Raw genomic sequence first — 57,671 nt, 5'->3', positions numbered from 1 at the left:
GCGGTCGCATGGGGCGTATTCTGATTCAAGCTGTACAACAAGCAGGGCATACGCTTGCAGGTGCAGTTGAGCGTCCAACAAGTTCTTTAATTGGTGCAGATGCAGGTGAGCTTGCAGGTGTGGGCAATTTAGGCGTTAAAATTGTGGGGGATATCCAAGAAATTTTAAGCCACGTTGATGTTGTGGTTGATTTTACTGCCCCTATTGCGACCGAACAGCATTTAAAATTGTGTCGCGAGGCAGGTGTTGCCATGGTGATTGGTACCACAGGTTTTTCGGATGAGCAAAAAGCATTATTAAGCAAAACAGCACAGTATATTCCTGTGGTTTATGCCGCAAATTATTCTGTAGGAGTAAATGTTTCGATTAAATTACTTGAGCTTGCAGCCAAAGTATTTGGCGATACGGTAGATATCGAAATTATTGAAGCACATCATCGCCATAAAGTAGATGCACCATCAGGCACAGCCCTTATGATGGGTGAAGCCGTTGCAGATACATTAGGACGTGACCTGAAAAAAGTAGCTGTTTACGGACGTGAGGGATATACAGGACCACGTGAGCGTGAAACCATTGGTTTTGAAACCATTCGTGGTGGCGATATTGTAGGTGAGCATACGGTCATGTTTATTGGTGAGGGCGAGCGTGTAGAAGTAACACATAAAGCGACCAACCGTATGAATTTTGCATCGGGGGCAATTCGCGCGGCGGCATGGGTCGCAGGGCGAGAAGCAAAACAATACGATATGAACGATGTGTTAGATCTTAAAAAATCAATCGATTAAAACAAAGCCCCGATAAAGGGGCTTTTTGATATTAATTGTATTAATAAACACTATTATAAAACGTAATTGGTATTACACGCCTTGAACTTGCATCATGACTTCATACAAATGAAGGATAAAAAGATGATGAATGCAATCCATTGGCCAGAAAAGTTTTTACCAGGTACAACAGACAACTACGTATCAAACGAAGTGATTGTGGCAGGTTTAAGTGTAGAGGATGTATGGCCACATTTAGTTAATGCAAAAACGTGGCCAAACTATTATTCCAATTCATCTGACGTCGATTTAAAAGGTGCAGATCAGTTAGAGTTATCGTTAGTTTTCTTTTTTAAAACATTTGGATTTCCTGTCGATGCTCAGGTAGTTGAATTTGTTGCACCTCAAGATGGGGTTACTAGAATTGCTTGGCATGGTTGGGCAGGCGAAGGAAAAACACGTTTAGATGTCCATCATGCTTGGTTAATTGAAAATCTTTCAGGTAACCGTGTACGTATTTTGACGCAAGAAACGCAAATAGGTGAGCCTGCTAAAGAGTTAGCAAAAACTCAACCGAATGTCATGTTAAATGGTCATCAAGATTGGTTAGACTCACTTGTACACATTGCAATGAGCTGATCTCTTAACCAAATATGTGCCAAGCTATGATGTGAGCGTTCATGCCAAGCTAAGAATTTCTCAAACTGAGGAATATCTATTGGCGGTGTGAACGTTTTTAGTTGTGACTGACCTTTAACAATCCGTGAAGGCAAAGTCGCCATGAGGTCAGTGACAGCAAGCAAATTGGGTACTGCTGCAAAATTTTGTATAGCAACAGCCACATGGCGTTGTTGTGCGATCTGTTTTAAAACCTCATCAGATATTCCCCAAAAGGCGTCGCCATTTAAAGATACAAGTAGATGGTGTGCCGCACAAAACTCATCAATTGATAGCTGATTATTTTTTGCCAGTATGTGTGTTTGATGAACCGCACACACATAATGTTCTGAAAAAAGATGATGCGTATGTAATTGAGCGTGAGGCTGTGCGGTAATAATAAAATCTAGTTCGCCTGTGGTGAGGCGTTCGTATGTGTTTTGATCTTCTGTCGAAAAAATAGCAATTTTGATAAAAGGTGCTTTTTTTCTTAGGTAAGCAATATAGGGAATTAAAATAGTTTGCAATGAATAATCGGTTGCTGCAATTTTAATTTCTAATTGTGCAGTTGCAGGGTCAAACTCAGTGGGTTCGGCTAAACGCTCTACATTTTTTAAGATATTTTGAATTTGAGGTGCAAGTTGTTCTGCACGTAAGGTAGGTACCATATAGCGCTGTGCACGTATAAATAAAGGATCGTTAAAAGTTTCTCTTAAACGATTTAACATACTACTGACAGCAGGTTGTGTTAAAGACAGCCGTTGAGCTGTCTCTGTAACGCTTTTTACCTCATATAAAACAGCAAATGTTTTAAGTAGGTTTAAATCTAAATGACGTAAAACATGATTCATACGATAATCAATGAGTGACTTGTTTGCGTTGAATAATAATTAAAATGAGGGCGAAACTTGCAAGCATCGCACCTGCATAAGATACATAAGCATAGTTTAAGCCTAAACTCAGCACTAGCCCACCTGCTGCCGCCCCTAAAGCATTTCCTAAATTAAATGCCCCAATATTCACCGAAGATGCTAACCCTGATGCTTCAGAGGCAACTGACATCACATACATCTGAACAGGTGGAACAATACCAAAAGTAGCTGCACCCCAAACCACTAAAGCAATTGCCGTACTTATTGGATTTTGTGCGAGAAGTGGAAAAGCTAACATCATGATAATAATGAGACTTAAAAAACCAATTAAGGTTTTAATTAACGAAATATCAGCAAATTTTCCACCCAAATGATTGCCAATAGAAAAACCTAAGCCGACTAAAACAAGCATAAATGTAATAGTGCTTGGAGAAGCATGATTAAACGATTCAAGACTAGGTGCAATATAAGTGTAAAGTGTAAACATTGCCCCTGCACCCAAAACAGTGGTAAGTAGAGCCAATAAAACAGCAGGACGTGTTAAAACTTTTAGTTCTGCCTTAACATCAGTTTTTTGACCCACATGGCTTGCAGGAAGTGCTTTATATAAAGCAAACATCGTAATCACACCAAGTCCTGAAATTGCCCCAAAAGCTGCACGCCAACCAATGGTTTGCCCAAGCCATGTTGCAAAGGGTACACCACCAATATTGGCAATAGTAAGCCCCATAAACATGCTTGCAACAGCACTTGCTTGTTGGTTTTTAGGTACGACACTTGCAGCCACTACAGAGCCAATCCCAAAAAAAGCGCCATGATTTAAACTTGTGATAATACGAGCAAACAGTAAGGTAAAATAATTAGGAGCAATAGCAGCTAAAATATTGCCTATTGTAAAAATCGCCATAAGCGTAATTAAAGCACGGCGCCGTACAAAATGACCAAACCATAACGTCATAATGGGTGCACCAATCATCACGCCTAAAGCATAGCCTGTAATAAGCATTCCTGCTGTTGGAATACTAATATTTAGACTTGTTGCAATATTAGGTAAAAGCCCCATGGGCGAAAATTCAGTTGTACCAATGGCAAAAGCACCAATAGCTAAAGCCAATAAAGGGAAGTTAAATTTCATCTTAAAGATCCCATTGTGGAGCAAGTTGTTCAGGGTTAATTTCTCGGCTATTACGCTCAAGCCCATCAATCATTGCAATATGCTCAGGGGATAATACAAGTTGTTGTGCTTCTAAATTACTTGTTAAATGTGCCTGATTGGTAGATGAAGGAATGACATGAAAATGATGATGCAATGCCCAAGCTAAAACGACTTGCGCAACTGAAACATGATAAATATTGGCAATTTGTTTTAAGGTTGGATCGTGTAAAACTTTTCCATAAGCCAACGTCATATACGAGGTTATCGCAATATCATTTTGCTTTAAAAATGAAACTAATGTTTTATTTTGCAGATAAGGGCTGAGCTCTATTTGATTGGTAAAAATACGTGCTTTACCCAGTAGATCAATGGCATATTGTACTTGTTGAATATTAAAATTAGAGACACCAATATGCTGTGTTAACCCTAAATTTTGTGCTTCTGCTAACAGCTCTAAGGTGGTTTTTAGATCAATATTCATTTTTGGTGCAGGCCAATGTAAAAGTGTTAGATCTACCTGATCCACCTGAAGTCGAGTTAAACTATTTTTTAGACTCGGAATAAATTTTTCAGGGGTAAAGTGATCAACCCATACTTTGGTTGTTAAAAATAGCTCATCTCTTGCAATAGAACTTTTTTGAAGTACTTGTCCAATCTCTAATTCATTATCATAAATTTGTGCGGTATCAATTGCACGATAACCTATATCTAAGGCGTCTTGCACAGATTGTTGGACAACTTCACCTTTAAGGCGAAAAGTACCCAGACCAATATTTGGAAAATTCATGGTTTTACTCAATTTTTTAAAATATACGTCATTGTGAAGTAAGTTGAATTGCAGAAAAATATAAAAAACTGCAAAATATTTTTGATAAAAAATCACGAATAGTAATTTATGAAATCGAGTATTGATGAGCTAATGGCATTTACAGCAATTGTAGATACAGGCTCAATTGTCTGTGCTGCCGAACAATTACAACAAACGGCATCGGGGGTGAGTCGTGCTTTAACACGGTTAGAAAAAAAATTAGGAATTACTTTACTGGCTAGAACAACAAGAAAAATGAAGTTGACACAAGAAGGGGAAATTTTCTTGGTTAAAACGCGCCAAATCTTAAATGATTTAACAGCAGCAGAAGAAGCGCTTTTACACTCAGATCGTGATATCTCAGGTTTATTGCGTGTTGACGCAGCGACCTCATTTGTTTTACATCGGATTGCACCTTTAATATGTAAATTTAGAACACAATATCCAAATCTTAATATTGAACTAAACAGTAATGATCAGGTGATTGATTTATTAGAGTGCCGTACAGATGTGGCGATTAGAATTGGTGAATTATCTGACTCTACCCTACATTCAAAACAATTGATGAAAAGTCGTCTTTACTTAGTTGCAAGTCCACAATATTTAAAACAGTGGGGTAAGCCTCAATGTGTAGAAGATTTATATCAGCATCAATTGATTGGTTTTAGCCAACATCCTAATTTAAATCTTTGGCCAGTAAAACAAGAGAAAAAAACATTTAAAGCTAAAGCAAGTTTAACGGCAAATACAGGCGAAACAATTCGACATTTAGTACTTAATCATAATGGGATTGCGTGTTTATCAGCTTTTTTAGTTACAGAGGACATGGAACAAGGGAACTTAGAAAGTGTATTAGATGATGAAGTTATTTTAAAATATCAAACGGTACAGGCTGTTTATTATAAACATGCACATACGCCTAAAAGAATTCGCTTATTTATTGAGTTTTTAGCCAAGCACTTAAATGATATGACATAAAAAAATCGACCTACTGTTAAGTAAGCCGATAGATAAAACTAATGCCCAAAACGTCGCTTTCTTAATTTTACATTTTGCATAGGTGGAATATAACCGTAATCTAAAGTTTCTATCAAAAAAGAACGATCTCCCTCAAGTTCAATTCGTACGGTGGGTGCTTCGGTACCACCAATACGATATTGTAAATCTTTAGGATTTGGTGTTGGAACAGGCACAGAATCAATAAACGAGGTGACTAGACCATTTGGCATTACATAATGTGAGTAGGTTTGATAAGGTTGAGATGATGGGTTACCTAATACCAAACCAGAACTATTCATTGGACGGTATGGCCCTGTTAAATTTTCACTTACAAAACCATATACCCCATCTGGGCCACTTAAACCATCTGCATAAGTGAATTTATGACTGATAGTAAATAAATAATATTTTCCATCTTTGAATACATAATGCGGACGCTCCGTTTGATCGTTTACACCAACAGCCGTGACAAGAGGAGGTAAAATTTCCCATTGATCTCCTGTTAAGTCTGTTGCAACAGCCAGTCCGATGCACCCAACTTGGAAACGTGCTCCCCCGACATCCGTATGTTGTGGTGGTACTTTACCAATTTGCGCATCACCTACAATATGGCTACCACGGTCTCCTGCAACGTTGCCTTCAAATACCATATAGAGTTTGCCATCTACAGGATCAATAAATGGTGATGGATCACGGAAGTTGAAGTATGGGTTCTGTTTTTCTGTTTGGTAATAAGTACCATCTGCTTCAAATAATGATTTCACTTTAGTAAAGTTTTCTACAGTTACCCCATTTTGAGATGCGACAAGACGACCCCGTACTTTACAAATCGTAGCGCCTGGAGTTACACAAGTGTAATAAAGGTCTACGTCACCATTATTGTTTAATAAGATTGGTGTGCCTGCCCATTCACGTGAGGTAGGTGAAACACCTTCTTTCATTACGCGACCACCAAATTTCCAGCTTTTACCATCACGGCTATACCAAAAACAGATACGAGCACGACCATGACGATCTTCCCAATCAGCAGTAATATCGTACTTGCCATTTTTGTCTGTGAAGCGTTTAGGATCACGGACAGCCGTTAATGTGAAAATTACTGACCATCCATCAATAGACACGATAGTTCCATCTAGTGTACGTAAGGGCATTGTGTCCCAAATAAATAATCGATTATCCATTATAGGAAAATTTGCTGGTACAAGTGGTTGAGTTGTAGTTGGGTCATCTTCATGTACTTTTAAAGCATCTGCACGAGTCCAAATTGTTGGTTGGTAGTTATATTGCGCCATAATTATTTTCCTTCGTTTTAAGTATTTGCAAATTTGCATTTAAAAATTAAAACAAATAGAACCTGAAAAAAACTCATGTAAGTTCTCTGTGTGGCTATACAACATAAGATTGATTTTTAGGATTTAATCTTAGATACAAGAAAAAATCGGCTTGTATATACAAGCCGATTTTGAGTGATTGAAACTTAAGAGTTACTTATGTTTTTTACGTAAAACAACATCTTCCATAGCAGGAATATAACCGTAGTCTAAAGTTTCTACCAAGAATGAACGATCACCTTTTAACTTGATACGTACAGTTGGTGCTTCAGTACCACCAATACGGTAGTCTAAATCTTTAGAGTTTGGTTTTTGTACAGGTACAGAGTCAATAAATGATGTTACTAAACCATTTGGCATCACACAGTGTGAATAGGTTTGGTATGGTTGTGATGATGGATTACCCAACACTAAACCAGAGCTATTCATTGGACGGTAAGGACCTGTCAAGTTTTCGCTTACAAAACCGTACACACCATCTGGACCATTTAAGCCATCAGAATAAGTAAATTTATGACTGATTGTGAATAGGTAGTATTTATCATCTTGGAATACATAGTGTGGACGTTCAGTTTGATCGTTTACACCAACAGCAGTTACAAGAGGAGGTAAGATTTCCCATTCATCGCCATGTAGATCTTTAGCAACAGCTAGACCAATACAACCTGCTTGGTAACGTGCACCGCCAACTTCTGTATGACCAGGAGGTACATCGCCCATTTCGGCTTCGCCAATAACGTGTGTTCCACGATCACCTGCAACGTTACCTTCAAATACCATGTAAAGTTTACCATCTACAGGGTCAATAAAAGGTGATGGATCGCGGAAGTTCCAATATTGGTTTTGTGCTTCGGTTTGGTAGTATTCGCCATCTGCTTCAAATAATGATTTTACATTATCAAAGCCTTCAACAGTTACACCTTCATCAGAAGTTACAAGGCGTCCACGTACTTTAGCAATAGTGGCACCTGGGGTTACACATGTGTAGTACAGGTCAACTTCACCTTTTTTATTGAGGAGGATAGGTGTACCTGCCCATTCACGTGAAGTTGGTGATACACCTTCTTCCATTACGCGACCGCCAAATACCCAGCTCTTACCATCACGGCTATACCAAAAGCAGATACGAGCACGACCATGACGATCATTCCAGTCAGCAGTGATATCGTATTCACCTTGTTCATTGGTAAATTCTTCTGGGCTACGAATTGCTGTTAGTGTGAAAATTACTGACCAACCATCTACAGAAACGATAGTACCGTCTAGTTGGCGTAATGGCATAGTATCCCAAATAAATAAGTTCTCATCCATTACTGGGAAATCAGCTGAAACTAAAGGTTGAGTTGTTGTTGGATCATTTTCGTATACTTTTAAAGCATCTGCACGAGTCCAAATTGTTGGTTGGTAGTTTAAATTAGTCATTGTTACTTTCCTTTTTTAAAGTATTTGCGAAACCGCAGTGAGAAAGTAAAACGAATGACAATAAAAAAAAATCGAATTGGGGTGGGTGGTTTCCTACACAACAGGGCATTGATTTTTAATGATATATTTTCTGTTTTATTGATGGCACAACATGATCATTTTGTGAGTTTAAAATGGTTTTGGCATACTGAAGAAATTTTTTTTTATTACTTACCAAACGTAAATCACGTTTGGTAAGCGGTATCATTTTAAAAGTCTGCTTTTAGTACAACCCGATAACGTACTTTTCCAGATTCTAGGTGAGCAAGTGCTTCGTTAATTTGCGACATTGGGAAAACTTCTACTTGTGGAGCGATATTTTTACGTCCTGCAAATTTAAGAAGCTCGCGTAATGCTGCAGGTGAACCTGTAGATGAGCCTGTAACAGATCGTGCACCGTTGATTAAAGCACCTGCTGAAACACCAATCGGTTCGAGTGGTACACCCAAAACATGGAATTGCCCATGAGGGGCAAGTGCGGAAATATAAGTGGACCAATCTAGTTTTACATTAACCGTACTTAAAATAAGGTCAAATTTACCTGCTTGTTTTTTGAGTTCTTCAGAGTCACGGCTATTAACTACATGGTCTGCGCCCATCGCTTTAAGTTCATCTGTTTTATTAGAACTTGAACTAAAGGCAGTGACTTCACAGCCCCATGCTTTTAAAAGTTTAAGTGCAATATGCCCTAAACCACCAATGCCAATAACGCCTACATGGTGTGTTGCTTGAATTTTATGTTGTACAAGCGGATCAAAAACTGTAATTCCACCACAAAGTAATGGGCCTGCACTTTCAGGGTCTAAATCTTCAGGTAATGGAATCACCCATTGTGCTTGGGCACGTACTTTATCGGCAAACCCACCTGCATGTCCGATGATGGTTGGTTTATTTTCACCAGTACAGTAAGCTTGTTGACCTGTAATGCAAGGGTTACAGCTTTGGCAACTTTCAGACATCCAACCTAGTCCAACGCGTTGACCAATCTCAAAACCTTGAACTTGTGAGCCGATTTGCACCACTCTACCAATGACTTCGTGTCCAGCAACCAGTGGATATTGAGACATACCCCAATCGTTGTGAATCATGGCAACATCAGAGTGACAAAGACCACAGTATTCAACTTTTATTTCAACGTGTTGTGGTGCAAGTTCACCTGCATCAAATTGGTAAGGAACAAGTTTTTCACCTGCTTTTTTGACTGCATAAGCATGTATTGTATTATTTGACATTGTATTCCTCATCTAAATGTACACTTAACCTCATGGTCATTGACCATACCGCAGGCTTGCATAAACGCGTAGCACGTTGTTTTACCCACAAACTTAAACCCTTTTTGTTTTAAGGCGCTTGCAAGCTGTTCACTTTGGATAGTGTAAGAAGGGATATTTTGAGCGTCTATCTTATTTTGTTGCATTGTGATGTGTTTTGTAAAAGACCAAAGCCAATCGCTCACATCATAAACATCTGATTTTAATTTTAACCATGCTTGGGCGTTATCTCGAATTGAGGTGAGTTTGGCAAGATGACGAATGAGTTCTGGGTCTTGTTGTTTTTTTAAAAGTTCTTCGTTTGTGATACGTGCAATATCCTCAATAGCTAAATTAAAAAAATGTTGGCGGTAGGCTTCTCGTTTTTTTAAAACTGTAATCCAAGAGAGTCCTGCTTGTTGTCCTTCTAAGCATAACATTTCAAAAAGCTGGTGTTCTTCATAAACGGGTTTTCCCCATTCATGGTCATGATAGTGTTTGTAAAGTGGGTCTTGTGTACACCATGCGCATCTTATGATTTTTGTCATTGTGATAATCTTCTTAAAAAAGAAAAGTCAGCGTAACGCTGACTTTATGATTGATCTAAAATAAAGACTTTGATTAACCAAGTATGTGTGTATTGTCGCTCATAAAATAGAATAAGTTTTAGGATCAGACAATTTAAAAAGTGAGTTACTTTTTAGATTAAAGCGCATATCAAAGAGTGAATACTTCCCACTGACTGTTTGCATTATTCCAAAAGCTTAAGTTAGCTTTTTGAAGTTGACTAGGTGAGAGCCAAATATCTTTACCTTTTTTATCGTTATAACCTGTGCTAATGAGTAAGCCTTCTTCGGTAATTTCCATGACCCAACCTTGGTAAGTTGTACCCTCTAAAGTTATTTTTTGTTGATTACCTGCTTCTGCAAAATCAATTAAACGTTCTAGGAGTGCTTCAGACATTTAAAAATCACCGTGTACGTATGGATAGGGGTTCACTGCGCCCCGTCCTTTTCCTGCTAAATAGAGACCATAATGTAAGTGGCTAACGGTATGTCGTGCATTACCTGTATTACCTACATAACCAATTACATCACCTGCGTGAACGTATTGTCCCACATGTAAGCCACGTTTGTGACTTTTTAAGTGTGCATAGTAATGCCATGAGCCCGCAGGACCTAAAATCCAAACCACATTGCCACCTAAGCGGTTACTTTGTAGGCTTGCCACTAAGCCTTCTGTGGCACTTGTGACAGGTGTTCCACGTGGAGCCAAAATATCAATCCCTTCATGGCGACGACCTGCACTACGCGCAGCACCCCAAGTATCTGTAAGGTTTTGTCGTTTTATTCCCTTAACAGGAATGGGCAAAATAGGGCTGAGTTGCATGGCTTTTAAATGCATAACAGTCTGTGGTGGTAGAGGCGTTGATTTTTTTGGTGTTGTACTACATGCACATACTATGAGTGTACATGCAAATAGGGTAAGCGCCGTATAGAAGCGTTTTTTCATTTGGTATCCTTGTTTTAACGCTTCTTTGAATATGGCATATTTATTGACCTAAGATCAATTTTTTCATTGCAGTAGGAACACCCTTTTCAATGGCTTGTGTCGGGCTCAGCCATTGCCCTAAAAAGGTTTGTTCAAGTTGTTCACGTTGCTGTGCTGAAAGATCAACACGATGAACTGTTAACTGCCATGTAAAATGCGTAAATCCATGTTTTATGGTGGTGGTTTGCTGAGGTGTAAGCGCATAGAGTGCTAAAGTGTTTGTAAGTTGTGTCAGATCATCATAAATAGGTAAGCACCATAGTCCACCCCATAACCCAAGCGATGGGCGTTGTTGCCACAGCCATAAGCCATCATAATTGAGCAGTAACACTTCTCCTGTTTTGGTGGGCACAGCTTTTTTAGGTTTTTTAAAAGGAAGTTCGTTTTCTAAACCTTGTTGATGCGCTTTGCAATGTGTTTGCATTGGACAATACAAGCATAGTGGTTTTTTAGGTGTACAAACTGTTGCGCCTAAATCCATAATCGCTTGGGTATAATCATGGTTACGTTGGGTGGGGCATAGATCTTCGGCAATTTTCCACATTTCACGTTCATGGATAGGTTTACTTAAATCGTCTTCTATTGCTAAAAAACGTGCAAGAACACGTTTAACATTGCCATCCATAATTACGCCGTATTGACGTAAACCCAACGACATTAAAGCACCTGCGGTAGATCGTCCAATGCCAGGCAGGGCAATCCATGCTTCTAGTGTTGACGGAAAACAGCCATTTTGATGAACAATAATTGCGGCTTTATGGAGGTTGCGTGCGCGTGCGTAGTAGCCAAGTCCTGCCCAATAGGGTGCAACTTCGTCCCATGTGGCACTGGCTAAGTCATGTACGGTTGGAAATTGGGTAATAAAGCGATCAAAATATTTTAAAACTGTTTTAACTTGAGTTTGTTGGAGCATAATTTCAGATACCCAAACTTTGTATGGATCATCTGCAATTTGCCAAGGTAGGTCGTGGCGTCCGTATTGGTCAAACCAAGTGAGTAGCGCATCAGAAAAAGAAAATTGTGTCATGCCAAACCTATTAATTTGCGTTGTTAAATTATACGCTGTCTGGCAATGAAAGTATAAAAAAGCCTCTTTAGTGAGGCTTTGTTTTAATCTTCTTCGACATCCATAATTCCCCAACGGGCATCAAGTTTAAGTTCCTGATTTTTGTAGCGAGGAATAACATGAATGTGTAAGTGTTCTACAGGTTCACCAAACACGTTGCCATCGTTAAAACCAATATGATAGCCCGTAGGTTGATGGCGTTCTTGTAAGGCATTACGTGCCTTTTCAAGTAAAGAAAGCAAACTTTTGCGCTCTTTGTCGGTAACTTCGAAAAAGGAATGGACATGACGTAACGGTACAATTACCACATGCCCTTTAGATAAAGGCTTGGGTTCTGGAAATACAACACCAAAGTCATTTTTGGTAATGACATCGTATTCATCAAATTCACAGTACACGCATGGAGTTTGGGTCATATCCTATTCCTCTTTATTATATTTTGTGGCAGTTGCACTTTCTTATAGCATAAATTTTAGACGTGTATATAAAAATTATGCATCAAATTTTTTCTTTAAAAGAATATGGAGGGCGTCAAAGCTTTGTTGTGTTGCTTCTGCATTATAAGCCAGATCTACACCGTTTCGTTTTCCACGTTCATCAGCAAGTGGATTGGTAAAACCATGTTTTGCATGTTCCAAAATTAAAATTTGATGAGGGACTTCTGCTTGGGTAAGTTCTTGGTCAATGGTTTTTACATCAGCTAAGCTGACCATACTGTCATCTTCACCATGACAGATCAGCACATCACCATGAAATTTCCCCTTTTGTGCAGGGTGGTTGGTGGTGAGATTGCCATGAAAAGAAGCTGTAACATGTAAAGGTGCATTTGTACGGGCAAGTTCTAAAACGACTTTACCGCCGTAGCAAAAGCCAATTGCAGCAAGTTGTTTTGGGTCTACTTCAGGTTGTTTTGCTAAAGTATCTAAAGCAACTTGGGCACGCTGTACAATGGTTTCAGGTTTTTCAAATGTTTCCATCATCCATTGCTTTGCTTGCTCGGCATCTTCTGTGGCTTTTTGTGCACCATACATATCCATAGCAAAGGCGGCATAGCCTTGTTCTGCAAGCTGTTTTGCCCGACAAACTAAAAAGTCGTTACAACCCCACCATTCTGGTCCAAGTAAAATGCCTGCAAGTGGCTGTTTGCTTTGGGGTGAAACAAAAAAACCTTTGAGCTGTGTACCATCAGGTGCAGTGTATTCAATATCGCGGGTAATAAGTTGAGTCATTTAGCTTTCCTTAGTCAAAATGTGGTATAAAAAAAGAAGGTTTCCCTTCTTTTTTATAATTTGAATGAAGAAACTAGCGTCCTCGTGAGAAGAAGCCAATTACGGCAAAAATTACGGCAACAACCAATAAAATGATAGCAAATTGTTGAGATAACCCTGCAACACCACCAAATCCAAGCAGACTTGCGATTAATGCAATTACTGCAAATATAATTGCCCAACGAAACATAGTCATTCTCCTTAATTTTTTATTCTGTAAATCAGCATAGCATTGTGGAAATAACAGATTGTTCACTTTTGTTTAAATCATGTGTGAGTTTATGCATACATAATAATCAATAGGGAGGTTGTGTAAATAAAAGCTTAAAAGTGAACTCATGATATAATTGATGTGTTTCTTGTTGAGTTTTTGGTTATGTCTTTACGCCCACAGTTTTGGAAAAAATACACTTTGGCAGAATTAAATCCTGTTGAGTGGGAAGCACTGTGTGATGGGTGTGGGCAGTGTTGTCTATTAAAATTAGAAGATGATGAAACCCAAGAAGTAGAATACACCAAAGTAGCATGTCAGCTATTAGACTGCCAAACAGGGTGGTGTGGTGATTATGAAAATCGTAAGGATACAGTGCCTGATTGTATTCAACTTACGTTAGAAAAGGTTGCAGAAGTAGCTTATTGGTTACCTTCGAGTTGTGCGTATCGCCGTATTTATGAAGGAAAAAATTTGCCTTCATGGCACTATTTAAATACAGGTTCTAAAAAGAGTGTAATTAAGGCTAAAAAGTCTGTAGCAGGGCGTTGTATTTCAGAAAAAGAAATTAATGATGATGATTTAGAAGATTATATTGTGCGTTGGGTAAGGTAAAAAGACCGAGCAAACGCTCGGTCAATTGATTATGCTTTTTGTTCTTGTTTCGCATGTTTAATAATTTGCAGACCCGAGCTTAACCCTAATACTGCCATCACAAGAGCAACTATTAGGTCTGGTAAAACACTATTTGTACCAAATACACCTAGTGCTGCAATCATTACTGCAATGTTACCAATGGCATCGTTACGGCTACATAACCACACTGAACGCATATTGGCGTCGCCTTCTCTAAAGGTATATAAAACAATCGCACTGATGATGTTGGCAACAAGTGCAAGCACGCCAATTAAACCCATAGTTAAGGCTTCAGGTGGAATATTTTGGCTATATGACCAAATTACTTTGCCTACAATGATGAGTGCAAAAACAAACATCATGAGCCCTTTAAATAGAGCCACTTGTGAACGCCAATAGGCGGTAAGTCCTAACGCAATAAGTGATAAAATATAGTTAAAAGAATCTCCTGCAAAATCTAATGCATCTGCCCACAAAGCACTTGAACCTGTATGTGCACCACCTAATACTTCAATAAAAAATAGGCTCAGATTAAGAACAAGTGCAATCCATAACGCAATTTTAAATTTATGCGTATGCTTTTTTGCTTGAGGGGAATGATTGCAACAAGAATGTGCCATAACGTTGTACTCCAATATCTTTAGTGTTATTAAAAAGCTTGGAGTAACCCTAAGGTCAAGCGAGAACATCATGGAAATAACAATTGGGCAACTTGCCAAAAAAGTAAAACTCACTACAGATACTATTCGCTTCTATGAGCAAAAAAAATTAATGACGCCTGCCAAACGTGGGGAGAATCAGTATCGTTATTACAGCGATATACAGGTTAAAGAACTTATATTTATTCGGCATTGTCGTGATTTAGGTATGTCCTTACATGAGATTGAATTACTGAACCAACAGTTAAAAGACCCACAGCAAAGTTGCCAAGAAGTTGATCATATTATTGATGAACATTTAAACCATATTGAACACAAAATTACGCGATTGATGGCATTTCAAACTCAATTACAGCAACTTAAAAACTCGTGCCAATCTAACCAAACGGTAGAAAATTGCCAAATTGTGCAAACGCTACAAAGCAATACGCCATAGGATTTTGATGTAAATTATGGCTTAATAAATCTTATCTCGTTTTACCTAAAAAGAGTTGATATGACCGATAGCCACATCCCACTGCCTGAGCGTTTACGTCCGCGTGATTTGTCTGAGATTATGGGACAAGATCATTTGCTTGGTGAGCAAGCACCGTTTAGACAAATGATTGATCAAGGGCATTTACCCTCTATTATTTTTTGGGGACCGCCGGGCGTAGGTAAAACGACACTTGCTTTATTACTTGCTCAAGCAGTAGATCGTCCTTTTATTAGTTTATCTGCGCTGAATACAGGTGTAAAAGAACTTCGAGAAGTGATTGCCGACAGTGGCGATTTACTCACGCCTGTGGTGTTTATTGATGAAATTCATCGCTTTAATAAATCTCAGCAAGATGCGTTATTAGGGGCGGTAGAAAAAGGGAAAATTACACTCATTGGTGCAACCACAGAAAATCCATCGTTTGAAGTGAATAACGCACTCTTATCACGTTGTCAGGTGTATACCTTAAATGCACTTGATGAAATTGCCTTACAACAGCTTTTGCAAAAAGCCACAGAGCAAGACCGTTTTTTGCAAGATCGTCAGCTATTTATTGATGAATACGATGCGTTGATTCAGTTTTCGGGTGGGGATGCACGTAAAGCCTTAAACTTACTTGATTTAGTGGCAAGTACGTTTGAACCTGAGCAAGAAAACCATATTAATAATGCATTAGTGGTTAAAGTTGCACAGCAAAATATTGCCAAATATGACAAAAATGGCGAACAACATTACGACTTAGTGTCTGCCTTTATTAAATCGATTCGAGGCAGTGACCCTGATGCGGCATTATATTGGATGGCACGTATGTTAAAAGGGGGAGAAGATCCTGTATTTATTGCACGCCGTATGCTCATTGCTGCATCTGAAGATATTGGAAATTCAAATCCGAATGCGTTGTTATTGGCAGGGGAATGTTTCCGTTCGGTACAAGCCATTGGTATGCCTGAGGGGCGTATTATTTTAGGACAATGTGCAGTTTATTTGGCGACAAGTGCAAAAAGTAATAGCACTTATTTAGCCATTAATAAAGCCATGGCACTTGCTGAAAAAACAGCAGAATTGCCTGTGCCACTACATTTACGCAACGCACCTACCAAAATGATGAAACAACAGGGTTATGGCGTGGATTATTTATATCCGCATGATTATCCTGAACATTTTGTAAAACAAGATTATTTACCGCCCGAACTCAAAGACAGCAAAATTTATGAGTCTGCACGAAATAAAAGAGAGGTAGAGGGCGAAAAATTACAACAACGCCGTTGGCAACAGGAGTCATAATGCAAGAAATTACATGGAATGATTTTACTAAAGTAGAGTTACGCGTTGGTCAAATTGTGGAAGCAAAAGTTTTTGCCGATGCAAGAAAACCTGCTTATCAACTGATTGTTGATTTTGGTGAAGAAATTGGCAAGCGTAAATCAAGCGCATAAATTACAGACCTATATACACCCGAAAATTTGATTGGTAAAAAAGTGCTTGCAGTGGTGAATTTTCCTAGGAAGCAAATTGGCAAGTTTATGTCTGAATGTTTGGTGACAGGTTTGCATAATACAAATGATCACGTTGAATTATGTGTATCTGACCAAGATGTACCACTTGGCACGAAACTACTTTAACCTAAATAAAAGATTGGACTTACGTTTAGGAGGTAACCTGATTTGATAAACCCTATCAGAAATAGTGTTTTAGGAGTAAAGTACGATTTTTATTCAATCATCATCATGAACTAATAAAATCAGGATAAATCCTAGTTGTTATTACATTTTTTTAAGGTTAAAAAAATCATTCTGTTAGTTGTGGTAGACCCATTGTAAAAAAAGACTTCGCCACTGCATGGTTTGGGTGTTTGGTTTACCAATGCCCCAACCGTGCCCGCCGTTATCAAATATATAAACTTGATGGGTAACGTGTGCCTGAGCTAAAGCCTGTTGCATAAGTAGACTATTTTGTACGGGTGAAATAGGATCATTTTTTGCATGAAAAATGAGCATGGGTGGTGTTTGTGGTGTAACCGCATCTTGAGCTGAAAGTAAGGTTTGAAGCGTGGCATTAGGCTTAGGAAATAAACTTTTAAACGCATGTGTATGGTTGAGTGGTGGCAACATACTAATGACAGGATAAACTAAAACAGCAAAGTTAGGTTTTGCAGATAAAGTGTCTAGTGGCTCCTGAGATTTATAAAATACGCTATTAAACTGAGTTGCTAAAATAGAAGCTAAATGCCCACCTGCAGAAAATCCAAGTACACCAATTTTTTGTGGATCGTAGTCAAATATTTTTGCCTGAGATCGCATAATGCGAATCGCCCTTTGACCATCTGCAAAAGGTAAAAGTGGATTATTTTTTGGTAGGCGATAAATCAGCTCAAAAACGGTAAAGCCCTGTTGCTGTAACCACTGACTCGTTGGTGTGCCTTCTTTACCCAATTCTTCATGGGCGTAACCACCACCACTCATTACTAAAATTGCATGATGATTATTTTTTTTGGGTAGATAAACCACCATTTGTGGCTGTGAAATATCGTTTACTTTTTGGTTGATATTGTATTGAACATTAACAAGCTGTGTTGGATTTTGCCATAAATTTATAGCAAGGTTTTGAGCATAAATTGAAGAGGATAAGTACATTAAAATAAGGGTAAAACCAATTTTTAAAAGCATGGTACTTACCTCAAAATTTATTAGTGTTATTTAAGTGTATAAAAAAATTGAAGCTACATAAGATGAGATTTGTAGTTATTATAATATAGTCATAAAAATTAAAAGACATAAGTAATAAGTTGTTTATGCTTTTCCGTAAATCCGTAAATCCGTAAATCCGTAAATCCGTAAATCCGTAAATCCGTAAATCCGTAAATCCGTAAATCCGTAAATCCGTAAATCCGTAAATCCGTAAATCCGTAAATCCGTAAATCCGTAAATCCGTAAATCCGTAAATCCGTAAATCCGTAAATGAAGTATAAAAAAGCCAAGTGATAACACTTGGCTTTTTAAAACTCAATCAATTAGATATCGCTTAAGTCAATACCTAAACGTTGAGCAACTTCTTCATAAGCTTCGACTACATCACCTAAACCTTGACGGAAACGGTCTTTATCTAGCTTTTTCTTTGTGTTTTTATCCCATAAGCGGCAGCCATCTGGTGAAAATTCATCACCTAACACAATACGGTTATGGAAAACACCAAACTCAAGTTTGAAATCGACCAATAACATATCACCATCTAAGAATAATGCTTTAAGCACATCATTTACTTGATAGGTCAGCTTTTTCATTTGCTCAAGTTGTTCTGCATTTGCCCAACCTAACGCAATTGCTTGGCTTTCATTCACCATCGGATCGCCAAGCGCATCGTCTTTGAAGAAAAGCTCAAATGTAGGTGGGGTCAGCTCTTTACCTTCTTCAACACCTAAACGACGGCATAATGAACCTGCTGCATAGTTACGAATTACACATTCAACAGGAATCATATCTAACTTTTTAACTAATACTTCGTTAGGTGTGAGTAGCTTTTCGAAATGTGTTTCAATTCCTGCTTGAGCCAACTTGTCCATAATGAAGGCATTAAAACGGTTATTAACCTTACCCTTGCGGTCTAGCTGTGCAATTTTTTCTCCATTAAATGCCGAAGCATCATCACGGAAAACAAGGATTAAGTGATCAGCGTCTTCTGTAGTGTATACAGATTTTGCTTTACCAGTGTACAGCAAGGTTTGTTTTTGCATGGGACTAACCTGTTTTTTCAAACAAAAAAAATGCCTAGATAGACTAGGCAGACCAATTTTGAGCAATCTGGTCAAGTAATGCTTTGGCTTGAGCAGAGTCGGCAAAGGTGTTGTCTGGCGTGAAGACAACAAGCGTATTATTTTTGCCATCAGCTGAAAGTTTTAACAGGTAGGTGTTTTGATTCACCTGAATCGTCGCTTCATAACGGGTTTTATTTTCGTCAACCACGTTGTAATGAAGTTTTTCTAGCGTATCTAATGTTGTTTGCCAGATTTTTTTAGACTTTCCTGTCACTTTTAATAGCGGATTCATACTTGAATCGGCAACCACAACGGGTGTTTTATAGCGTTGTTCAACTTGTTTTTGAGCACTGCGGTTTGCAACTTCCTCATTAGGGCGAGGCATAGCAAAACGGTTGCCTTTTTGGTTTTCGAAATCTGGGGCACGTTCTAATGCCATCGGATCAACCACAGGTGCAGGGTACAATGGCGTTACAGGTCTAACTGTGGTGCCTTCAGGATATTGCAAAGGTGCAAGATTGCTTGCCTTTTTATAATCTAAAGACCCATTGTTTACACTTAATTTGTTGCTTAGTGTGCTACAGCCTGTAAAAGCAAGGACAGAAAGTGTAAGGGCTAGACCTAAACGTAATTGCATAATATTGTGCTCTTAAATAATACCTGTTTCTTTGAGCGCCTCACGAATAGGCGTTCTAAATTCTTCTGCTAATGGAGTTAAAGGTAAACGAATACCTTCTTCAATCATTTCCATTTCGTGTAGTGCCCATTTCACAGGAATTGGGTTCGATTCGCAAAACAAAATATTGTTTAAATTTGCAATCTTTTGATTAATTTGTGAGGCAACTGTGTGGTTTCCTGCCAAAGCTGCTTCGCACATTTGGCTCATCAGTTGGGGTGCAACATTTGCCGTTACCGAAATATTGCCTTTTGCACCTAAGCCAATCAGCTCAGCTGCGGTACCGTCATCGCCTGAGAGCACCGAAATTTTACCATTAAGGCCATCAATTAAGGCTTTACCGCGTGTTAAATCGCCTGTGGCATCTTTAATTGCAATAATATTTGCAACATCAGCTAAACGAAAAACGGTTTCGTTTTTCATATCTACACCTGTACGGCTAGGTACATTGTACAAAATAATTGGCAGTTTTGAGGCTTCAGCAATCGCTTTAAAATGTTGATATAACCCTTCTTGTGTAGGCTTATTATAATAAGGCGTTACTGTTAAAACGGCGTCTGCACCGAGTTCTTGTGCTTCTTTAGTCAGTTCAATCGCTTCATGCGTTGAGTTCGCACCTGTACCTGCAATGACAGGAATACGACCATCTACAATCTGAATAATCTCTTTAATGACCTGTGCATGTTCTTCCATTGTTAAAGTAGAGGGCTCACCTGTTGTGCCTACTGCAACAATAGCGTTTGTACCTTGTTGAACATGCCACTCCACAAGCTTCTTGAGGTTCTTCCAGTCTACCTTACCATCTTTATGCATAGGGGTAACGAGTGCGACAATAGAACCTTGAATTGTGTGGGCAAGCTGAGTCATTTTAGAAAAATATCCTGTTAAGCCATCCATTATTTTACAAATATATGGGATGGTTTTCATCTTTTAGGTTGAGCAAAAATCCAATTTTTTTTGAATAATGCTTGTGCAAATTATGACTGATCATCAGTTGAAGAACAACATAATTTCGTAAAGCTAAGTTAACTTTATAGACATTTTTAAAGCAATTTTCAACTATATTCAAATGTTTAGATAAAGTTCTTGTTTATTTAATGTTTTCACTATAAAAAACGAGACGATCTGTTGTTTAATCTTGTAAAGTAAAATTATTTTGGAGATTAATTGATCATGCTTCAGCAAGAAAAAATAGCGCTTATTGTGGTTGATGTACAAAATGGTTTTATGCCTAATGGAAATTTAGCAGTTGCACATGCCGATCGTATTTTACCTAATGTCAATCAATTAATGCATCATTTTAATAATGTGGTTTTGACGCAGGATTGGCACCCTGAGCATCATATTTCTTTTGCAAATAATCATACTAATAAACAGCCTTTTGACATGATTAATTTGCCTTATGGTCAGCAGGTGCTTTGGACAAGCCACTGTGTACAGGGTACAAAAGATGCAGATTTTCATCCTGATTTAGATGTTAGCCAAGCACAGCTTATCATTCGAAAAGGTTTTCATGCACATATTGATAGTTACTCGGCATTTGTAGAGGCAGATCGTACAACCAAAACAGGTTTGGCAGGGTACTTAAATGAACGTCAAATAGACACTGTGTATGTAGTTGGGGTTGCAACTGATTTTTGTGTGGCATGGACAGCGATTGATGCAGTTAATTTAGGTTTTAAAACTTATGTCATTGAAGATGCCACCGCAGGCATTGATTTAAATGGATCTTTGGTGCAGAAATGGCAGGAGATGCAGGCTTTAAAAATTGGCAGAATACAAACACAGGATGTGCTTAAGTTATTATGAATATGCTAGAACTTTTAATGTATGCAACTGCTGTAATTGTAATGATTGCAACGCCTGGTCCTGTGATGCTTTTGGTGGCAAGCGCAGGACAGCAAGGCGGATATAAAAGGGCATTACAAACAATTTTTGGAACAAATTTCGCCTCATTGTTTTTAATTACAGCCTCTATTTTAGTACTTAAAGGCGTATTAAGTATTAATGGCTATGTATTCGATATTATTAAAGTATTGGGTTGTGCTTATATTGCCTTTTTAGGTTATGAGATTTTAAAAGAAGTTAAAGATACACCACAAATAGCAGAAGTTGAGAAAGTTCAACCAAAAGAGGGTGGCTTTAAAAAAGGCTTTTTGGTGGGTATTTCCAATCCCAAAGATATTATCTTTTTTTCTGCATTTTTTCCGCAGTTTATTCATGTTACGCCAAACATCAATAACAGTTTATTAGTGCTGACAGTGGTGTGGATTATTTTAGATTTTATGACACTTTCGATAGTGTATTTGGGCTTTAGTCGCTTATCAAAAAGTCGACATTATCCAAAACTATTAGGGGTCTGTGGGGTAGTCTTAGTCGCTGTGGCATTGTATGGCATTTTAAGTACTTTATATGGTTATATGAATTAGGCTGAATAATTTTGGGAGATTTTAAGTATTTTACGTTAAAAATTTAACTATAAGCATGCATGATAAGAGATAAATTTACTAAACTATATTTAATGATTATAAAAAAAAGAGCGAGCATCTTTATGAGATTTTTTAAATATGTTCTTGGATCTTGTAGCTAAATGCTTATATAAAATATTATTTTTTTATAAAAAATGAAAAACTCGCCTTGAATGGGCAAGGCGAGTTATCTGAAAATGCTTAAATGTTAAGCAGAAATATCGACACACAGATACTTTGTTTCTAAGTATTCTTCAATGCCTTCTTGTCCGCCTTCACGTCCTAAGCCAGATTGTTTAATCCCACCAAATGGCGCAACTTCGTTAGAAATAGCACCTGTATTTACACCCACCATGCCATATTCTAATGCTTCACCTACGCGCCATTGGCATGCTGTACTTTGTGTAAACAGATAGGCAGCTAAACCAAACTCGGTGTCATTTGCCATGCGTACCGCATCTTCTTCGCTATTAAAACGAAACAATGGTGCAAGTGGACCAAATGTTTCTTCTTTTGCCACTTTCATGTCGGCAGTAACACCTGTGAGAACCGTTGGCTCAAAGAAAGTTTTACCTAAATGCGTAAGCTTACCGCCAAAGGCAATTTGTGCACCTTTTTGTGTGGCATCTTCAATATGCTCAATCACTTTATCAACTGCAGATTGTTCAATTAAAGGACCTTGCGTAGTGCCTTCGTCTACTCCGTTACCTACTTTAAGTTTAGATACGGCTTCTACTAGTTTTTGACTAAGTTGATCGTAAATGCCATCTTGTACATAAATACGATTGGCGCAGACACATGTTTGCCCGCTGTTACGAAACTTACTTGCCATAATACCTTGTACGGCTTGGTCTAAATTGGCATCGTCAAAAACTAACACAGGGGCATTACCCCCTAGCTCAAGCGATAGTTTTTTAATAGTCGATGCACACTGTTGCATTAAGATGCGACCTACTTGGGTAGACCCTGTAAAGCTGAGTTTACGGATGGTGTCGCTTTCACATAGTGTTTTACCAATTACCGAAGATTTACCACTGATGGTAATGAGTAAATCTTGTGGTAAACCTGCTTCAATAGCTAATACTTCTAAAGCATACGCCGTGAGTGGTGTTAGCTCGGCAGGTTTAATCAGCATAGCACAACCTGCCGCAAGTGCAGGGGCAGCTTTACGTGTGATCATTGCTGCAGGAAAATTCCATGGGGTAATGGCTGCCGTCACACCAATAGGTTGTTTAATGACAAGTAAGCGTTGTTGGCTTTGGGTTGGCGGCACAATACTGCCATCTATACGGCGTGCTTGTTCTGCAAACCAACGGATAAAAGAGGCTGCATAGCCAACTTCACCACGAGCTTCTGCCAGTGGCTTGCCTTGTTCTGCTGTTAAAATTTTTGCCAAATTGTCTTGGTTTTTAACAAGCAGTTGATACCAATTCCAAAGAATATCCGCACGTTGTAAGGCAGTGTGAGTTTTCCACTGTTGTTGTGCTTTTTCGGCACGGATAATGGCTTGTTCTACACTGTTTTGATCATGGCATTTAACGTATGCCAATACTTCATCTGTTGCAGGGTTTTTGACTTCAATTACATCACCATCTGTTGAGTTAAAGGCAACATCAGCGTGTTTAAGTAAGTATTGTAACGATTGGTCAATCATGCAGAAGGCTCCGAGCTTTTTTGGCAAAGCGTTTCGGGTAAATCCAAAGTTGCCATTCCTTGTTTGAGAATTTCAATTCCTTGTTCAAATTGTGCTTTTGGAATAGTCAGTGGATATAAGAAACGAATAACATTTCCGTATTTACCACAAGTTAAGAGCAATAAGCCATGTTGCATGGCATAGTTTTGTACAGCTTTAGCAAATTCTGCATTATCTAACTCCATGGCAACCATTGAGCCAAGTGCACGAATATCTTTTACAACACCTGCATATTGTTGGTCTAATTGATGTAGTGTTTTAACTAAAATTTCGCCTAAATCATTGGCACGTTGGCACAATTGTTCTTCTTCAATAGCATCTAATACAGCATGTGCCGCCGCAACTGCAACAGGGTTGCCTGCGTATGTCCCACCTAAACCACCAGGATTAGGCGCATCCATCACTTCGCTACGTCCTACAACGCCCGATATTGGAAAACCACCACCTAGACTTTTTGCCATGGTAATTAAATCGGCTTTGGTGTCGTAATGGTTCATAGCAAATAGTTTGCCTGTACGGGCAAAACCAGATTGCACTTCATCGGCAATGAGTAAAATACCATGTTCATCACATAAGGTACGTAAGCGTGTTAAAAATTCGGCAGGTACAACATTAAAGCCCCCTTCGCCTTGTACAGGCTCTAATACAATGGCAGCAACATCATGCGCTGCAATGTCTTCACTAAAAATGTCGTGAATACTATTGATGGCATCATCGACACTAATACCGCGTGAGGCAACAGGGTAGCGTGCATGAAATACACCTGCAGGCATGACACCAAAATCTCTTTTGTACGGTGCGGTTTTGCCTGTCATTGCCATGGTCATAAATGAGCGACCATGAAAACCATTACCAAAGGTAATAATGCCATGGCGTTTGGTGTATGAACGTGCAATTTTAACGGCATTTTCTACAGCTTCTGCACCTGTGGTGAAAAAGGTGGTTTTTGCATCGCCTTCGATAGGTGCTAAGGCATTTAAACGTTCTGCAAGTGCAACATAACTTTCGTAGGGGGTGACTTGATACGCCGTATGGGTAAACTGTTGTAATTGTTGAGTTACTGCCTCAATCACCTTAGGATGACGATGCCCCGTATTTAAAACGGCAATACCACCTGCAAAGTCGATGTATGCATTGCCGTCTGTGTCCCAAATTGTTGAATTTTCAGCTTTTGCAGCATACCACTGACACATTACACCTACACCTTTTGGTGTTGCTTGTTGTTTGCGTGTATTCAGTGCAGAATGTTGAGCGTCCATTTCAAATCCTCGTGTTGTGGTGTCAGGTTTGCCTCATCAAAAAGGCACACGCGTTGTTGCTGTGATATTTTTATTGTGCGCTTTTGTTTTGGGCAAACGAGAGCCACTTTTTAACAGTAGGAGAGAGCCAATTTGCGTAGCTTATTTGGAGATCATTTATTACAGCGTTTGCAAGAGGATGTTGAGGGAACACTCCATCAGCGGTTGTTCCGTTGTTTAAGAGAAGCCATTGTGGCACGGGTGTTACCCCCCAAAACACGCTTGCCTGCTTCTCGTGATTTAGCCAAAGAAATGCAAGTGTCACGTAATACAGTACTCAGTGCTTATGAGCAATTACAAGCAGAAGGTTATGTGGAGGCACGCATTGGACAAGGCACTTGGGTGGTTGAGCAATTGCCTGAAACCTTTTTAACCACTGCATATGGTAAAACGGCGCCTATACCTGCCACCGTGCCTAGAAAAAATTTACTTTCACAGCGCGGTTCGCGTGTGATGGGGTATGCTGCAGCATCTCCACATCAATGGGGGGCGTTTGTACCCGGTGCACCTGATGTAACGGAATTTCCGCATCATTTGTTTAGCCGTATTCAGTCGCGCTTGAGTAAAGACCCTGATGTCAGCCGTTTAATTTACAGTAATGCAGGCGGATGCCCTGAACTACGTGCTGCCTTAGCTGATTATTTGCGTGTAGCACGTTCAGTTAATTGTGATGCCGATCAGATTATTATTACCGAAGGGATTCATCAAGCGATTGATTTAGTGTCACGCGCGCTCACAGATATAGGCGATCATGTTTGGATTGAAGATCCTGCTTATTGGGGTATGCGTAATATTTTAAGAGTCAATGGAGTGCATTTACATCCATTACCTGTGGATAAAGAAGGTATTCTTCCACAAGAAAATCCTAATCAACCACCCAAGCTCATTTTTGTAACACCGTCACATCAATATCCGTTAGGGTCACATTTAAGTTTGGCACGCCGTAAAACGCTGTTGGCATTGGCGCGTAAACATCAAAGTTGGATTGTAGAGGATGACTACGACAGTGAGTTTAGATTCTCAGGGCAACCGTATCCTGCATTACAAGGGCTGGAAGCCGATGCGCCTGTTATTTATATGGGCACGTTTAGTAAAACAATTTACCCTGCATTGCGTATTGGTTATTTGGTCGTGCCTAAATCGTTGTTTTCATCACTCAGAACCTTGGCTGCCGAGTTATATCGTGGTGGGCATTTGATTGAGCAAAAAGCCTTAGCTGAATTTATCCAAAAAGGGCATTATGCGGCACATATACGCCGTATGCGTTTATTGTATGGCAAGCGTCGTCAATTTTTGATGGATTTAATTCGGCGTTATTTAGGTGATGCATTTGTGCATGAGTACGATGAAGCATCGGGCTTACATCTTGTTTTAAAATTACCAACGGGGTGTGATGATGTGGCAATTGCAACCAATGCCTTGGCGCATGGAGTGAAGGTACGTCCATTATCGCAATACTATATGCATTCACACGCACATGCCCAACGTGGCTTATTACTTGGTTTTGCATGTGTGAATGAAAAAGATATGATGATGGCATTTGGTGCATTGTTGCAGTGTTTAAAAGAAGCAGGCATTCAACCTCAGCCTGCTGTACATTAGTTTTGAATAAATTTACCTAAATGGCGTTGGCTCGATAATTGTGGCTGACGCTTTTGCAGGTAAAAACCTACACTTGCTAAAATGGCAGTTAACACAAAGGTAGACACCAACTCATTACGTGATTCAGGGAAAATCGTCATCAAACCCATCATACAAATAATGCCCACAATCGTGATGTAGTTGAGGTATGGAAATAACCACATTTTAACGATTGGAGTTTCGCCCATTGCCACCATTTTTTTACGCATATACAGTTGAGTAATGGCAATCACAAGGTACATCAGCAAAACGACTGCACCACTCGTTGAGAGTAAAAACATAAAGAAGTCTTTGCCCATGGCATAGTTTACCACAATGACACCAAATACAATCACAGATGTGGCTAAAATGGCTTTTAGAGGTACACCATGTTGCGTGGTATGTGCAAGACTCGGTAAACAATCACCACGTTTTGCAAGCGAATACACCATACGGCTAGACACATAAATAGACGAGTTTAAACAGCTTGTGACTGCCACCAAAACAACTGCTTGCATAATTCCTGCTGCATATGGAATGTTCATGGCAGATAAAACGGCTTGGTAAGACCCTACCGTGAGTTTAGGGTCATTCCACGGTACAAGTGCAATTACCACAAACATAGAACCTAAATAAAATAAACCCAAACGCCAAACAACAGCTTTAATGGCACGCTTAATATTATTGCGTGGATCTTCAGATTCTGCTGCGGCAATGGTAACAATTTCACTGCCTTGGAAGCTAAACATAGCAACCAATAAGCCTGTTAAAATGGCAGTTGAACCTTTAGGTAAAAAGCCACCATCTGCCCATAAGTGTTGAATACCATGAACAGAAGAATGAGGCATTAACCCAAGCATTGCCACCAAGCCTAATACTAAAAACACCACAATACTGGCAACTTTTACAAACGATAGCCAATACTCTAATTTGCCGTAATTTTTAACATGTAAACAGTTGGTGACAATGAGTGCTGTGGTCATGAGTAAGGCACAAATAGGCGCAGAAAATGGCAACCATTGCGAAAGAATATTCCCTGCGGCAATAGCTTCAATGGCAATCACTAAAACGTAAAACCACCAATACAACCAACCAATGGTAAAGCCTGCCCAACGCCCTAAGGCTTCATCAGCATAAGATGAAAACGAGCCCGTATCTGGGCGTGAGGTTGCCATTTCCCCCAACATTTGCATGACTAAAATTACAATGATGGCAGCAATCAGGTATGAAATTAAAACAGCAGGACCCGCCGTGGCAATGGCATTAGAGGAACCTACAAATAAACCAGCACCAATCACGCCACCAATTGAAATCATGGTGATTTGCCGTGTGCTCACGCCTTTGCCTAAATTTTGAGATGTTGCCATACAATTTTCCTTAATCTGCAATCTGCCGAGGCGTCTTGTTTTGGTGCTTTATACATCTTAATTTGCCGAGTTGATGGGTAACAAACGAGAGCCATTTTGAATGGCACTTAAAGAGCCAATATTTCTAAAAAGTAAAAGAAATTGGCTCTTTTACATGAATAATCATTTTGATGATGTTTGTTTTAGCAATAAAAAAAGGTCAAAAATAATTTTAAATATTTGATTATTAAAATTAAAATCATAAAAATTTAAATTAAGCGTATAAAACAATGAACCCTTGTAATTGGTTCTTTTACTGAAAAAATCGTGTTTAAATTTTTGTTGACAATTAAGATATTAAATAATACTTAATATTTTATATGTATTAAAAAAGGAAGAAGACAATGGGAAAAGAAATACGCCAACATTTTATTAATGGTGAATATGTCCAAAGTACAGGACAGACGTTTTTTGATCTCATTAGTCCAGTTAACGGTGAAGTTTATGCATCTTCACCAAACGCAACGCAACAGGAAGTAGATGCAGCGTATACAGCTGCTCAAGAAGCATTTAAAACATGGGGACGTACCACGCCTGCCGTACGCCAAAAAGCCTTACTCAGTCTTGCAGATGCCGTAGAAACCAATGCTCAACGTTTGGTAGATGCACAAGTACAAGAAACAGGGCAACTTAAACATATGGTGGCACAAGAAGAAGTGGCGGCATCTGCTGACCATATTCGTTTTTTTGCAGGTGCGGCACGTTGTTTAGAAGGTCGTTCATCGGGTGAATATTTAGAAGGACTAAGCTCAAGCATTCGCCGTGAACCTTTGGGTGTGGTGGGACAAGTCGCACCGTGGAATTATCCACTGATGATGGCTGTATGGAAAATTGCACCTGCATTGGCAGCGGGTAATACCGTTGTTTTAAAACCAAGTGATACCACACCAACCAGTACGCTTATTTTAGCCGAACTTGCAGCACCATTTTTACCTAAAGGTGCCTTTAATGTATTGCTTGGACAAGCAGATGCAGGCTCAAAAGTGGTTTCACATGAAACGCCTGCTTTAGTATCAATTACGGGTTCTGTGCGTGCAGGGTTACAAGTGGCAGCATCGGCAGCAGCCAATTTAGCCAAAGCACATTTAGAGTTAGGGGGTAAAGCACCTGTACTTGTATTTGCAGATACAGATATTGAAAAAGCAGTAGAAGCGATTACGTTGGCAGGCTTTTTTAATGCAGGACAAGACTGTACGGCGGCAGCGCGTGTGTTGGTTGAAGACAGCATTGCACCACAGTTTATTGAAGCAATGGTTAAAAAAACCAAGACCATCAAATTTGGCTTACCTGATGACGAAGACGCGTTATATGGTTCTGTGAACAGTGAACGTCAACTTGAACAAATTGAAGGATTCATTGCTCGTTTACCTAATTATGCCAAAGTGGAAACAGGAGGTAAGCGCGCGCAAACAGCAGGTTTTTATTTTGAACCTACCATCATTACAGGCTTGCAACAGCATGATGAAGTGATTCAAACCGAAATTTTTGGACCTGTGATTACGATCCAAATATTTAAAGATGAGGCAGATGCATTAGATAAAGCCAATGACGTGGAGTATGGTTTGGCATCAAGTGTTTGGACAAGCAATCATGCACGCAGTATGCGTTTAAGCCGAGATTTAGATTTTGGTACGGTGTGGATTAATACTCATATCCCATTGGCTGCCGAGATGCCACACGGTGGCTTTAAAAAATCGGGTTATGGTAAAGATTTATCAGGCTATGGATTTGAAGAATATACCCGTATTAAGCATGTGATGAGTGCTTACGAAGATTAAGGAAAATCCAATGAACTATAAAGCAATGTTATGTGGTACAGCACTTACCGTGTGTTCAGTGGTGGCTTATGCAGAGTAAACGCCAACACAAGTTGTCAATGCTTATATGCAAGCATGGAACCAACATGATGCAACTAAGGCAGGGACTTATCTCGCTAAAAACGTGGAATATTATGATGTAACGGTAGGTACATCCCAAAAAGGACAAGTGGCTGCGCGTGATCAAGTGATTAAAGTATTTATTGACGCTGTACCAAATTTAAAATGGCAAATGACCAGTGCACCTATTGTGAGTAAAGATAGCATTGCATTTCAGTGGCGTTTTAGTGGCAAAAACACAGGTAAATGGGGCACAACCCCTGCCACTAACAAACCTATTTCATTTGAGGGAGTAAGCTTTGTACGTGTAGATCACGGTAAAATTACCTATCAAGGCGATTACTACGATGCAGCAAACTTAAATAAACAATTGGGATGGTAAAAAAGAAATCAGATTGATTTAAATTTTCATTCTCAATTAAAACTTCACGTTTTATACTAAGCGCTTCTTTTATTATATTTACAGCTTAATTTATATAATTAAACTTAATATTACCTAACTAAAAAAAGCTGTATTAAACGTAAAGTGGAAATTTGATGACAACACATGCTGTAATTTTTGCACCATTAGGGCAAGCCACACGGGCAGAACAAGTGGTTGAGCGTTTGACCAATGCAATTGTGAGTGGGTTACTTGAAGCCCACGAGCAATTACCCAATGAAGCAGACTTAGCAAAGTCGATGGGTGTTTCACATATTACCATTCGTGAAGCATTAAATACCTTACGTACTAAGGCATATATTTACACCACGCGTGGACGTAATGGTGGTAGTTTTGTTTGCCAGCGCACACAGTTAATAGACAATGAGCACCCACTTCAACAAATAAGTACAAATTATTTAGCAGATTTAGGTGAGTTACACTGTGCCATTATGAAACATAGTATTAGTCTTGCTATTGAACGTAGCACGGCAAAAGAACAACAAAAATTAGAAGAGTTTATTGAATTATTTTTTGAAGCAACCACACCAGAACAAAAAGCCCATGCAGATATGCGTTGCTTACTGACCATTGCTGCTAATGCGCAGTCGCCACGTTTAGCGCAACAAGCTTTATCTATTCAAACCGAATGGGCATCTTTAATTGCGATGCTATATCAAGATAATGAAATTTATCAACAAACTGTAAAAACCTATCAACAACTCTTGCATTGTTTTTCTCAACATGATGACGTGAATGCAACACGCTTAATGGGAAAAATGATTTTAGCGTTGACCGAAAATTTAATTGAACTCAAATTTACAATTGAACGAAAGCTCGTTGAATGATGAGGAGAATCAGCTATGTGTGGTCGTGAAAGCATTGAATATCTGCAGCAGTTGATGGCAAATATGATGCAGGATATTACAAAAAATACAGTTGAGATTGCTCAGGCATTAGAAAAATTGCTTACTCAATATATGCGTCACAAACACGATATGCGTGATTTACTTACACTACCTGTTAAACAAAAAGTACAAACTATCATTCAAAATCAGCTTAAACAATGCAAATATGCTGATGGAGCAGGCTTTGCAAGCCATATTGAAGATAAAGATTATTGGATTTTAGAGTGGTGGTTTAAACAAGCAGATGCGGATACACATCGGTATTTCGAAATTGATCAAAGTACACAACAGCGTTTAGATTTTAGAACTTTTGAATGGTTTCAACAAACAACATTAACTCACAAAACATATATCCATGGTCCTTATGTAGATTATGTATGCAGTACCAATACAGCTTATACCACCACCACAGCGCATCCTATTTTATACAACGGAAAATTTATGGGTGTTGCTGTCTTGGATGTTTTAATTTCTACGCTTGAGCATTACCTATTACCCACATTAAATAAAATTAAACATGCAATTGTCATTACCAACCAAGATGGGCGTATTGTACTTTCCAATGTGCCTAAACTAAGAACGGGCAGTATAATTAAACTACCCGCTAAACTTGTTTTTGCAAGTGAGATTCACCCATTTAAAATTTTGGTCATCTAAGACAGACGGTTTTGGCGCATTTGGTTCGCATGTTCAATTGCATCATCTTCAGGTGCAGTTGATTTACCATAAGGTTTAGCAATAAACATATAAAGTAAACCGCTGATGATTACGATACCTAAGCCAATCATTACAATCCAACGATCAATAATACTTGCGCCATCGGCAGGTTGTACCAGTAAATAAATGGCAAATACACCATAAGCCAATGCAGCAATATTAATGATGATACCCCAAGCCCCGACCGACCATTCTCCCGCAGGTTTCCAACCTTTTAAGCGTTGGCGTAGTGCGGCTAAAACGACCATTTGAAATGAGACATAAATTCCAACTACTGCAAATGCAGTAATACGCGCAAGGTTATCAGGTGTGAAATACACCCATACACAAAATACTAAAGGTAATAAACAACTTACAATCATGGCATGGTCAGGCACACCTTGTTTAGAAAGTTTAGACAACCATGTACTTTTAGGAAGCATTTCATCACGGGCAAAGGCAAACAATAAACGGCTTAGCGCAGCTTGCAACGATAAAATACAAGACAACATTGCAACCACAGCAATGGCAATAAAAATTTGTGCTCCTGTTGGTCCAAGTGCTTCTTGTAAAATGGTTGGAAGTGGGTCTGTAATTTTGCCAGATACAATGTCGGGTAAATTAGGTGATGCAAGTAAATAACCCAATACAGATACCACAGCAGAAATTGCACCAAAGACAATACTTAAAATCATGGCAACAGGAATTTGTTTACTTGGGTTTTTCACTTCTTCTGCAACATTACCGCAAGCTTCAAAACCAAAAAACATAAATAAACCTAATAAAGACGATGCTAAAAACGCTGTGGTATATGAACCATTACTTGCGATGGCACCCATGCTATCAAATACCACCGAAAACGGTTGTGCGCGATGAAAAATCAGTAAATAAATACCTAAAGCCACTACACTTAAAATTTCACACCAAAAGCCCAAACGTGCCACGCGTGCTAAATTTTTTGTGCCTGACATATTGATACCCATCACACCCAACAATAAAACCACAGAGGTAATAAGTGTATTTAAAGGAGAGGCATCATAATGAAATAAATTGGCGACAAAGCCTGCACTGTATTCGGCAATAGACGTTACGGTCACCACCAATGCCCATAAATATACCCATGCCGCCATCCATGCATATTTACGTCCCCATAAACGCCGTGCCCAAGGGTAAAGCCCGCCTGTGATGGGGTATTGCGAGGCAGTTTCGCCAAACACAATTGCAACTAAAAGTTGACCGCCTGCTGCAATTAAAATCCACCAAATAGAAGGTGGTCCTGCAAGGGTAATGGCAAGAGCAAATAAAGAGTAAACTGCCGTAAGTGGCGAAAGATAGGTAAAACCCAAAGAAAAATTAGAAATAAGACCAATAGAGCGTTCAAATTGTGACGCATCTTTGTCTAAGGTATGTGCAATATTTTTTGCACCATCTACGGCATGTTGAAGTCCGTCTTGAATAGGATGTTCGCTCATCGTGTTTCCCTACATAAAATAATAAGATGGGAATAAAAACATAAAACAGCTTATGTATATGTTTTTAATTTGACTTTTATTTTACGAGGGAACGAGAGCCACTTTTCATGTTTATATCAGAGCCAATTAAAAAAGGCTTGTTAAATAACAAGCCTTTAAATTTAACGAGGACCGCCACCGCGTGGACCACCTTCGCCATGTGGCGCACCGCCACCACCGTGTGGACCTCCTAACCAAAATGGGTCAAGCAAACAACAACCTGTACTCATTAAGGTAGTAACAAGAAGCAAACTGCCTATTATTTTTTTCATGATATATCGCTCAAACTAAAAAGACATCATAAAAAAGAATTAAGGTTTAAAAATGAATGTGGTTGAGGTTTTGCGCACAGTACTTTTGAATATATTTTGTGATGGTCTGCATTTTTAAAGATTGCGTTTGCCAATGATGCCAATACAAACTTACTTCTATGCTTAACGTTGGGTCTAACACTTGAAGCGATGTAGACTGCAACTGATATTCAGGTACCATGCCATAACCTAAATGATATTCTACAGCCTGTACAAAAGACTCAGACGATGGAATAAGATGATATGGATATGCCGTTTTAAGTAAACCAAAATGCTGTAATAAAATTTCATGGTGCATATGGTCTTTATCATTAAAAATAACAGCAGGTGCATATCTTAATGCTTCACGGTTAAGCCCTTGAGGAAACCACTTTTTTATAAAAACTTTAGACGCCACCATCTGATAACGCATTGATCCTAAAAAATGAACCTTGCATCCTTGCATGGTATGAGGTTTGGTTGAAATACAAGCATTGACTTGCCCACTTTGTAATAAATGATGCGTTTGAGTTTGATCATCTACATGCAAATTTAAAATAATATTTTCTTGAATGAGTACCTTGGCAAGTGCAGGTAAAAGCCACGTTGCAAGCGTATCTGCATTGGTGGCAATAGAAGCTTTAAAAAAATCTGATTGATCAAGTTTGCCATTAAATTCAGATTTTAAATCTTGCTCAAGTAAGCGAATTTTTTTGAGATGTGTGAGTAAGGTTTGCCCTGCATGCGTGGGTTTGCAGGGACGTTCTCTGAGTAATAAAACTTGTCCCAAATCTTGTTCTAAACTTTGAATACGTAATGAAATCGCAGATGCAGTGACATGTAATTGTAAACTCGCTTGTTCAAAACTTCCTGTCTCAATAACGGCTAAAAAGGCATCACACTGCTTTGCGTCTAACATTACATACCCTAAATTATATTTAGGTTAGCTTAGTCTTTCTTAGTTTTATTTAAAAGAGATTTCATTTAAGCATAATCAGCTTTTTAACAAGATGAAACGGCTTATGTGGACAGCATCTTTAATACAAGGTTTTATGATGGGCGCAAGCTTAATTATTGCTATTGGTACTCAAAATGCACACATCATTAAAATGGGTTTACAACGCCAACATGTGGCATTAAGCATAGGACTATGTATTTTATGTGATGTACTTCTAATTACTTTAGGTGTGATGGGGTTAGGGCATTTTATTCAGCAACATCCAGTTTTATTAGAGATTACACGTTGGGGTGGGGTTATTTTTTTATTGTGGTATGCCTTTAATGCATTAAAAAATGCATGTGCCTCACAACATGCCTTACACGTTACAGGCACGCAAATGATGAGCAAAACCACCGCCATTAAAATTGTATTGGCAGTGTCACTTCTTAACCCGCATGTATATTTAGATACGGTGGTGCTTTTAGGTGTTTTAGGGGCACAACAAAAATCACCCTTGTTGTTTAATATAGGTGCGATTACAGCATCGGTCGTTTGGTTTAGTTTATTAGGTTGGAGTGCACAAAAATTAGCCTCTTACTTAAATAAACCAATTATGTGGCGTTTTATAGATGCAGGCATTGCCTGTATGATGTTGATACTTGCAGGAATTTTAATATTTAAATAGGGATATTGATGAAACTACATATTGTATTGTTAGGTGGAAAACACGAGCGCGCTAATGTTGAAGTACATGACGTACGTGCTGTAATTTGTGAAGAAATAAGCCAAGCCTATGACACCCTTAAAAAACAGTGGTTTGGTACACCTAAAGGTATGCATATTGATGGTTGGATGACCATTCATGGGGTAGAGCATGATTGTGTGGCTTATCAAGTTCAGATTTCAGATCAACCTTCAGCCTCAACGCTTAAACCTTATCTAATTAACTTAGGTGCTTATGTTGCAAGCGAGTTTGGCGAGGTACATAAATACTTAGTAGTTGCAGGACATAATAAAACCGATGCCAAAGTACAAGGCAAAAAAGCCATCGAACAACATTGGTATAAACCACATACCGATGCTGTGGTAGATGTAGATGAATGTATTGAACTGAGTTTAATAGACCAAAAATACATACATTTGATAGAAGGTACATATAGCCAAAATACCTTTAAGAATGACTATATTGTGATTGGTTAAACAGTTTAAAATACAAAAATGACCACAATTTTTGATATTTGAATGACGCAAAATCACAAACAACAGCAACATTTGCTTGAGCAACTCAGTGCCATTGCAGAAGGTTTAAGCCGTACGTTTAAACCTTTTTGCGAAGTGGTGGTGCATGATCTAACCGAGCCAAATTCGGGGATTTATACGATTTATAATCCGTTATCTAATCGTCAATCTAAAGATGCACTGACAGCGTTAGGGCAAGCACGCCAAGCTGATGCCAAATATCCGCAAATTGTGGCAAATTATCCCAATAAACTTGCCGATGGACGCCAACTTAAAAGCACATCGGTAGGGATTAAAGATGAAGCAGGCAATTATGTTGCGGCATTTTGTATGAATGTTGATATATCGGTATTTACCACAGCACAGCAGATGCTAAGTCAGCTCACGGCTTTTGAACAACCTGAACAGAAAGAAACGCTTTATACGCTTACTTTAGAAGACCTCCAACAATACATACAAAAATTTGCTGTTAAACAAGCAACGACTGTACAAGCCTTAAAAACCCCGCAAAAAAAACAACTATTACAAGAACTTAAACAACATGGTTTTTTAGATATTCGCTTATCAATAGATACCATTGCTCAAACATTAGGTGTGTCTAGAACCAGTGTGTATGGTTATTTAAAATAAATTTTATGATTGATCTATATTTAATATCCATCAAATACTTAAAACAAAAGTAGCAATCTATTGCTTATTTAAATTGGCTTTAAACCTAATTGAAGCCTCAACTGTAATTTATTCAGGATATCAAAGGGATATATAGTTTTTTCGCATCGTACAAAATTTAAAGTTTACAAAATGTCCAAAAATGAATAAATTGTAAATATTAGATAAGGAGATTAAGATGCGATTACCAACCTATCAAGATGTGCAAGATGCAGCACAACATATTCAGGGTGTGGCACATCGTACCCCTGTACTAACATCACGCACTTTAAATGAAAGATTAGGATGTGAAGTTTTTTTTAAATGCGAAAATTTGCAACGAGTAGGTGCATTTAAATTTAGAGGTGCATTTAATGCCTTATCTAAATTCACTAAAGAACAAAAACAAAATGGGGTTATTGCGTTTTCATCGGGTAATCATGCTCAAGGTATTGCTTTGGCAGCTCAAATTTTAAATATACCTGCTATCATTTTAATGCCTCAAGATGCACCTAAAACAAAAGTAGAAGCGACTCAAGGTTATGGTGCTACTGTTATTTTTTATGATCGTTATACACAAAATAGAGAGCAAATTGGGCAACAGATTGCTCAAGAAAAATCAATGACATTGATTCCATCTTACGACCATGCCGATGTGATTGCAGGACAGGGAACGGCTGCAAAAGAGTTATTTGAAGAAGTGGCACAGTTAGACTATTTATTTGTAGGGTTGGGTGGCGGTGGATTACTTGCAGGTACCCTACTTTCTGCACATGCATTGCAACCTGATTGCCAAGTGTTTGGCGTAGAACCGCAAGCAGGGAACGATGGTCAACAATCCCTTAAACAAGGCAAGATTATTCATATTGATACCCCACAAACCATTGCTGATGGCGCACAGGTTCAACATTTAGGTGAGCTAACATTTCCAATTATTCAAACCCATGTGCAAGCCATTGATACCGTAAGTGATGATGAACTTAAAGACGCCATGCGCTTTTTTGCTGAATGTATGAAAATAGTGGTTGAGCCTACGGGTTGCTTAGGGCTTGCAGCGATTATTAAAAATAAAGCGAAACTTCAAGGCAAACGTGTCGGGTGTATGATTACAGGTGGCAATATTGATTTAGTACGTTATGCAACATTACTTGCATCTTAAATATTAAAAACCCCAATCATTTGATTGGGGTTTTTAGTTTTATTCTACTGTAACCGACTTAGCTAAGTTACGTGGTTGATCCACATCTGTACCACGTAATACAGCCACATGATAAGACAATAACTGCACAGGAATACTGTAAACAATTGGGGCTAACCACTCGTTTACACTTGGGATACTCACCACATGCTGACGTTCTTTGCCTTTAACACCGCTGTGTTCATCTGCAAATACAAACAGCTCTCCGCCACGCGCTTGTACTTCTTCCATGTTCGATTTTAATTTATCTAACATATCATCTTTAGGCGCTAAAATTACCACAGGCATGTCGTTATCAACCAATGCAAGTGGACCATGCTTAAGCTCGCCTGCGGCATAACCCTCTGCATGAATATACGAAATTTCTTTGAGTTTTAATGCACCTTCAAGTGCAATTGGATAATGCGTTCCACGACCTAAAAATAGACAATGTTGCTTTTCTACAAACAATTCAGAAAGACGTAAAATTTCATTATTTTGTTGTAGCGTATCTAAAAGCACTTTTGGACAATGCCATAACTCACTTGTAATATCGGCAATTTGTGTTGCGGATAAGCGTTGTTTTACATGCCCAATTTTAAGCAATAACAACATTAAAGCAGCAAGCTGTGTGGTAAATGCTTTGGTAGATGCCACACCAATTTCAGGACCTGCAAGCGTAAGTAAATGATGGTCTGTTTCACGTACCATAGATGAGGTTGCGACATTACAAATGGTCATAGTTGCAATATTGACACCTTTTGCAACAGCACGTTTTTGTGTATCACGCAGTGCTGCTAACGTATCTGCTGTTTCTCCTGATTGAGAGATGCAAATATAAAGTGTGCCATCAATAATGACAGGCGAGCGATAACGGAACTCACTTGCAATTTCTACTTGGCATGGCACATCAATGAGTTGTTCAGACCAATACTTTGCAATCATCCCTGCGTGGTAACTTGTACCACAGGCAATAATTTGAATTTGTTGAATCTTGGCAAAATCAGCTTCGGCAAGTTGTAAAAAGTCATCACGCAACGCATTGCCGTTAAGTGCTTGAGAAATCGTTTGCTGAATCGCTTCAGGTTGTTCGTAAATTTCTTTAAGCATGTAGTGCTTATATTCGCCTTTAGATGCAGTGCTAACCGTTGCATCTAATTCTTTTACAGGGCGTTCTACAAGTTGGTTACCATGGGCAAACACCTCTACACTAGTACGTGTTAAACGTGCAATATCACCTTCTTCTAAATACATAAAGCGATTGGTAATGGGCAATAACGCAAGTTGGTCAGAACCAATAAAATGCTCGCCAATACCCACACCAATCACCAATGGTGAGCCTTCACGTACGGTAATGAGCTCATCTGCAAAATCGGCATGGACAATACCCAAGGCAAATGCACCTTTTAAACGAGGTACAACGCTTTGTACGGCACTGAGTAACGTGGTATGTGTTTTTAGTGCTTCACATACTAAATGGGCAACCACTTCGGTATCTGTTTGTGAGCTAAACACATAACCTAATTGCTCTAATTCTTCTTTTAGTTCTGCGTAGTTTTCTACAATACCATTGTGTACCACAGCCACTTTATTTGAAGTATGTGGATGTGCATTGGCTTCGGTTGGTTTGCCATGCGTTGCCCAACGTGTGTGTGCAATGCCTGTATTACCCACAACAGCATGTTCTTTTACTGCTTGCTCTAAATTCACCACTTTACCGACACGGCGTTCACGGAAAATTTGATTATGATGGATCACAGCCAAACCTGCCGAGTCGTAGCCACGGTATTCTAAACGCTTCAAACCTTCAATTAAGATATCACTGATATTTCTTTCGGCAACGCCACCCACAATACCACACATAAATCTTACCTCTTATTTCTGAGCCTTTTGAGGGCGTTGATAGTTTGCTTTTTCGGTTTGTTGTGCACGTTCAAAAGCAAGCGTATGGTCTGCTACATTGCGTGTAATGACAGAGCCTGCCCCAATGGTTGCATAGTTGCCAATCTGAACAGGGGCAACAAGCGAACTATTAGAACCAATAAATGCATGGTCGCCAATAATGGTTTTGTGCTTATTTGCACCATCATAATTACATGTGATGGTACCTGCACCAATGTTACAGCCTGTACCCACTTGGCTATCACCTAAATATGTAAAGTGATTGGCTTTAGAACCTTGTCCAAGTGTTGAGTTTTTTACTTCTACAAAGTTACCAATATGCACATCGTTGGCAAGTACAGCCCCCGGACGTAAGCGAGCAAAAGGACCAATCTGCGTATCTTCACCTACAACAGCCGAGTCAAATACGCTATACGGTTGTACTTTTGTGCCCGATGCAATTTTAGTGCTTTTAAGTACACAGCCTGCACCAATTTCTACAAAATCGCCTAGCTCGCAATGACCTTCAATAATCACGTTGATGTCGATTTTGACATCTTGCCCCACTTTAACAGAACCACGTAAATCAAAACGGTTTGGGTCTGTGAGGGTGACACCTTCACGCATTAAAGTAAGTGCTTGCTGTTTTTGAAACTCACGCTCTAATGCAGAAAGTTGTACCCGATCATTCACACCTTCTACTTCAAAGGCTTGTTGTGGTTGAATCGATGCAATTTCTAAACCGTCTTGTACAGCCATTTCTACAATATCCGTCAGATAATATTCACCTTGCACGTTATTGTTAGATAGACGAGGAAGCCATTGATGTAATTTTGCATTTTCAACGCAGTAAATGCCTGTGTTAATTTCTTTAATCTGACGTTGTTCGTCTGACGCATCTTTATGCTCAACAATGGCTTGTACTTTGCCATTGGTGCGGACAATACGCCCGTAACCTGTTGGGTCTTCAACATTGAGTGTAATCATGCCAATGCCTGTTTCTTTGGTGGCATTAAGCAGTTGTTCTAATGTTTCTTTGCGTACAAGAGGTACATCGCCATATAAAATTAGTGATGTACCTGTATGAGGCAGTATAGGAAGCGTCATTTGTACTGCATGACCTGTACCAAGTTGTTCGGTTTGTTCAACCCAATCAATATTTTCTTGAGCAAAGGTATTTTTAACTAAATCACCACCATGCCCAAAAATCGTAATGATATTTTGTGCATGTAATTGTTTAGACGTTTCAATCACATGTCCAAGGAGTGGTTGCCCTGCCAAAGGTTGTAATACTTTAGGGAGGTGGGAACGCATACGAGTACCTTTACCCGCTGCTAAAATAATCACAGTTGTTGACATAGTTACCCTACAAATAGGCTTATACAAGCCATAGATAAACAATAATGCACAGTGCTGCCCATGCCCCTGCAATGAGGTCATCCAGCATAATGCCAAAGCCACCTGCTACTTTTTGGTCTGCAACACGGATAGGCCAAGGCTTCCATACATCAAAAATTCGAAATAGCACAAAGGCAATCAATGACCATTTTATATCAATTAGATTAAAATAGATTAAAGGCAAAAGCGTAATGGATTGTCCTGCAAATTCATCCCAAACGATGCGTCCATCATCATGCACATTCATAATTTTGGCAGTATGGTCACAAATATAAATACCCACGACCGACATGATGGTAATAAGAATGACAGACAGGGTAAATCCGCTGATTAACCACAGAGGAATAAACAGTAATGCAAACGCAGACCCCCACGTACCCGGTGCTTTAGGCATGAGCCCTGAACCAAAGCCCACGCCACAAAACACAATAAAACGGTCATACCAAGACATTGCTTGGAAATTAAGTGAAGGTTTATGCAAAGTGTTGGTATCCGTGTAAGTCTAAATCTATTGTTTTATTTTGGTGTTGAAATATTAAGCCAGTATTTTTTTGAATTTTCCCAATTACACTGATTTGGGTTTGTGGATGTTGTTGCATTAATTTTTTATAGTTTTCAGGCGAAATAGTAAAACATAATTCGTAATCATCACCACCTGCAAGTGCATATTGCCATTGTTCTTGAGGGGTAAGTTGTTGCAAGGTGTCGCTTAAAGGTAAGTGTTCTAAATCTAAAATAGCACCTACATGGGATGCTTTTAAAATATGTCCTAAATCTTGTGCTAAACCATCAGAAACGTCAATCATACTTGATGCGTAGTTTTTGAGTTGTTGCCCAAGTTCACAGCGTGGTGTTGGATAATCAAGGCGTTGTTGTAATGAATGCCCTAAATGTTGTAAACCAAAAGCCGCGTCGCCCACAGTACCACTGACACAAATGAAATCGTCTACGTTTGCACCTGCACGGGTAATGGCTTGGTTGTGTTCAATCCAGCCAAGCGCAGTGACTGTAATAGTGAGAGTTGGGTTTTGTGTGGTATCACCACCAATAAGTTGTACATTATATGGATTACAACAATCTGCAAGTCCACGGCTAAATTCTTCAAGCCATGTGTCGGTGAGTTGTGGTGCACTAATGGCAAGTAAAATACTGTGTGGAGTGGCACCCATTGCTGCGATATCAGATAAATTAACCGCAACACTTTTATAACCAATGGCATGAGGCGTGGTTGATAAAGGAAAGTGGCGCCCTGCAACAAGGGTATCTGTACAGATGACCAATTGTTGATTAATAGGTGGGGTCAGTACGGCTGAATCATCACCAATGCCAAGCGATACATTAGATTGCGTTGCTGTTTTAAAGTAACGATCAATAATCGAAAATTCAGCCATACAGTACGCCTAGCTTATGCTTGCTTTTCAGCTTGACGTAGTGTTTGTGCTAAACGGTCAAGTACACCGTTTACATATTTGTGACTGTCTGCACCACCGAAATGTTTAGCAAGCTCAATCGCTTCATCTAAAACAACGCGATATGGAATTTCTGCATGGTCACGAAGTTCGTATGCACCTAAACGTAATGTTGCCAATTCAACACCATCTAATGCACTAATTTCACGGTCTAATACAGGTTTCAGAAGCTCATCTAATACGTCAGAGTCTTCTACAACTTGTGTTAAAAGCTCGTGGTAGTAGCTTAAATCTACTTTGTGCATTGCATTTTCAGTGCGTGTACGAGCTTCGATTTGGTGTACAGGGTTTTGGCTCATTTGCCATTCATAAATACCTTGTACTGCAAAACGGCGTGCTTTACGTTTAGCAGCATAAACTGCTTGTTGTGTTTGTGACATCGATTAAATTGCCTTTAACAAGTTAACCATTTCAATAGCAGTAAGGGCAGCTTCGCTACCTTTATTGCCCGCTTTTGTGCCAGAGCGTTCAATGGCTTGTTCAATGCTGTCTGTGGTTAAAACACCATTGATCACAGGCAAGCTTGATTCTAAACCAACCACGCCTAAGCCTTTTGCACATTCACCTGCAACAAAGTCAAAATGAGGTGTGCTACCACGAATTACGGCACCAAGCGCAATAATGGCGTCATAAGATGAAGTGTTTGCTAATTTTTTAGCAACAACAGGAAGTTCCCACGCACCAGGTGCATGGATAACAGTAATATTTTCTTCAGCAACGCCATGACGTTTTAATGTGTCGATTGCACCTTCTAAAAGATGTTCAACGACAAAACTGTTGAAACGCGCAACTAAGATCGCATAACGTCCTTCGCTCGCGAGATGGAGTAGACCTTCAATACGGCGAATAGCCATAGACAACCTCGATTAATCAGTGATTTGATCGGCAGAAATGTATTCTACCACTTCTAAATTAAAACCAGATAATGCATTAAAACGTAAAGGGGAGCTTAAAAGTTTCATTTGCTCAACGCCTAAGTCTTTTAAAATCTGAGCACCAACGCCTGTGGTTTGGTACTGCTTAGATAGTGCCGCATTGGCTTTACCTGTTTTTTGTACCGTTAACGCATCAATGGCAGTGCCTAAATCGGTTTGGTGTTGCTGACCAATCCAAACCAATACACCACGTTCACTTTGTGCAATGGTTTTTAACGCTTGATCAAAGTTCCATTGTGCTTCATTACCTGCCGATTTTAAGCGTAGTAAGTCGCGTGTAGGGTTAAAGCCATGCACACGCACAGTGGTCACACCTTGCTTTGGCTCACCTTTAACCAAGGCTAAATGGGTTTCTGGGTTACCTTGTTCTTTATAGCGATAAAGTTCAAAGTTACCGTATTCGGTTTCAATACTTTCTTGGCTTAAACGCTCAACGGTTTGTTCATTCGTCATGCGGTAATGAATTAAGTCAGCAATTGTACCAATTTTTAGACCATGTTTTTCGGCAAATTTTTCTAGATCTGGACGGCGTGCCATTGTGCCGTCTTCTTTAATAATTTCACAGATTACAGAGGCGGGTTCTAAGCCTGCAAGGCGTGATAAATCAGAGCCTGCTTCGGTATGTCCTGCGCGGTGCAATACACCACCTGGTTGCGCCATAAGTGGAAAAATATGCCCCGGTTGTACAATGTCGCTTGGTTTAGCGTGGGCTGCCACCGCAGTACGGATGGTATGGGCACGCTCGGCAGCAGAAATACCTGTGGTAATCCCATCTGCCGCTTCAATAGATAGGGTAAAGTTAGTACCGTGCTGTGCGCCGTTTGCATCTACCATCAGGGGTAAGTTTAATTGCTGACAACGATCTCGGCTAAGTGTTAAACAAACTAAACCACGAGCATGCGTAATCATAAAGTTGATATCTTCTGCACGAACATGCGTGGCAGCCATCACAAGATCGCCTTCGTTTTCACGGTCTTCGTCATCCATTAAAATGACCATTTTGCCTGCACGAATATCTTCGACGAGCTCTTCAACTGTATTGAGCGACATCAACTTCACCTTAATTTGATTGCGCACGCGTTCCTACGCGGGCTGTGTTCTTTGGTTATTTTAGCAATTTTTGCAAACTTTTGCCTATGTTTCGATAGGTGTTTGCAATTACTCATTTCAAGATAAAACAAATAAGGGGCTTTTAAAAGGGGGCTTGCTGTTGTTGTGTGTTTCAAATATGCAATGATAAGTAAAAAAAGACCCAACATAATGTTGGGTCTAGAGGCTTATTTAAAGGTATTTTGTTTGGGTTTTTTGCCTTTTAAAATATCGGTTCTAAAGGCTTCGACACGCTCTACATAGGCTTCGCTCATGCCTGAGATAATATAGGCATGGCGTGTGAGTAGATTGCTTGGATTTGGAAAGTTAATCAGTTTGTAATGATCGCTTAGTTTTTTAAGCAATGTTGCGTTTAGGTACAACGCACTTTCTTTGGCACTTAAAGATTGTGCAAGACGCGTTGCTGCTTGTACGGCATCAAGTTGCATATCTTCTACCATATTGGCAGTGGCACAGCGTGTTTGTAGTACAAAACGTTTTTCTTCACGGTAGCGTTTGTAAAGGACTTCTGAAAGTACCTGAAAGACGTTCCCAATCATAATCAAGCATTCTGCAACGTTTGGATTTTTTGCGTCCACACTTAAAGTAATGCCATTTTGATCGAATGTGCCTAATTGCTCAATTAAACTGCTATCTATACGGTAATGTGCGCTACATAGTTCGATACTTTTTTCTAAAAAGAGTTGGCATAAATTAAAGTACGGCACAGCCACAGACTGACTCACTGAACTGAGCAGTTGTTTAGGATCATAAAACTGAATATTAAGCGCAATACTATGTTCGTTTGGTACAAAAGTAGGTTTAGTGAGTTGCTTGGGTTGTGGTTGTTGTGCTTCGTTTACTGCTAGAACGCTAGCCTGTTTTTCTTGTTCTAACGCGTCGGTAAGCTCTTGGATTTTTGCATGTAATGATGCATCGTGTTGTAAGCGCGCTAGATATTCGCTACGGCTTGGACGTGCAATTGCACGGTAAGCTAACCACAACAATGCATGTAAAATTAAAGATGCAAAAATGGCAAGCCATTCGGTACGTAAAATTTCGCCTAAACTTGGTTTAATCAGTGTAATTTCAACACGCCCAACTTTACGGTCATTTTGAAGCGCATCACGGGTAAAAACATCACCTGTACGGGTTTGCTCCATACCACTTTGTGATAATACTTGATTGGTCGCACTTAAAATTCGGATAGATGCCACACTAGGATTGGTTGCATAACGGTTGGTAAGCAGTGCCAAAGAAACGGTATTGGCAGGTTCCATTTCATGCAAACTGTCAGTCACAAGCTGACTGGTCATGAGTTGTCCCTGATTAGTACGGTTCTCTTGTAACTGATGGGTGGTTGCAATAACCAATAAGACCGTTTGTAGTGCAAAACTTACAATCAGCAGGCTAGCAAATAGCCCTTGTCTAGGTGCATTCAAGGTAAATTTCCAAGGCAATTTGTTTCGTTTTTGATGATGATAACCATAGTTGCCACGTTCTTGTGAGTCAATGTAATAACATCATCTTTATGTTCTATTTTTTTAAAAAAAAGACTTGGAACTTACAACAAGTGCAGTTTTTTTAATTTTAGATTGTTGATCAGCCACATTGTGAAGTAAAGTGAAAAACACATGACTTTATTGTGGGTAATGTTAAGTGTTATTTTAGCATACCCCTTGCTTGTTTACATTGGAAGAAGATTAAAATCGTATGGAACACATTCGCTATATTTTTACCTTGATTGGACGTCATTTAACAGCCGAGCATCATCAAGCGGTTGATACCTTATTTCAGCAATATGATATTCAATCAAACAATGTAAAACAGTGGGCAAGTCAAACACCATATCAGGTGAGTTATTTTGAAGTTACGTCTGCATTACCCATTGAGCAATTAAGAACATTGTGTTTAAGTTTTTCAAATACCCATCATATTGATTTAGCCGTACAAACATTTACAACCTTGCCACACCGTTTAGTTTGCTTTGATATGGATTCAACTTTAATTGGGCAAGAGGTGATTGACGAGTTAGCAAAAGAAGCAGGTATTGGCGAACAAGTTGCCGAAATTACAGAGCGTGCCATGCAAGGTGAGCTTGATTTTGATGCAAGTTTCCGTGCGCGTGTGGCACTGTTAAAAGGCTTAAATACGGATGTGTTAGCTAAAATAGCATCGCGCTTAACCATCAATGAAGGTGCAGAACGTCTGATTAAAACATTAAAACAGCAGGGATATCACACTGCCATTTTGTCGGGTGGGTTTGAATATTTTGCGCGTTTCTTACAAGAAAAATTGGGTATTGATGAAGTTCATGCCAATACCTTAAATGTTGTTGATAACGAGGTAACGGGCGAGGTAACGAGTACCATTGTAGACGGCGCACGAAAAGCATTTTTACTGCAACAGATTGCCAACCAACAAAATATTGCCCTTGAGCAAGTGGTAGCAGTGGGTGATGGTGCAAATGACTTACCCATGTTGGCACTTGCCAATTTAGGTGTGGCGTACCATGCTAAACCGTTGGTACGTGAGCAAGCCAAACAAACATTATCTTATGTTGGGTTAGATGGTGTTTTAGATTTACTCAATGCACAAGCCTAAATTAAGCGATAAAGCTAACCGAATAAATCAATGATTAGATAAAACAGTGGCAACGCTTTTGCCTACCATGCTTTAACAAAATAGAAATATTTAAAGCGACAAGCTGTGTCGTTTTAGATAAGAAATACCCTTTTTTTTCGGGATATTTTTTGCATAATGCCACTAGCAAGAAGAAATAAAAAGTGAATTTCACTTTCATCCTTTTGCGATTTCTTTCACATGTGGAGGTTTTATGCTAACAGCACATTTTGCCAGCATTGTGGGATTGAGTCTGATAGGAATTGCGCTTGTCGCTGTATTTGTTTCACCCCATCGCCATTGGCTTAGCTTTTTGGCAGCAGGGATGGTTTTTTGGAGTGCGGTAGAAGCCATTCGTTTTGGGGTACAATTTATATTTGAATTGTCGGTCATTAACAGTTATCTGTTCTCAGTCATACTTTCTTTAGGCTTAATGATGGGGCTTTTGTTGTATTTAGATAAGCTCTCGCAAAAAACAGCAGCCAAACGGCAATTTATTGAACATACACCTGTGTGTGATGATGAAAAAGCCTAATGATCAATTCAAACTGATTTGACACTCTATCTCAGAATTGATAATTTTTTAAGCAAGGATTGCCTGTGAAGCAATCCAAAGTGTTGGTATAGCTCACTTATGCCAACGTGTCGGGGGAGTCTTGCCATCAAGACTGAGAGGCTAAAAATTGGTTAGCGACCCTTTGAACCTGACCCAGTTGATACTGGCGTAGGAAGACAAAACACTGCCTTTAAAGGCGGTGCCGTCCCTCCATTATCATGGGTCTCATTGACGAGACACCCACATGTATTTTTTATTTGATGCGTGGTACCTGTAATGACATGGTCTATTTTAGGCAGTGGCGTAACAGGACTATGTGTTGCAACTGCATTAACCCAACAAGGCGAAAAGTGTGAGGTGATTACCTCAGATACTGTAGCCGCATCACATTGGGCAGGCGGTATGCTTGCACCGTATTGCGAGGCAGAGAGCGCACCTGCTGAAGTCACAGAACTAGGTTTAAAAGCAATTGCATGGTGGCAACAACAACTTGGTACAGTGCAAAAAAATGGCACATTGGTGGTTGCTCCTCAACGCGATACGCAAGAACTGCATCGCTTTGCTCAAATGACGCAAGCACACAGATGGGTAAAACCGCAAAGTATTGAGCCTGATGTGGCTGATCATTTTGAAAAGGGCTTATTTTTTGCAGATGAGGCGCATTTAGACCCACGTTTGGCTTTACAACAGCTACGGACAAATTTAATACAACAAGGCGTTGAGTTTCATCAGGGAAAACCTAAAGGCACTGTGATCGATTGCCGTGGTATGGCATCTGCAGATGAGCTACCAAACCTACGTGCAGTGCGTGGGGAGATGTGTATTTTACAGACCTCTGATATTGAGTTTTCACGCTCGATTCGTTTTTTACATCCTCGTTTTCCCTGCTACTTAGTGCCTCGTGCTGAGGGTAAGTTTATGTTGGGGGCAACCATGTTAGAAAGCCAAGATGCAGGCAAAATTAGCGTAAGAGCGATGCTCGAATTGCTGACATCGGCATATATGTTAAATCCTGCGTTTGCAGAGGCAAAAATACTTGAGACAGGCACAGGTTTACGCCCATCGTTTCCAAATAACTTACCTGATATTGAGTTTAAAAACGGCACCTATTTTGTGAATGGGATGTACCGACATGGCTTTTTACTTGCGCCCATCATGGCAGAAAAATTGGTGCAATTGATTAAGGGAAATATATGAATATTGTTTTAAATGGGCAAAGCATCAATACCGCATGTTCTAACTTAAAAGACTTTTTGCTTGAGCAATCCATTGATATTACCTGTGTGGCAAGTGCCATTGATGGCGATTTTGTGCCACGCCGTTGTTATGAAGAAACACAATTAGAAGACAACATGAAAATTGAAGTTGTTGCACCCATGCAGGGAGGTTAAGCCATGTTGTATGATTTTCCATTACAGTCACGCCTTTTATTGGGTACGGCAGGCTATCCATCTCCGCATATTCTTGAGCAGTCTATCCAAGCCTCACAAACGCAAATTATTACCGTCAGTTTACGCCGTGAAGGTATGGCGGGTGGCGCGCAATTTCGGCAACTCTTACAGCAAGCCAATACCAAAATTTTACCCAATACGGCAGGGTGCTATAGTGTAAAAGAAGCAGTAACCACCGCCCATATGGCAAGAGAAGTATTTGATACGCCATGGATTAAACTTGAGGTGATTGGACACGCAGACACATTACAGCCCAATCCATTTGGTTTGGTAGAGGCTGCACGTATTTTATGTGAAGAGGGTTTTCAAGTTTTTCCATATACCACAGAAGATTTAGTACTTGCCGAAAAATTGGTTCAAGTCGGTTGTAAGGTTTTAATGCCGTGGGCATCGCCCATTGGTTCGGGGCAAGGGCTTCGTAATATTGAGGGGTTACGTGCAATTCGTGCTTATTTTTCGGATATTCCCTTAATTGTAGATGCAGGAATTGGTGCACCAAGCCAAGCCACTCAAGTCATGGAAATGGGCTTTGATGCTGTGTTACTCAATACCGCTGTGGCAAAAGCAAAAGACCCCATTCAAATGGCAGATGCGTTTAAACATGCCATTGTGGCAGGGCGAATGGCATATGAAGCAGGTTTAATGCCAAAACGAGATATGGCACATGCATCTACCCCTGCTTATGGTTTAGCAGACCTTTTTTAGGACACCATTATGCGTTACAGCAGACAAACTCAGCTTGTAGAAATTGGCGAGCAAGGACAAGAAAAACTTCAAAAAGCACGTGTATTGGTGGTTGGTGCAGGTGGTTTGGGTTGCCAAGTGCTTCCTTTATTGGTGGGTGCTGGTGTGGGGTATATCCGCATTTATGATGCCGACCAAGTCGATGAAAGTAACTTACACCGTCAAACTTTATATAAAATGACGGATGTTGGATTACCCAAAGTACAGGCAGCATGGCAAGCATTACATGCGTTAAATCCAAGTGTAGACATTGATATCTATCAAACACGACTATTACCATCTAATGTGCAAACCGCTTTAAATAACATCGACTTGGTAGTGGATGCCGCAGATAATTTTGTGACCACTTATGTTTTATCAGATGCCTGTGTAAATGCAGATCTACCGTTGGTCAGTGCATCGGTGATTGAGCGTCATGGATATGTGGGAGCGTTTTGTAAAGATGTACCAAGTTATCGAGCTGTTTTTCCACATACTCCTCAGCAATCTGGAAACTGTAACACCCAAGGGGTGATGGGGTCTGCTGTGGCGGTGGTAGGTGCAATGCAGGCACAGATAGCCTTGAGTCTTTTATTAGATTTTCAGCCTAGTGTATTAGGGCAATTGTTTAAGTTTGACTTTGTGACTTGGCAAAATACCAAAATGAGTTTTAAGCGAGCAGAAGAACCTGAGCAGATTATTTCTTTTATTGATAGTACAGCATTAACACCACATGACTTTGTGATTGAATTACGTAGTAACCAAGAATTATTGACAGCACCGTGTGTAGATTATTCAATCAAAGTATCTTTGCAAGATACAATTGATTTGAACTTACCTCAAAAACGGCTTGTTTTGGTATGTAAACAAGGGGTGCGTGCTTTAAAATTGGCAAGCCAGCTTCAACAGCAAGGTCATCAAAACATTGCAGTTTTGGCAATGGGCGAGTAAAGACAAAATTTAACGATACAAACTGTGAATATGCTAGGATAATAGGTAAATGAGCAAAACTATAATAGGCTTGTCCCGTATGAATCTTTCACGTATTCCAGTTGTTAAATTACCTATCATTAACTTAACAACCGATCCTTTAGATGTTTTGGTGGCTGCAATTGTTTTAAGAATGAAACAATTAGCAAAAACAAATCCTAAATTTATCGAGCTATCGCACGACCGCCAAATTCGTCTACAAATTAGCACGCAAGCAGGTATGTCACGTCAAATTATTGTGAACGAAGGTAAAATTGATACCGCAGTGGGAACACCTCAACTTGCCGATTTAGTACTGACCTTTAAAGATAGTGACCATGGTGTAAAAACGCTGATGAAAGGCGAACCTTCTGCCTTTATGACAGGTATTCAAGATGGTTCGATTAAAATGGAAGGCGATTTTTCGTTGTTAGTTTGGTTTAGTAAAGTCGCACGTTTATTGCCGCCGAAATTACCATCTGCGTTAGACAGCAAAGTAAAACGTGTTCGTGCATTTATTCGTAAAAAAATGGGTTAATCCTATTTACTATAAAGCCCTATATTGATAGGGCTTTTTTTATATTTCTAGATTAAATGTAACAGGTCCATCGTTAACTAAATGGACTTTCATGTCTGCACCAAAAATACCTGTGGCAACATATGGATATCTTGTTTTGGTGTATTCGACAATTTGGTCATACAGCATTTTTGCCTCTTGAGGTGGCATTGCATCACCAAAATCTGGACGTAACCCCTTTTGTGTTTTTGCCATTAACGTAAATTGAGAAACAAGTAAAATTTCACCTTGTGCTTGTTGAATATTCCATCCCATCTTGCCTTGTTCATCATCAAAAATACGGTATTTTAAAATCTTATCAATCAGCTTTTTGCCTGTTTCTAAAGTGTCTGTTTGGCTAATTCCTAAAAAGACCAAAATCCCTGTTTTAATTTCGCCAATATTTTGTTGATCAACTAAAACTTGAGCTTCTAAAACTCGTTGTAATAAAGCACGCATAATATTTAAAACTTAATAAAAAATACAAAAAATTATAACGGTTAAATAAAATTATAAACGATTAATATTTTTGTAATGTACATGTTTTTATAATCACTTAAAGCAATTATGAAATCAGAAAATATTTTTTATTCATAATGTCAGTAAAAATGAATATCAAAATCGTCTCAAAATTTACATTTGTTAACATAATTTTTGTCTAAAAAAATCATAACTCTAGTTAATTTTACTTAAGAATAAAGGATTGATTTTGTAGATTTAGGCGCTGATTTTTGTATTTTTATGTTATATAAGCAAGATACGTAATATATAAAAAACGATACGTTTGGAAATCAAAATATGAACAAAATATATAAAGTAATATGGAACGCAACGTTAGGTGCTTGGGTTGTGGCATCTGAACTAGGAAAATCTCATAAGAAAACAACAAAAACCGTTGTAATGGGAACACTCACTACGGTGATGTCGATTACATTTGCACCACAAGCTTCTGCTAACATAGCCAATGTAACTTTAAATGGTTCGGCAAGTTGTGCAGCAGGTACAACACAAGTTGTTTATTCTAGAACAATAAATGGAACTAAAGCGCAAGCAACAGATGGTAGTGGAACTTACTCTACAGTAATTGGCTGTAGTGCTAATGGAAATAATAATTTAGCGGTTACTGCTTATGGTGCTTTAGCAAATACCACAGGTGATGGAGGAGCTGCGTTTGGTTTTAATGCTTCTGCAGCAAAATGGGCTGTTGCAACAGGTATTGATAGTTTAGCAAGTGGTGTTGGAGCTATAGCAACAGGTGCAGGAACTACAAGCTCCGGTGCTAGTGCAGTTGCGATAGGACAAGACTCTACCGCTTCAGGTGCCAATAGTACAGCAATTGGTAAAACAGCAGTTGCCTCTGGTAGTGACTCAATTGCAATGGGTACAAATTCAAAATCTGCAACAACCAGTTCAGTAGCAATAGGTTTAAATACAGATACTACAGGTACTACACGTTCGGTTGCTATTGGTGAGGGTGCATCCACAGCACCTTCTTCTTCATCAAAAACAAACGGACAGTCTGTTGCAATTGGTAGTCAAGCAAAAGCTCCAGGAGATCAATCAGTTGCTATTGGTAATGATGTAAAAGCAACGGGTAATTCTAGTGTTGTAATTGGTGGTGATGATGTTAATAGCGTTATTGATTCATCGGGTAGTACCTTTACAGCAATTACAGGTAAAACTTTAACAAAGTCAAATTATGTTGCTACAGAGGCAGGCGAAGGTGGTACAGCTGTAGGTGTTCAATCTAGTGCAAAAGGTGCATTTGCATCTGCATTGGGTTTAACTGCAAATGCATCTGGTGATGCCTCAGTTGCTTTGGGAACGAATTCTCAGTCTACAGGGAAAGGCGCTTTAGCAATTGGTGCGGTTTCTAACGCATCTCAACAAGGCAGTATTGCTGTTGGTATTAATTCAACTTCATCGGGTACTAATGCAACGGCTATCGGTTCTGGCAGTACATCGGGTGGTGGGGCACAAGCAACAGGTGAAAATGCCACAGCTATTGGTAGTGGTTCTAGTGCATCTGCAAATGGTACAGCCATTGGTACAGGGTCAAAAGCAACTCAAGCTGGTGGTGTTGCTATTGGTACAAACTCTGTTTCTAATGTTGCATCAGGCGTTGCAGGCTATGATCCAATTACAGGCAAAGCAACAACAGATACAACCAATACATGGAAATCAACACAAGCTGCTGTAGCAGTGGGCGATACAAGTAATAATATAACGCGTCAAATCTCAGGGCTTGCAGCAGGTACTAATGATTCTGATGCAGTAAACGTGGCACAGCTAAAAAAAGTAAAGACCTATGCTGATAACTTAGGAACAAGTACGGCAACTAATCTAGGTGGTGGTTCAACATTAGACACAACAACTGGTAAAGTGACGGCACCAAGTTATAGTGTAAATGGTTCAAATGTTACAAATGTAGGGGCTGCAATTACAGCTTTAGATAAAGGTTGGACATTACAAACAGATGGTGCAAATGCTGCTGCTGTAAAAGCTGGTGATACCGTTGATATTGGTGTTGCAAGTGGTGAAAAAAATATTGTTGTGAGTAAGTCTGGTAATACCATTGATTATAGCTTAAATCCTAATTTAAATGTAACAAGTGTGGTTGCAGGTAATAGCACTTTAAACAACAATGGTTTAACAATTGCAAATGGACCATCTGTTACCTCATCAGGTATTAGCGCAGCAAATAAAACAATTAGTAATGTTGCAGCGGGTGCTTTAAGTTCTACATCTACAGATGCAGTGAACGGCACGCAGCTCAATCAAACAAATCAAAATGTAACAGCAGCACAAAATGCTGCAACTGCTGCACAAGCGACAGCAGATAAAGGTTTAAGTTTTGTTGGTAATACAGGTACAGCAGTTAATAAAAAGTTAGGCCAAACACTTACCATTAAAGGTAATGGCTCAAAAACTGATGATCAGTACAGTGCCAATAACATTAAAACAACTGTAGACAGTAGTGGCAATATTGTTGTCATGCAGGATAAAAATTCGACATTTGATAGTATTACAACGGGTGATTCCGTGCTAAGCAGTAATGGCTTAAGTATCACCAATGGGCCAAGCATTACAAAGTCGGGTATTAATGCAAATAGTACAAAAATTACCAACCTTGCTAATGGCACAGATGACAATGACGCAGTAAACAAAAGTCAATTGACGACGGTTGAACAGGCAGCTAAAGACAGCGCAACAAACTTAGCAAATAGTACAGCAAGTGGTTTAGGTGGTGGAGCAACGTATGATGCAACAACTGGAAAAATTTCTAATCCAATTTATAGTGTAAATGGTACAAGTGTTAATAATGTTGGTGATGCAATTACTGCTTTAGATAAAGGTTGGAATTTACAAAGCAATGGTAACCAATCTGCTGCGGTTAAAGCAGGCGATACTGTTGATATTGGTACGGCAGATGGTGAAAAGAACTTAGTTGTTGATAAATCAGGCAATAATATCAAGTACTCTTTAAGTAGAACATTAGATGTTGATAGTGTAACTGCTGGTGACACGGTAATAAGTACAAATGGTTTAGTAATTGATAATGGTCCATCTGTAACGAAGTCTGGTATTAGTGGTGGTGGTCAAACTGTTTCAAATATTGCAAATGGAGAATTAAGCTCAACTTCAACAGATGCAGTAACAGGAAGTCAACTTAATCAAACGAACGAAAATGTCACAGCTGCACAAGCGACCGCAGATAAAGGCTTAAGCTTTACTGGGAATACGGGTATAGCAGTTAATAAAAAGCTAGGTGAAACGCTCACGATCAAAGGTAGTGGTACAAAAACTGATGATCAGTACAGTGCAGATAACATAAAAACCACCGTAGATAGCGATGGCAATATTATTGTCATGCAGGATAAAAATTCTACATTTGATAGCATTAAAACAGGTGATACAACATTAAGTACAAATGGTTTAGCGATTGCTAATGGACCAAGTATTACTCAATCTGGGCTTAACGCAAATAATACCCAGATCACTAATCTTGCTGATGGAACATCAAGTACAGATGCAGTGAACAAAGGTCAACTTGACAGTATTGCAAATACTTTAAGTAATAAAGGCTTAAACTTTACAGCGAATACGGGTAATGCGTTGCATAAAAACCTAGACGAAACGCTAGGTATTGTGGGTGAGGGTGAAAAAGATGCAACGGAATATAGTGCAAAAAATATCAAAACCAGAACAGATGACAATGGCAACATTGTTATCATGCAAGACAAAAACTCAAGCTTTGATAGCATTACAACAGGTAACAGTAAGCTTGATACAAATGGTTTAAAAATTACGAATGGCCCAAGCATAACTACATCTGGTATTGATGCAAATAATACAAAAATTACAAATGTTGCAGCGGGCACTAATTCAACTGATGCAGTTAACAAAAACCAGTTGGATCAGGCAACAAAATCAGGTGACACAAAGAACAATAACTTGGGTACTAGCACAGCAGCTAATTTAGGTGGCGGTGCAACTTATAATTCATCAACAGGTACTATTTCAAGTCCAACATACACAGTAAATGGTGCAAGTGTTAATAATGTTGGTGATGCGATTAGCAAATTAGATCAAGGATTTGATTTATTTACAAATGGTGCATATGGAACAACTATAAAAGCTGGTGATACGATTGATATCGGTACAGTAGACGGGGAAAAGAATTTAGAAGTTACTAAAACTGGTAACACTATTAAATATAATCTCAAACGAGATTTAGATCTTGATAGTGTACAAGTGGGCAATACTGCAATTACTTCTGATGGTCTGAGCATTAATAATGGCCCAAGCATCACTCAAACGGGCATTAATGCAAATAATACAACTGTAAGTAATGTTGCTGCTGGTCAAAAAGACACAGATGCGGTCAATAAAAAGCAATTAGATACATTATCAACTACTTTAACAAATAAGGGGTTGTCGTTTACAGGAAACTCAGGGAATACAGTATCTAAAAAACTAGGCGAGACACTGACTGTTAAAGGCACAGGCACTAAAGCAGATGACCAGTACAGTGCAAACAATATCAAAACTACAACAGATGCCAATGGTAACTTGGTGGTGATGCAAGACCGTAACTCAACATTTGATAGCGTAACCGCTGATGATGGTAATGGTAACAGTACGGTTCTAAATACATCAGGTACGACTGTTAAAGATGCATCAGGCAATACAGCAAATTATGGTGCTAAAACAACCAGTTTAACAGATGGGACTAATACCACCACAACAACAGCGTCAGGCACTACAGTTGACAATGGCAAAACCAAAACCACTGTGGGTGCAGATACCATTACGGTTGGACAAGGTGCAAATCCTGTTGTCATTAATGGACAACAAGGTACGGTAACAGGTTTAACCAATACCAATTGGGATCCATCAACAGTACAAACTGACCGTGCAGCGACAGAAGGTCAAGTATTACAAGCAACTTCTAACTTAGATGGCACAGTGACACAGCGTGGTCTTAACTTTGCAGCCAACAGTGGCGATGTGGTTCATAAAAACCTTGGCGAGACACTGACTGTTAAAGGCACAGGCACCAAAGCAGATGACCAGTACAGTGCAGACAATATCAAAACCACCACAGATGCCGATGGCAACTTGGTGGTGATGCAAGACCGTAACTCAACATTTGATAGCGTAACCGCTGATGATGGTAATGGTAATAGTACGGTTCTAAATACATCAGGCACGACTGTTAAAGATGCATCAGGAAATACAGCAAATTATGGTGCTAAAACAACCAGTTTAACAGATGGGACCAATACCACCACAACCACAGCGTCAGGCACTACAGTTGACAATGGCAAAACCAAAACCACTGTGGGTGCAGATACCATTACAGTTGGACAAGGTGCAAACCCTGTTGTCATTAATGGACAACAAGGTACGGTAACAGGTTTAACCAATACCAATTGGGATTCATCAACAGTACAAACTGACCGTGCAGCGACAGAAGGTCAAGTATTACAAGCAACTTCTAACTTAGATGGCACAGTGACACAGCGTGGTCTTAACTTTGCAGCCAACAGTGGCGATGTGGTTCATAAAAACCTTGGCGAGACACTGACTGTTAAAGGCACAGGCACCAAAGCAGATGACCAGTACAGTGCAGACAATATCAAAACCACCACAGATGCCGATGGCAACTTGGTGGTGATGCAAGACCGTAACTCAACATTTGATAGCGTAACCGCTGATGATGGTAATGGTAA

At 39.3% G+C, this 57,671-nt stretch carries 56 protein-coding genes, 3 pseudogenes and 1 riboswitch (1 of these 60 running past the window's edge); of the genes and pseudogenes, 26 read left to right on the top strand and 33 right to left on the bottom strand.

Annotated elements, in window-relative coordinates; translation table 11 throughout:
* On the top strand, positions 1-785 hold the 3' portion of the coding sequence (gene dapB / locus PCI70_RS09660) for a 4-hydroxy-tetrahydrodipicolinate reductase (protein WP_269915128.1). Its footprint begins 34 nt before the window's first position; 785 of the gene's 819 nt are visible here — the last part of the coding sequence; its start codon lies beyond the left edge, outside the window; it ends in the stop codon at positions 783-785.
* 123 nt (positions 786-908) lie between these two features.
* A complete protein-coding gene (locus PCI70_RS09655; protein WP_269915127.1) occupies positions 909-1,403 on the top strand; it encodes an SRPBCC domain-containing protein in 495 nt (164 codons plus the stop codon).
* Here PCI70_RS09655 and PCI70_RS09650 read toward each other — a convergent pair.
* Genes PCI70_RS09650 through dkgB form a run of 3 tightly spaced genes read right to left on the bottom strand, consistent with a single transcriptional unit; the run spans position 1,361 to position 4,236 of the window.
* The gene (locus PCI70_RS09650; protein WP_269915126.1) at positions 1,361-2,272 is read right to left on the bottom strand and encodes a LysR family transcriptional regulator; all 912 of its coding nucleotides are present in this window, start codon (positions 2,270-2,272) and stop codon (positions 1,361-1,363) included. The two genes, PCI70_RS09655 and PCI70_RS09650, sit on opposite strands and share 43 nt — an antisense overlap.
* Positions 2,273-2,279: 7 nt before the next feature.
* Positions 2,280-3,428 carry an MFS transporter gene (locus PCI70_RS09645; RefSeq protein ID WP_269915125.1) on the bottom strand — a complete coding sequence of 383 codons (1,149 nt, stop codon included), beginning with the start codon at positions 3,426-3,428 and terminating at the stop codon, positions 2,280-2,282.
* Position 3,429: 1 nt separating this feature from the next.
* On the bottom strand, positions 3,430-4,236 hold the full coding sequence (gene dkgB / locus PCI70_RS09640; protein ID WP_269915124.1) for a 2,5-didehydrogluconate reductase DkgB: 807 nt from the start codon (positions 4,234-4,236) through the stop codon (positions 3,430-3,432).
* 108 nt (positions 4,237-4,344) lie between these two features.
* On the opposite strand from dkgB, the gene PCI70_RS09635 reads away from it, so the two are divergent.
* A complete protein-coding gene (locus PCI70_RS09635) occupies positions 4,345-5,235 on the top strand; it encodes a LysR family transcriptional regulator (RefSeq protein WP_269915123.1) in 891 nt (296 codons plus the stop codon).
* 38 nt (positions 5,236-5,273) lie between these two features.
* Here PCI70_RS09635 and PCI70_RS09630 read toward each other — a convergent pair whose 3' ends face one another.
* The 10 genes from PCI70_RS09630 to PCI70_RS09585 form a co-directional block, all read right to left on the bottom strand.
* Complete coding sequence (locus PCI70_RS09630) at positions 5,274-6,548, bottom strand: glycoside hydrolase family 68 protein (RefSeq protein WP_269915122.1); 1,275 nt, start codon at positions 6,546-6,548, stop codon at positions 5,274-5,276.
* 192 nt (positions 6,549-6,740) lie between these two features.
* Positions 6,741-8,009 (bottom strand): glycoside hydrolase family 68 protein, encoded by a 1,269-nt coding sequence (locus PCI70_RS09625; RefSeq protein ID WP_269915121.1) that lies wholly within the window; start codon positions 8,007-8,009, stop codon positions 6,741-6,743.
* 248 nt (positions 8,010-8,257) lie between these two features.
* Entirely contained in the window at positions 8,258-9,280 is a 1,023-nt protein-coding gene (gene ahr / locus PCI70_RS09620) for an NADPH-dependent aldehyde reductase Ahr (RefSeq protein ID WP_269915120.1), read from the bottom strand.
* 8 nt (positions 9,281-9,288) lie between these two features.
* Positions 9,289-9,846, bottom strand: a complete 558-nt coding sequence (locus PCI70_RS09615; protein WP_269915119.1) for a DNA-3-methyladenine glycosylase I — start codon at positions 9,844-9,846, stop codon at positions 9,289-9,291.
* A gap of 169 nt (positions 9,847-10,015) precedes the next feature.
* The gene (locus tag PCI70_RS09610) at positions 10,016-10,261 is read right to left on the bottom strand and encodes a hypothetical protein (protein WP_269915118.1); all 246 of its coding nucleotides are present in this window, start codon (positions 10,259-10,261) and stop codon (positions 10,016-10,018) included.
* Positions 10,262-10,810, bottom strand: coding sequence for a M23 family metallopeptidase (locus tag PCI70_RS09605; RefSeq protein ID WP_269915117.1), 549 nt, complete (start codon positions 10,808-10,810; stop codon positions 10,262-10,264).
* A gap of 40 nt (positions 10,811-10,850) precedes the next feature.
* Entirely contained in the window at positions 10,851-11,876 is a 1,026-nt protein-coding gene (mutY, locus tag PCI70_RS09600; protein ID WP_269915116.1) for an A/G-specific adenine glycosylase, read from the bottom strand.
* Positions 11,877-11,959: 83 nt separating this feature from the next.
* Positions 11,960-12,331: an HIT family protein gene (locus PCI70_RS09595; RefSeq protein ID WP_269915115.1), complete on the bottom strand. Its 372-nt coding sequence runs from the start codon at positions 12,329-12,331 to the stop codon at positions 11,960-11,962.
* 75 nt (positions 12,332-12,406) lie between these two features.
* Positions 12,407-13,144: a dienelactone hydrolase family protein gene (locus PCI70_RS09590; RefSeq protein ID WP_269915114.1), complete on the bottom strand. Its 738-nt coding sequence runs from the start codon at positions 13,142-13,144 to the stop codon at positions 12,407-12,409.
* A gap of 73 nt (positions 13,145-13,217) precedes the next feature.
* Entirely contained in the window at positions 13,218-13,373 is a 156-nt protein-coding gene (locus tag PCI70_RS09585; RefSeq protein WP_269915113.1) for a DUF1328 domain-containing protein, read from the bottom strand.
* Positions 13,374-13,559: 186 nt separating this feature from the next.
* Between PCI70_RS09585 and PCI70_RS09580 the strand changes: the two genes are divergently transcribed.
* Positions 13,560-14,009, top strand: a complete 450-nt coding sequence (locus PCI70_RS09580) for a YcgN family cysteine cluster protein (protein ID WP_269915112.1) — start codon at positions 13,560-13,562, stop codon at positions 14,007-14,009.
* A gap of 29 nt (positions 14,010-14,038) precedes the next feature.
* Here the strand turns inward: PCI70_RS09580 and PCI70_RS09575 are convergent, their stop codons facing one another.
* Positions 14,039-14,650: a cation transporter gene (locus PCI70_RS09575; RefSeq protein ID WP_269915111.1), complete on the bottom strand. Its 612-nt coding sequence runs from the start codon at positions 14,648-14,650 to the stop codon at positions 14,039-14,041.
* 70 nt (positions 14,651-14,720) lie between these two features.
* On the opposite strand from PCI70_RS09575, the gene PCI70_RS09570 reads away from it, so the two are divergent.
* The 3 genes and pseudogenes from PCI70_RS09570 (at position 14,721) to PCI70_RS09560 (ending at position 16,789) form a co-directional block, all read left to right on the top strand.
* Positions 14,721-15,125, top strand: a complete 405-nt coding sequence (locus PCI70_RS09570; protein WP_269915110.1) for a MerR family transcriptional regulator — start codon at positions 14,721-14,723, stop codon at positions 15,123-15,125.
* A 60-nt stretch (positions 15,126-15,185) separates the two neighbouring features.
* The gene (locus tag PCI70_RS09565) at positions 15,186-16,451 is read left to right on the top strand and encodes a replication-associated recombination protein A (RefSeq protein ID WP_269915109.1); all 1,266 of its coding nucleotides are present in this window, start codon (positions 15,186-15,188) and stop codon (positions 16,449-16,451) included.
* A pseudogene (locus tag PCI70_RS09560) lies at positions 16,451-16,789 on the top strand (tRNA-binding protein). The gene PCI70_RS09565 and the pseudogene PCI70_RS09560 overlap by 1 nt, the downstream one beginning before the upstream one ends.
* 174 nt (positions 16,790-16,963) lie before the next feature.
* On the opposite strand, the gene PCI70_RS09555 reads toward PCI70_RS09560, so the two are convergent.
* The 4 genes from PCI70_RS09555 to dapA form a co-directional block, all read right to left on the bottom strand.
* Entirely contained in the window at positions 16,964-17,833 is an 870-nt protein-coding gene (locus PCI70_RS09555; RefSeq protein WP_269915108.1) for an alpha/beta hydrolase, read from the bottom strand.
* A gap of 344 nt (positions 17,834-18,177) precedes the next feature.
* Complete coding sequence (gene purC, locus PCI70_RS09550) at positions 18,178-18,897, bottom strand: phosphoribosylaminoimidazolesuccinocarboxamide synthase (RefSeq protein WP_269915107.1); 720 nt, start codon at positions 18,895-18,897, stop codon at positions 18,178-18,180.
* Positions 18,898-18,940: 43 nt separating this feature from the next.
* The gene (locus PCI70_RS09545; RefSeq protein WP_269915106.1) at positions 18,941-19,555 is read right to left on the bottom strand and encodes a lipoprotein-34 precursor (NlpB); all 615 of its coding nucleotides are present in this window, start codon (positions 19,553-19,555) and stop codon (positions 18,941-18,943) included.
* A gap of 12 nt (positions 19,556-19,567) precedes the next feature.
* Entirely contained in the window at positions 19,568-20,461 is an 894-nt protein-coding gene (gene dapA / locus PCI70_RS09540) for a 4-hydroxy-tetrahydrodipicolinate synthase (protein ID WP_269915105.1), read from the bottom strand.
* Positions 20,462-20,767: 306 nt separating this feature from the next.
* Between dapA and pncA the strand changes: the two genes are divergently transcribed.
* The gene (pncA, locus tag PCI70_RS09535; RefSeq protein WP_269915104.1) at positions 20,768-21,403 is read left to right on the top strand and encodes a bifunctional nicotinamidase/pyrazinamidase; all 636 of its coding nucleotides are present in this window, start codon (positions 20,768-20,770) and stop codon (positions 21,401-21,403) included.
* Positions 21,400-22,023, top strand: a complete 624-nt coding sequence (locus PCI70_RS09530; RefSeq protein WP_269915103.1) for a LysE family translocator — start codon at positions 21,400-21,402, stop codon at positions 22,021-22,023. The genes pncA and PCI70_RS09530 overlap by 4 nt, the downstream gene beginning before the upstream one ends.
* A 247-nt stretch (positions 22,024-22,270) precedes the next feature.
* Here the strand turns inward: PCI70_RS09530 and PCI70_RS09525 are convergent, their stop codons facing one another.
* Positions 22,271-23,716 carry an NAD-dependent succinate-semialdehyde dehydrogenase gene (locus PCI70_RS09525; RefSeq protein ID WP_269915102.1) on the bottom strand — a complete coding sequence of 482 codons (1,446 nt, stop codon included), beginning with the start codon at positions 23,714-23,716 and terminating at the stop codon, positions 22,271-22,273.
* A complete protein-coding gene (gene gabT, locus PCI70_RS09520) occupies positions 23,713-25,014 on the bottom strand; it encodes a 4-aminobutyrate--2-oxoglutarate transaminase (RefSeq protein WP_269915101.1) in 1,302 nt (433 codons plus the stop codon). The genes PCI70_RS09525 and gabT overlap by 4 nt, the downstream gene beginning before the upstream one ends.
* A 132-nt stretch (positions 25,015-25,146) precedes the next feature.
* Between gabT and pdxR the strand changes: the two genes are divergently transcribed.
* The gene (gene pdxR, locus PCI70_RS09515) at positions 25,147-26,655 is read left to right on the top strand and encodes a MocR-like pyridoxine biosynthesis transcription factor PdxR (protein ID WP_269915100.1); all 1,509 of its coding nucleotides are present in this window, start codon (positions 25,147-25,149) and stop codon (positions 26,653-26,655) included.
* Here the strand turns inward: pdxR and PCI70_RS09510 are convergent.
* Positions 26,652-28,040: an amino acid permease gene (locus PCI70_RS09510; protein ID WP_269915099.1), complete on the bottom strand. Its 1,389-nt coding sequence runs from the start codon at positions 28,038-28,040 to the stop codon at positions 26,652-26,654. The two genes, pdxR and PCI70_RS09510, sit on opposite strands and share 4 nt — an antisense overlap.
* 383 nt (positions 28,041-28,423) lie before the next feature.
* Between PCI70_RS09510 and PCI70_RS09505 the strand changes: the two genes are divergently transcribed.
* From PCI70_RS09505 to PCI70_RS09490, 4 genes and pseudogenes are all read left to right on the top strand, one after another.
* On the top strand, positions 28,424-29,857 hold the full coding sequence (locus tag PCI70_RS09505) for a gamma-aminobutyraldehyde dehydrogenase (RefSeq protein WP_269915098.1): 1,434 nt from the start codon (positions 28,424-28,426) through the stop codon (positions 29,855-29,857).
* A gap of 100 nt (positions 29,858-29,957) precedes the next feature.
* Positions 29,958-30,338: pseudogene (locus tag PCI70_RS09500) on the top strand (ester cyclase); the annotation flags it as partial.
* Positions 30,339-30,493: 155 nt separating this feature from the next.
* A complete protein-coding gene (locus PCI70_RS09495) occupies positions 30,494-31,225 on the top strand; it encodes a FadR/GntR family transcriptional regulator (RefSeq protein WP_269915097.1) in 732 nt (243 codons plus the stop codon).
* A 15-nt stretch (positions 31,226-31,240) separates the two neighbouring features.
* Positions 31,241-31,942, top strand: a complete 702-nt coding sequence (locus tag PCI70_RS09490) for a PDC sensor domain-containing protein (RefSeq protein WP_269915096.1) — start codon at positions 31,241-31,243, stop codon at positions 31,940-31,942.
* Here PCI70_RS09490 and PCI70_RS09485 read toward each other — a convergent pair.
* From PCI70_RS09485 to PCI70_RS09475, 3 genes are all read right to left on the bottom strand, one after another.
* On the bottom strand, positions 31,939-33,453 hold the full coding sequence (locus PCI70_RS09485) for an APC family permease (RefSeq protein ID WP_269915095.1): 1,515 nt from the start codon (positions 33,451-33,453) through the stop codon (positions 31,939-31,941). The two genes, PCI70_RS09490 and PCI70_RS09485, sit on opposite strands and share 4 nt — an antisense overlap.
* A gap of 161 nt (positions 33,454-33,614) precedes the next feature.
* Positions 33,615-33,764 carry a hypothetical protein gene (locus tag PCI70_RS09480; protein ID WP_269915094.1) on the bottom strand — a complete coding sequence of 50 codons (150 nt, stop codon included), beginning with the start codon at positions 33,762-33,764 and terminating at the stop codon, positions 33,615-33,617.
* 46 nt (positions 33,765-33,810) lie between these two features.
* Positions 33,811-34,701 (bottom strand): LysR family transcriptional regulator ArgP, encoded by an 891-nt coding sequence (locus PCI70_RS09475; RefSeq protein ID WP_269915093.1) that lies wholly within the window; start codon positions 34,699-34,701, stop codon positions 33,811-33,813.
* A 91-nt stretch (positions 34,702-34,792) separates the two neighbouring features.
* Here PCI70_RS09475 and PCI70_RS09470 point away from each other — a divergent pair, with 91 nt between their 5' ends.
* The 4 genes from PCI70_RS09470 to PCI70_RS09455 all read left to right on the top strand — a co-directional run bounded on the left by PCI70_RS09470 (position 34,793) and on the right by PCI70_RS09455 (position 37,768).
* Positions 34,793-35,407: a LysE/ArgO family amino acid transporter gene (locus PCI70_RS09470; protein ID WP_269915092.1), complete on the top strand. Its 615-nt coding sequence runs from the start codon at positions 34,793-34,795 to the stop codon at positions 35,405-35,407.
* Between the two features lie 8 nt (positions 35,408-35,415).
* Positions 35,416-35,922 (top strand): DUF1543 domain-containing protein, encoded by a 507-nt coding sequence (locus PCI70_RS09465; protein WP_269915091.1) that lies wholly within the window; start codon positions 35,416-35,418, stop codon positions 35,920-35,922.
* 42 nt (positions 35,923-35,964) lie between these two features.
* Positions 35,965-36,591: a helix-turn-helix transcriptional regulator gene (locus tag PCI70_RS09460; RefSeq protein ID WP_269915090.1), complete on the top strand. Its 627-nt coding sequence runs from the start codon at positions 35,965-35,967 to the stop codon at positions 36,589-36,591.
* Positions 36,592-36,808: 217 nt separating this feature from the next.
* On the top strand, positions 36,809-37,768 hold the full coding sequence (locus PCI70_RS09455) for a threo-3-hydroxy-L-aspartate ammonia-lyase (RefSeq protein WP_269915089.1): 960 nt from the start codon (positions 36,809-36,811) through the stop codon (positions 37,766-37,768).
* A 39-nt stretch (positions 37,769-37,807) separates the two neighbouring features.
* Here the strand turns inward: PCI70_RS09455 and glmS are convergent, their stop codons facing one another.
* From glmS to PCI70_RS09415, 8 genes are all read right to left on the bottom strand, one after another.
* Positions 37,808-39,649 (bottom strand): glutamine--fructose-6-phosphate transaminase (isomerizing), encoded by a 1,842-nt coding sequence (gene glmS, locus PCI70_RS09450; RefSeq protein ID WP_269915088.1) that lies wholly within the window; start codon positions 39,647-39,649, stop codon positions 37,808-37,810.
* Positions 39,650-39,661: 12 nt separating this feature from the next.
* On the bottom strand, positions 39,662-41,026 hold the full coding sequence (gene glmU, locus PCI70_RS09445; RefSeq protein WP_269915087.1) for a bifunctional UDP-N-acetylglucosamine diphosphorylase/glucosamine-1-phosphate N-acetyltransferase GlmU: 1,365 nt from the start codon (positions 41,024-41,026) through the stop codon (positions 39,662-39,664).
* A gap of 19 nt (positions 41,027-41,045) precedes the next feature.
* The gene (locus PCI70_RS09440) at positions 41,046-41,516 is read right to left on the bottom strand and encodes a phosphatidylglycerophosphatase A family protein (RefSeq protein ID WP_269915139.1); all 471 of its coding nucleotides are present in this window, start codon (positions 41,514-41,516) and stop codon (positions 41,046-41,048) included.
* A 22-nt stretch (positions 41,517-41,538) separates the two neighbouring features.
* Complete coding sequence (gene thiL / locus PCI70_RS09435) at positions 41,539-42,456, bottom strand: thiamine-phosphate kinase (protein WP_269915086.1); 918 nt, start codon at positions 42,454-42,456, stop codon at positions 41,539-41,541.
* A 14-nt stretch (positions 42,457-42,470) separates the two neighbouring features.
* Positions 42,471-42,914, bottom strand: a complete 444-nt coding sequence (nusB, locus tag PCI70_RS09430) for a transcription antitermination factor NusB (RefSeq protein WP_269915085.1) — start codon at positions 42,912-42,914, stop codon at positions 42,471-42,473.
* A 3-nt stretch (positions 42,915-42,917) separates the two neighbouring features.
* Positions 42,918-43,388, bottom strand: a complete 471-nt coding sequence (gene ribH, locus PCI70_RS09425; RefSeq protein WP_269915084.1) for a 6,7-dimethyl-8-ribityllumazine synthase — start codon at positions 43,386-43,388, stop codon at positions 42,918-42,920.
* Between the two features lie 12 nt (positions 43,389-43,400).
* Entirely contained in the window at positions 43,401-44,519 is a 1,119-nt protein-coding gene (ribBA, locus tag PCI70_RS09420; RefSeq protein ID WP_269915083.1) for a bifunctional 3,4-dihydroxy-2-butanone-4-phosphate synthase/GTP cyclohydrolase II, read from the bottom strand.
* Between the two features lie 227 nt (positions 44,520-44,746).
* Positions 44,747-46,000 (bottom strand): hypothetical protein, encoded by a 1,254-nt coding sequence (locus PCI70_RS09415; RefSeq protein ID WP_269915082.1) that lies wholly within the window; start codon positions 45,998-46,000, stop codon positions 44,747-44,749.
* Between the two features lie 283 nt (positions 46,001-46,283).
* Between PCI70_RS09415 and serB the strand changes: the two are divergent.
* The 7 genes and pseudogenes from serB to PCI70_RS09380 all read left to right on the top strand — a co-directional run.
* Positions 46,284-47,162: pseudogene (gene serB, locus PCI70_RS09410) on the top strand (phosphoserine phosphatase SerB); the annotation flags it as partial.
* Between the two features lie 232 nt (positions 47,163-47,394).
* Entirely contained in the window at positions 47,395-47,715 is a 321-nt protein-coding gene (gene aciT / locus PCI70_RS09405; protein WP_269915081.1) for an AciT family ciprofloxacin tolerance protein, read from the top strand.
* 102 nt (positions 47,716-47,817) lie between these two features.
* Positions 47,818-47,928: riboswitch (TPP riboswitch) on the top strand.
* A gap of 84 nt (positions 47,929-48,012) precedes the next feature.
* The gene (locus PCI70_RS09400) at positions 48,013-48,933 is read left to right on the top strand and encodes an FAD-dependent oxidoreductase (RefSeq protein ID WP_269915080.1); all 921 of its coding nucleotides are present in this window, start codon (positions 48,013-48,015) and stop codon (positions 48,931-48,933) included.
* On the top strand, positions 48,930-49,127 hold the full coding sequence (gene thiS, locus PCI70_RS09395; protein WP_269915079.1) for a sulfur carrier protein ThiS: 198 nt from the start codon (positions 48,930-48,932) through the stop codon (positions 49,125-49,127). Before PCI70_RS09400 ends, thiS begins: the two co-directional genes overlap by 4 nt.
* A 3-nt stretch (positions 49,128-49,130) precedes the next feature.
* Positions 49,131-49,892, top strand: coding sequence for a thiazole synthase (locus PCI70_RS09390; RefSeq protein ID WP_269915078.1), 762 nt, complete (start codon positions 49,131-49,133; stop codon positions 49,890-49,892).
* A 9-nt stretch (positions 49,893-49,901) separates the two neighbouring features.
* Positions 49,902-50,861 carry a HesA/MoeB/ThiF family protein gene (locus PCI70_RS09385; RefSeq protein WP_269915077.1) on the top strand — a complete coding sequence of 320 codons (960 nt, stop codon included), beginning with the start codon at positions 49,902-49,904 and terminating at the stop codon, positions 50,859-50,861.
* A 79-nt stretch (positions 50,862-50,940) separates the two neighbouring features.
* On the top strand, positions 50,941-51,417 hold the full coding sequence (locus PCI70_RS09380) for an SCP-2 sterol transfer family protein (protein WP_269915076.1): 477 nt from the start codon (positions 50,941-50,943) through the stop codon (positions 51,415-51,417).
* 39 nt (positions 51,418-51,456) lie between these two features.
* Here the strand turns inward: PCI70_RS09380 and dtd are convergent, their stop codons facing one another.
* Positions 51,457-51,894, bottom strand: a complete 438-nt coding sequence (gene dtd / locus PCI70_RS09375) for a D-aminoacyl-tRNA deacylase (RefSeq protein ID WP_269915075.1) — start codon at positions 51,892-51,894, stop codon at positions 51,457-51,459.
* A gap of 339 nt (positions 51,895-52,233) precedes the next feature.
* Between dtd and PCI70_RS09370 the strand changes: the two genes are divergently transcribed.
* Positions 52,234-57,671, top strand: a 5,438-nt coding sequence (locus tag PCI70_RS09370) for an ESPR-type extended signal peptide-containing protein (protein ID WP_269915074.1), incomplete at its 3' end; no start/stop codon positions are given.

This window comes from Acinetobacter sp. HY1485 (assembly GCF_027568475.1).
Lineage (GTDB): Bacteria > Pseudomonadota > Gammaproteobacteria > Pseudomonadales > Moraxellaceae > Acinetobacter.
This window is presented reverse-complemented; position numbering and strand designations above follow the sequence as displayed.

Bases quoted from the DNA above. Each gene is read 5' to 3' on its own strand.
- PCI70_RS09655 (WP_269915127.1), top strand. From the start codon at position 909: ATGATGAATGCAATCCATTGGCCAGAAAAGTTTTTACCAGGTACAACA.
- PCI70_RS09650 (WP_269915126.1), bottom strand. From the start codon at position 2,272: ATGAATCATGTTTTACGTCATTTAGATTTAAACCTACTTAAAACATTT.
- PCI70_RS09645 (WP_269915125.1), bottom strand. From the start codon at position 3,428: ATGAAATTTAACTTCCCTTTATTGGCTTTAGCTATTGGTGCTTTTGCC.
- dkgB (WP_269915124.1), bottom strand. From the start codon at position 4,236: ATGAATTTTCCAAATATTGGTCTGGGTACTTTTCGCCTTAAAGGTGAA.
- PCI70_RS09635 (WP_269915123.1), top strand. From the start codon at position 4,345: ATGAAATCGAGTATTGATGAGCTAATGGCATTTACAGCAATTGTAGAT.
- PCI70_RS09630 (WP_269915122.1), bottom strand. From the start codon at position 6,548: ATGGCGCAATATAACTACCAACCAACAATTTGGACTCGTGCAGATGCT.
- PCI70_RS09625 (WP_269915121.1), bottom strand. From the start codon at position 8,009: ATGACTAATTTAAACTACCAACCAACAATTTGGACTCGTGCAGATGCT.
- ahr (WP_269915120.1), bottom strand. From the start codon at position 9,280: ATGTCAAATAATACAATACATGCTTATGCAGTCAAAAAAGCAGGTGAA.
- PCI70_RS09615 (WP_269915119.1), bottom strand. From the start codon at position 9,846: ATGACAAAAATCATAAGATGCGCATGGTGTACACAAGACCCACTTTAC.
- PCI70_RS09610 (WP_269915118.1), bottom strand. From the start codon at position 10,261: ATGTCTGAAGCACTCCTAGAACGTTTAATTGATTTTGCAGAAGCAGGT.
- PCI70_RS09605 (WP_269915117.1), bottom strand. From the start codon at position 10,810: ATGAAAAAACGCTTCTATACGGCGCTTACCCTATTTGCATGTACACTC.
- mutY (WP_269915116.1), bottom strand. From the start codon at position 11,876: ATGACACAATTTTCTTTTTCTGATGCGCTACTCACTTGGTTTGACCAA.
- PCI70_RS09595 (WP_269915115.1), bottom strand. From the start codon at position 12,331: ATGACCCAAACTCCATGCGTGTACTGTGAATTTGATGAATACGATGTC.
- PCI70_RS09590 (WP_269915114.1), bottom strand. From the start codon at position 13,144: ATGACTCAACTTATTACCCGCGATATTGAATACACTGCACCTGATGGT.
- PCI70_RS09585 (WP_269915113.1), bottom strand. From the start codon at position 13,373: ATGTTTCGTTGGGCAATTATATTTGCAGTAATTGCATTAATCGCAAGT.
- PCI70_RS09580 (WP_269915112.1), top strand. From the start codon at position 13,560: ATGTCTTTACGCCCACAGTTTTGGAAAAAATACACTTTGGCAGAATTA.
- PCI70_RS09575 (WP_269915111.1), bottom strand. From the start codon at position 14,650: ATGGCACATTCTTGTTGCAATCATTCCCCTCAAGCAAAAAAGCATACG.
- PCI70_RS09570 (WP_269915110.1), top strand. From the start codon at position 14,721: ATGGAAATAACAATTGGGCAACTTGCCAAAAAAGTAAAACTCACTACA.
- PCI70_RS09565 (WP_269915109.1), top strand. From the start codon at position 15,186: ATGACCGATAGCCACATCCCACTGCCTGAGCGTTTACGTCCGCGTGAT.
- PCI70_RS09555 (WP_269915108.1), bottom strand. From the start codon at position 17,833: ATGCTTTTAAAAATTGGTTTTACCCTTATTTTAATGTACTTATCCTCT.
- purC (WP_269915107.1), bottom strand. From the start codon at position 18,897: ATGCAAAAACAAACCTTGCTGTACACTGGTAAAGCAAAATCTGTATAC.
- PCI70_RS09545 (WP_269915106.1), bottom strand. From the start codon at position 19,555: ATGCAATTACGTTTAGGTCTAGCCCTTACACTTTCTGTCCTTGCTTTT.
- dapA (WP_269915105.1), bottom strand. From the start codon at position 20,461: ATGACTCAGCTTGCCCACACAATTCAAGGTTCTATTGTCGCACTCGTT.
- pncA (WP_269915104.1), top strand. From the start codon at position 20,768: ATGCTTCAGCAAGAAAAAATAGCGCTTATTGTGGTTGATGTACAAAAT.
- PCI70_RS09530 (WP_269915103.1), top strand. From the start codon at position 21,400: ATGAATATGCTAGAACTTTTAATGTATGCAACTGCTGTAATTGTAATG.
- PCI70_RS09525 (WP_269915102.1), bottom strand. From the start codon at position 23,716: ATGATTGACCAATCGTTACAATACTTACTTAAACACGCTGATGTTGCC.
- gabT (WP_269915101.1), bottom strand. From the start codon at position 25,014: ATGGACGCTCAACATTCTGCACTGAATACACGCAAACAACAAGCAACA.
- PCI70_RS09510 (WP_269915099.1), bottom strand. From the start codon at position 28,040: ATGGCAACATCTCAAAATTTAGGCAAAGGCGTGAGCACACGGCAAATC.
- PCI70_RS09505 (WP_269915098.1), top strand. From the start codon at position 28,424: ATGGGAAAAGAAATACGCCAACATTTTATTAATGGTGAATATGTCCAA.
- PCI70_RS09495 (WP_269915097.1), top strand. From the start codon at position 30,494: ATGACAACACATGCTGTAATTTTTGCACCATTAGGGCAAGCCACACGG.
- PCI70_RS09490 (WP_269915096.1), top strand. From the start codon at position 31,241: ATGTGTGGTCGTGAAAGCATTGAATATCTGCAGCAGTTGATGGCAAAT.
- PCI70_RS09485 (WP_269915095.1), bottom strand. From the start codon at position 33,453: ATGAGCGAACATCCTATTCAAGACGGACTTCAACATGCCGTAGATGGT.
- PCI70_RS09480 (WP_269915094.1), bottom strand. From the start codon at position 33,764: ATGAAAAAAATAATAGGCAGTTTGCTTCTTGTTACTACCTTAATGAGT.
- PCI70_RS09475 (WP_269915093.1), bottom strand. From the start codon at position 34,701: ATGTTAGACGCAAAGCAGTGTGATGCCTTTTTAGCCGTTATTGAGACA.
- PCI70_RS09470 (WP_269915092.1), top strand. From the start codon at position 34,793: ATGAAACGGCTTATGTGGACAGCATCTTTAATACAAGGTTTTATGATG.
- PCI70_RS09465 (WP_269915091.1), top strand. From the start codon at position 35,416: ATGAAACTACATATTGTATTGTTAGGTGGAAAACACGAGCGCGCTAAT.
- PCI70_RS09460 (WP_269915090.1), top strand. From the start codon at position 35,965: ATGACGCAAAATCACAAACAACAGCAACATTTGCTTGAGCAACTCAGT.
- PCI70_RS09455 (WP_269915089.1), top strand. From the start codon at position 36,809: ATGCGATTACCAACCTATCAAGATGTGCAAGATGCAGCACAACATATT.
- glmS (WP_269915088.1), bottom strand. From the start codon at position 39,649: ATGTGTGGTATTGTGGGTGGCGTTGCCGAAAGAAATATCAGTGATATC.
- glmU (WP_269915087.1), bottom strand. From the start codon at position 41,026: ATGTCAACAACTGTGATTATTTTAGCAGCGGGTAAAGGTACTCGTATG.
- PCI70_RS09440 (WP_269915139.1), bottom strand. From the start codon at position 41,516: ATGTCTTGGTATGACCGTTTTATTGTGTTTTGTGGCGTGGGCTTTGGT.
- thiL (WP_269915086.1), bottom strand. From the start codon at position 42,456: ATGGCTGAATTTTCGATTATTGATCGTTACTTTAAAACAGCAACGCAA.
- nusB (WP_269915085.1), bottom strand. From the start codon at position 42,914: ATGTCACAAACACAACAAGCAGTTTATGCTGCTAAACGTAAAGCACGC.
- ribH (WP_269915084.1), bottom strand. From the start codon at position 43,388: ATGGCTATTCGCCGTATTGAAGGTCTACTCCATCTCGCGAGCGAAGGA.
- ribBA (WP_269915083.1), bottom strand. From the start codon at position 44,519: ATGTCGCTCAATACAGTTGAAGAGCTCGTCGAAGATATTCGTGCAGGC.
- aciT (WP_269915081.1), top strand. From the start codon at position 47,395: ATGCTAACAGCACATTTTGCCAGCATTGTGGGATTGAGTCTGATAGGA.
- PCI70_RS09400 (WP_269915080.1), top strand. From the start codon at position 48,013: ATGACATGGTCTATTTTAGGCAGTGGCGTAACAGGACTATGTGTTGCA.
- thiS (WP_269915079.1), top strand. From the start codon at position 48,930: ATGAATATTGTTTTAAATGGGCAAAGCATCAATACCGCATGTTCTAAC.
- PCI70_RS09390 (WP_269915078.1), top strand. From the start codon at position 49,131: ATGTTGTATGATTTTCCATTACAGTCACGCCTTTTATTGGGTACGGCA.
- PCI70_RS09385 (WP_269915077.1), top strand. From the start codon at position 49,902: ATGCGTTACAGCAGACAAACTCAGCTTGTAGAAATTGGCGAGCAAGGA.
- PCI70_RS09380 (WP_269915076.1), top strand. From the start codon at position 50,941: ATGAATCTTTCACGTATTCCAGTTGTTAAATTACCTATCATTAACTTA.
- dtd (WP_269915075.1), bottom strand. From the start codon at position 51,894: ATGCGTGCTTTATTACAACGAGTTTTAGAAGCTCAAGTTTTAGTTGAT.